Below are 47,740 nucleotides of genomic sequence, written 5' to 3'. Positions count from 1 at the left end.
TCCCTGATTCCCCACCCCCGAGACGGGAGGGCATGGCTGCCAGTTTCATCACCTCACAGTATTGTAAATTTAATTTCAATCAACGTTTTGATTGTTTCGATAATACAAATTTAAGCCAAGCTTTATTTTTGTGCAAATTTCACAAATAAAAAATGAAATTATTGATTTTTGTTAAAAATGAAGCTTGTTTGGTTGTTGATTTTTAAAAATGGAGAGAGGAAAAGTTGAGATAATTGAGAAATTTGGAAAATAAGAAGCCGCCCCTTGGCTGAAATGCAAGAGGCGGCTAGTTGTATTTGCATATTAAAAAAAGGCTTGCTACCCGGTAGCGACTGCCTGCATGAGGAAAGCGCAGATCAGAGCACCATAAGTGCCTAGCGCATAGCCTAGCACGGCCATCAAGACGCCAACAGGTGCAAGAGCGGAGCTGAAGGCAGAAGCGACGATGGGCGCAGAAGCCGCCCCGCCGATATTTGCTTGACTGCCTACTGCGACAAAGAAGAAAGGCGCCCGGATAATTTTTGCGGTAAGCAGGAGGATGGTCACATGGACGAGCATCCACACGATGCCTATAGCGAACAAGCCTAGGTTTTGGAGGACCTCCCCAAGGTTCATTTTCATGCCAATGGTGGCGACCAAGATATAAATGAATACACTGCCCCAGCGGGACGCGCCTACGCCTTCCAACTCCCGCCAGCGTGTAAAGGACAGAGTAAGACCGACAGTGGTGGCTATGACAATGAGCCAAAAGAAGCCAGACATGAGGGAATTGAGCCTTGCCGCTTCCAAGGCTGCCTTGAACTGGCTGATCCAGGGCGTGATGAGGTCTGCGCCCCAATGGGCAAGGGCTGTGCCGCCAAAGCCTACTGCCAGGAGGACAAAAACTTCGGTGGTAGTAGGTATTTTTGCTACGCTGGCCTGATAGTCCTGCACCCGTTGCTTCAAATCAGAGATAGCGCTGTTATCGGCTTTCAGGCGTTTGTCCAGGCGGTCTGAGATGCTGGCCCCATAAAGCAGGAAGCCCATCCAGATATTGGCAACGACCACATCCACAATGATCATAGAAGCGAAGAGGTCGTCCCCCACTTTGAATATCTCCTTCATCGCGGTCTGATTAGCGCCGCCGCCGATCCAGCTGCCTGCTACGGTAGACAGCCCTCGCCAGAGCTCATCTGGCGATGCTGCGATAAGGCCGGGGGCTACATTTGCAATGAGCAGCAGCGCGATGGGGCCGCCGAGGATAATGCCTACCGTGGCTGCAACGAACATAATGAGTGCTTTGGGGCCGAGGTTGAGTATGCCTTTGAAATCTATGCCGAGGCAGAGCAGGACAAGGCTAGCTGGCAGCAAGTAGCGGGAGGCCATAAAGTACAACTGCGACTTGACGACAAAGGGGGCCAAGTCGGCCTCCGGGATATTATTGGCCAGGATAGCTTCCCGGATCGCCTGCCAACCGGCCTGGCTGCTCAGGTTGGGGGCAGCGCCAGATTGCAGGAACTCCCTCAGCCCGTCCAAGTCGTACCATTTGGGGGCGATGAGGCCGAGGGGCCAATGTAGGAGGGCTGGGAGGAAGTAACAGAGCAGCAGTGGCGGCACATAGCGGTAGAACTTTTGCCAGCCTGGCCGGCTGCTTCCTGAGGTCACAAAAACAAAAGCGAGGACTACAATCAGTAGGCCTAGGGTGACAGCGTCATTGGTAATAATAGGTTGGGTCATAAAGTTGGTTCAGTGAGTTGGTTCAGCGTATGATCGGGGCAGGCCATCCAATGGCCACATCAGGCCTGTTGCCTGGCCCCTGTGCAGGTAAATATACTATTTCCGGTGCAGTTCACGTATTTTGGTATCTTGCGCTGCAACAAATGGTTTGAATATGCTGAGTGATCAGTACTATATGGAGCTCGCCATAGCTTTGGCGAGGCAAGGAGTAGAGGGGGGCCATGGCGGGCCTTTCGGCGCAGTTGTGGTCAAAGAAGGAGAAGTGATAGGGCAGGGGCATAATTCGGTCCTTTCAAAGGCAGACCCAACTGCTCATGCGGAGGTTGTAGCTATCAGGGAAGCTTGCAGCAACTTGGGGCATTTCCAGTTGGAGGGCTGTACCTTGTACACTTCCTGTGAGCCCTGCCCAATGTGCCTTGGTGCGATTTATTGGGCGAGGCCAGCGCGTGTGGTCTATGCCTGCACCCGTGGGGATGCAAAGGAAGCGGGCTTTGATGACGACTTCATCTATCAGGAGCTGGAGCTGCCGCTGTCGGCCCGGAGCATCCCTATGGAACAGCAGGGCAGAGCCGAGGCCTTGCAAGCGATGCAGGCCTGGAAGGAAAAAGAAGATAAAACACCGTATTAATTATGTCTGTTGAGGTCAATTGGCGCCGGGCAGGAGTGGTCATTGGGTTAGTGGCAGCTGGCATCTTATTGGATCAGGTTACTAAGGCAATGGCTCGTGAATTTCTAATGGGGGCAGCTGCACAGCCTTATTTGGACGGTTTTTTCGTACTGACCTTTACAGAAAACCGAGGGGCTTTCCTTAGCCTTGGGGCGGGGCTGTCTGAACAGCTGCGCTATTGGGGGCTGAAGGTGGCCCCGATGTTATTGCTGGCGGGGATTTTGCTGCACACCTTGTTGGCGAAGGATGTCTCCCGTTTGCAGGCAGTGGCATTTGGGTTGATCATTGGGGGCGGCATTAGCAATGTTTATGACCGTATTGCTTACAATAAAGTCGTCGATTTTATGCTTATGGGCATCGGAGGGTTAAAAACCGGGGTGTTCAACTTCGCTGATGTCTTCATCATGGCCGGTTTGGGCATCATGCTTTTGGGGCTGTTCCGCCGCCCTGTGGGGCAGTAGCTCACTCGTTCAGTTTGCGGAGTACCTCCACCTCAAAGACAAGGGGAGCATCTGGGGCTATGACAAAGCCGCCTTTCCCATCAGGGACGCCCTTTTCCCCATATCCCAGGTTGGAGGGGATGAAGAGGGCCATTCTCCCGCCGGGCCGGATGAGCTGAAGCCCTTCGTTCCATCCGCTGATCATATTGCCGATGTAGAACCTCAAAGGCCTTCCTTTCCGGTAGGAGGAGTCAAATATTTGCCCATCAAGAGTGTAGCCTTTGTAGTGGGCCTCCACGTAATCGCCCCATTCTAAAGCTGGGCCGCTGCCTTCTGATAGAATGCGGTAAAACAGGCCTGTTGGCGTGCGCTCCAGCGGGATCAGCTCATCCATTGCATAGTTGACGATGTCGTTCTGCTGTTGTTCTGCCAGGGTAGCAGGGGAGGCGATGAGATAAGCCGATAGCTGCAAGATGGCTGCGTCTTCATCGACAGGAGTGGGAGGAGGCGCATTTTGTGCTTGAGTCTGCTGCTCGGGGGCAGCCGGGCCACAGGACCAACAGAGCAAAAGGCATAGGAGTGCTATCAGGAAAAGGGGAGGCTTCAGCATGACAAGGCCGTGTTTAAGTTTGGTAGGCTAAGCGCATATTGGGGTTCGTTCTTGTTGCAGATCCGCTTTACGAGCCTGGTTTCTTCGCAGGGCTTTCATTTAGCCCGCTAGGCTCAAATTTAGTGGTTTTGCCAGAACCCTTCTGCACAGCAGGCGGGCATAAATTCTTGACTTTTGTAACGAAGCTGCTCCAAACGGGTGGCAACCAAAATGTCGCAGGCGTTTAAGCTTTCCGGGCTCTAGTGCCTCAAGCCATAAATCCTTGCCACCCCAAGTTTCGTTCTTTTCCGCCTACTCTTCGTTAAAGAACCGCTCCTTTAGCTCGGGCTAAAGTCGCGAACCTTCGCCTTGATTAGCCGGAAAACAACTTCAACTTAAGTATCAGAGATTTATGGCTTAAGGCACTAGCCTGGCATTGGCCTAGCGCTGCGAAGGGGTGGCAAGCCCGATAGGGCCGAGCGGACAGCGAGCCCCGTAGCATAGCGGCACCTGCCTGCTGGCAGGGGCAGGCCCCTGAAAAAAAACGGCAATTGGGTTGGCGCCCCTCCGAACAAGCTTTCTAAAGTTAGGGCCTATAGTACGAAGGTACGGCAGGCTGGGGCGAAATGCCAAAACCAAGCTTGGGGAATGGCGGCAGCATTGCCTTTTTTTAAAATTGCTATATTTGCCGGCTGCCTGTACACTCCGAGGTTGAACCTGGGACAGGCTCATTAAAAACAATTGCGGTGGCAGGATATTCCCCTTTACACGGCCGGCGCACAAGATATAACTTATGCTAAGTCAGTTGACGCCAACGCTCATCCTCGGCATCATAGCTGCCTATTTTTTATTGTTGATTACCATTTCGTACTTCACAGGGCGCAACGCTGGAAATGCTGAATTCTTCTTGGCAGGCCGTCAGTCGCCTTGGCTGCTTGTCGCAGTGGGGATGATCGGGGCTACGCTCTCCGGGGTCACGTTCATCTCCATACCGGGGGTGGTAGGGGCAGGTGGAGAGAACCAGGCCTTCTCGTATATGCAGATGGTGTTTGGGTATCTGCTCGGGTATTTGGTCATTGCCCATGTACTATTGCCGTTGTATTACAAAAACAACCTGACTTCCATTTATGGGTATCTGGAGAAGCGCCTTGGGGTTGAAGCGTACAAAACCGGGGCAGCCTATTTTTTGCTCTCCCGGACGATAGGCGCCTCCTTCCGCCTTTACCTGGTGGCCATCGTGCTTCAGCACTTTGTTTTGGGGCCATTCGGGGTGCCTTTCATTGCCACGGTGGCTATTACGATTTTGCTCATTTGGGTGTATACGTTTAAAGGGGGGATCAATACTATTGTGTGGACAGATACGCTGCAGACTGCAGCGATGCTCTCGGCTGTAGGCCTGACCATTTTCTCTATCGGGAAAGCTATGGAGACCGACCTGGCGGGAATGGCTTCTATGATACAGTCTAGCAGCTATTCTCAGCTGTTCTTTTTTGAGGGAGGGTGGAACGACCCCAACAATTTCTTCAAGCAGTTCATCAGCGGCGCGCTGATCACTATTGTCATGACCGGGCTTGACCAGGACATGATGCAGAAGAACCTCAGCTGCCGCAGCCTGCGCGATGCACAGAAGAATATGTACGTATTCAGCAGTGTGCTTGTGGCAGCTAAGTTCCTCTTTCTTTCTCTTGGCGCGCTGTTGTACATCTATGCGGCCAGCATTGGGCTTCAGGTGCCCGAGCGCACCGATGAGCTCTACCCGATGATCGCCCTCAATCATTTGCCAGCGGCAGTAGGGGTTTTGTTTGTGATTGGGCTCATTGCTGCTGCTTACTCAAGTGCGGATTCTGCACTTACGGCCCTGACGACATCTTTTTGTGTAGATTTTCTGGGCATGGAGAAGAGCGGAGCGGAAGAGCAGGATAAGCAGCGCACCCGCCTTTATGTCCATATTGGGTTTTCCGTCCTCTTGCTCATCATAATCGTAGCCTTCAACGCACTGAACAACAAGGACGTGATCAGTCAGCTGTTCAAGGCTGCAGGGTATACCTATGGCCCTTTGCTAGGGCTATTTACATTTGGCCTGCTGACAACGCGCAGGCTGAGCCCGAAGTGGGTCGTGCCGGTCTGTGTGGCAGCTCCGGTGCTTTCATATGTGATCAATGCCAACTCAGAGGCCTGGCTGATGGGCTTTCAGTTTGGTTTTCTAATCATCGCCCTGAACGGCTTGATTACGTTCGGTGGGCTTTGGCTGATTTCGGCGGAAGCCGAAGCCTAAAGCACCGCATCGCAAGGCAATAAGCAGCCTGTTTTATTCAGCGCGCGGGAGAATGCGGGGATGCCGGACTTGGGGCATAGGATAAATTGCCAAACCCCCAATATTTTCCTACCTTGCCCCTCATTTTCAGCGCTTGCCATGGCAGCCGGTCAGGGTGCCGCCGGCTTTCAAAACGAATCAGCAACAATATACAAGTGATGACTTCCAAAATACACGCGGCCATAACAGGGGTACAAGGGTATGTGCCCGATTATATCCTGACAAATGCCGAGCTCGAGAAAATGGTGGATACGAATGACGAGTGGATACGTACCCGCACGGGCATAGAGCAGCGTCACATACTCAAAGGGGAGGGGCAGGGCACTTCCGTTATGGGGATTGAAGCGGTTAAGGGGCTGTTGGAAAAAACCGATACTGACCCCGGTGAGGTGGAGCTCGTGATTTGTGCTACCGTTACTCCGGATATGGTCTTCCCGGATACGGCCAATATCATAGCAGACGAGACCGGCATGAAAAATGCTTTTTGCTATGACATCCACGCGGCTTGCTCAGGCTTCCTCTATGCGCTGACCACTGCGGCCCGCTTCATCGAGTCGGGGGCTCACAAAAAGGTCATCGTTGTAGGCGGAGACAAGATGTCTTCCATTATTGATTATACAGACCGTACCACTTGTGTCATTTTTGGCGACGGTGCAGGGGCTGTCCTGCTGGAAGCCACAGAAGAGCCGGTAGGGATCATGGATGCTCTGCTTAAGAGCGATGGATCTGGAAGAGAATACCTTTATCAAAAGGCAGGCGGGTCGCGTTATCCTGCAACAGCAGATACTGTTGCGAACCGGGAGCACTTTGTATTCCAAAATGGCCGCCCGGTTTTTAAGGCTGCCGTTTCCGGAATGTCAGATGTGGTCACTCAGGTGATGCAGCGCAATGGCTTATCCGCTGATGACATCGCCTGGCTAGTCCCACACCAAGCCAACAAGCGCATCATCGAGACGGTAGCACGGATGGCCAACTTCCCGATGGAGCGGGTCATGGTCAATATCCACCGCTATGGCAATACCACTGCTGGCACGCTGCCCTTATGCCTTTGGGATTGGGAAGGGCAGCTGAAGAAAGGCGATAACATCATCCTGACGGCTTTCGGGGGCGGCTTCACCTGGGGGGCAGTCTATCTAAAATGGGCCTACTGATCAGGCCGGGGCAGAGCCACAAAATTTCCTATCTTTGCTCCGCTAATTCATAACCTTGTAAAACTGAGTTATACCAAAATGGCAACGACATCGGATATCCGCAAGGGCATGTGCATCGACCTGAACCACGACATCTACAGTATTGTCGAGTTTCAGCATGTCAAGCCCGGAAAAGGTGCCGCCTTCGTGCGTACCAAAATCAAAAGCCTGACTTCTGGCCGGGTATTGGACCATACCTTCTCTGCCGGCCACAAGGTAGATGAGGTGCGCGTGGAACGCCGCAAGTTCCAATACCTCTACAATGATGATATGGGCTACCATTTTATGAACAATGAAACATTCGAGCAGGTCAACCTTGCGGAAGCCCTGATAGAGCGCGCAGAGTTCCTTAAGGAAGGCATGGAAGTTGAGGTGCTGTATCATGCTGACAAAGAGATGCCCCTTTCTATGGAGATGCCGCAGTACATCATCATGAAGATTACGTACACAGAGCCTGGCGTTAAAGGGGATACGGCCACCAACACCCTGAAGCCTGCAACGGTAGAAACCGGGGCGGAAGTCCGGGTGCCACTATTTATTAACCAAGGTGACCTCATCAGGATTGAGACGAGCACCGGCGCTTATATGGAACGCGTAAAACAGTAAACCCTATGGATTTTAAAGATATTCAGGAGCTCATTAAGCTGATTAATAGGTCCAACCTGACGGATTTTAAAATGAAGGATGGGGAGTTTGAACTGTCTATCCGGACCAACAAGTACCAAAAACAAAAACCTGCAGTGAGCCCACAGCCTACTGCGGGCACCCCTCAGGCTGCCCCGATTATCCAAATGCCGCCTGTACAGCAGCCTTACACGCCTGCACCGCCTCAGCCAGCGCCTGCACCGGCCAAGCCGCAAGCTGAAGCGCCTAAGGCAGAGGCCCCTGCTGCTGCTGAGAAAGGAGGCGACAGCAACTATCTGGAAGTCCGTTCTCCAATCGTAGGGACGTTCTACCGCTCTTCTTCTCCGGAAAAGCCACCGTATGCTAAGGTTGGAGATACTATCGAAGTTGGGCAGGTGGTATGTATTGTTGAGGCGATGAAGCTCTTCAACGAAATCGAGTCTGAAATTTCAGGCAAAGTAGTAAAGGTCCTCGTAGAGGATGCACAGCCCGTAGAGTACGATCAGGTGCTCTTCCTTGTTGACCCGAAGGGCTAAGCCCAGGGGCGAAATTGAATGCAGAATACCACGGTAGCCGCCCTTTGGGGCAGTAGCCGTGGCTCACCCAATCGAATGCTTCTATGTTTGAAAAAGTACTCATAGCCAACCGTGGGGAGATCGCCCTGCGTATCATCCGTACCTGCCGGGAAATGGGCATTAAAACCGTAGCGGTGTACTCTACTGCAGACCGCGAAAGCCTGCATGTGCGTTTCGCAGACGAGGCGGTCTGTATCGGGCCTCCTTCTTCTGCTGAATCTTACCTGAGTGTGCCGCGTATTATGGCTGCTGTTGAAATAACTAACGCGGATGCCGTGCACCCAGGGTATGGCTTCTTGGCGGAAAACGCAGACTTCGCAGAGGTATGTGCAGAATACGGCATCAAGTTTATTGGCCCAACGCCCGCCCAAATCCGGAAAATGGGGGACAAGGTGACCGCAAAGGAAACCATGATCAAAGCTGGCGTGCCGGTTATACCGGGCTCCGATGGCTTGGTCAAAGATCTCAAATCTGGGCAGAAAATCGCTAAAGAAATCGGCTACCCCGTCATTATCAAGGCGACAGCTGGCGGCGGCGGCAAGGGCATGCGCATTGTCTGGGAAGCAAAAGACTTTGAAAACAACTGGGACCGCGCCCGCCAGGAAGCTAAAGCCGCTTTTGGCAACGATGGCATCTACATTGAGAAGTTTATCGAGGAGCCCCGGCATATCGAATTCCAGATCGCAGGTGACCAGAAAGGCAAAGTGGTCCATTTGTCTGAACGGGATTGCTCTATTCAGCGCCGCCATCAAAAACTGGTGGAGGAATGCCCATCCCCTTTTATGACGGACGACCTGCGCGAGAAAATGGGCGAAGCGGCAGTGCGTGCAGGGGAAGCCATCAAGTATGAAGGCGTTGGCACGGTAGAGTTCTTGGTCGATAAGTACCGCAACTTCTACTTCATGGAGATGAATACCCGTATTCAGGTAGAGCATCCGGTGACGGAAGAAGTCATTGACCATGACCTCATCAAAGAGCAGATAAAAATTGCAGCCGGAGAGAGAATCACCGGTGGCAACTACATCCCTAATGGGCACGCCATGGAGTGCCGGATTAATGCGGAGGACCCTCTCAATGGGTTCCGCCCCAGCCCAGGTAGGATTACCTCTTTCCACAGCTCTAAAGGGCATGGCGTGCGTGTGGATACCCATGTTTACGCAGGGTATACCATCCCCCCCAATTATGATTCTATGATCGCCAAGCTCATCTGCCGGGCTCGCACCCGTGAAGAGTGCATCAAGAAGATGGAGCGCGCTTTGGACGAGTTTATCATCGAAGGCGTGAAGACGACCGTCCCTTTCCATCAACAATTGATGAAGGATGAGCGCTTCAAGGCTGGGGATTTCCACACGGGATTCCTCAATGACTTTGAAATCAAAGAGCCCAAAAAGAAATAAGGGCAGCAATAAAAGTATCGCATCAGGCTTGCCCTGGCCATCAGAGCCGGGCAGGCCTGATTTGTTTCGGGCCGGCAGGCCCTGTTTGCTATACAACAAAACCCGTTTACCATGAAAACAAGATTGAATCTCTTTCTAACCTTGCTGTTGCTCTCCCTGTACAGCTGTGGCGGCAGCTCTCCTTCAACAACCGGTACTGAAGATCAGCAGGCCGCAAGCACGGCCCCAACAGAAGAGGCTGCAGCTGAGCCCAAGGCGCAGCAGGGGGAAAGCCAAGAAAATACAGAACTTTTCAGGCAGGCGGCCCCTCTTGGCAAGCCTTTCGAAAAAGTGCTGCAGGCAGGCGAGGTCAGTTTTGAAGTCCGCTCTCCTAACCGGGGGCAGGACAATCAGCTCACCTTAACCTCTTCTGGGTTTTCGGTACGGAACGAGGCGCAGCAGGTCGAGGTGGAGGGCCTTTTGGCCGATGCACAACTGGCCGACCTCAACGCAGATGGCTACCCTGAGGTTTACTTGTTCACCATTTCTGAAGTGGAAGGGGGAAAAGCCATGCAGGTTTATGCTTTTGCTTCCTACCGCAACCGCTCTTTTGGGCCTATTTATATCCCGGCTTTGCCGGAGAGCGATAACCGGATGCAGGGGTACAAAGGAGGGGATAAGTACCGCTTGGACAGCGAAGCGCTGGTCCGTACTTTTTCCACGACAGATGGAGAGGAGTCTTTGGAGTACGAATTGGTCAAAGGAGAAACTTCCTTTGTCTTGCAGCCACGCAAGTAAAGCCTTTTTATATGAGCAAAAAGCAAAGTAGTTTTTGGCGGCTGATCGGTTATATGCGCAACTACAAAGGCATGGTCGCGCTGAACGTCATCAGCAATATCCTGACAGCCGTTTTTACCGCCCTCAGCATCCCGTTGTTGGTCCCTTTCCTGGAAGTTTTGTTCGACCGCCGAGAGCTGATCCTGGAGCAGCCGCCGGGAGGGTTTAGCGCAGAAGCCATCGCTGCGCAGTTCAATTACTACATCAGCCAGCTCATTGTGGAGCAGGGCAAAGAGTCAGCCCTGATTGTGGTGTGCGGGGCCATTCTGAGCGTATTCCTTTTGAAAAATCTGTTTCGCTATTTGTCCTTGTTCTTCATGGCGCCTGTCCGGAACGGGATTATCCGGGATCTGCGGGCACAGCTGTTCGATAAACTGCTGCGGCTTCCCTTGCCCTATTTCAGCGAAGAGCGGAAGGGGGATTTGATGTCGCGGATGACAAGCGACGTGCAGGAGGTGGAATCGAGCATCCTCAATGTACTGGAAGCGGTGTTCCGCGAGCCGCTCATTATAGTGGGGGCGCTCAGCTTCATGCTGTACGTCAGCCCGGGGCTTACCGGTTTTGTGTTTGTACTTATGATTTTTACCGGAGTGGTGATTGGAGGCATTGGCCGCCGCCTGAAAAAAAGCTCTAATGCTGTGCAAGGCCGGCTGGGCAACATCGTCTCTATTGTAGAAGAAGCCTTGGGCGGGCTCCGGATCATCAAGGGCTTTAATGCAGAAGCGTACCAACGGAGAAAGTTCGCGGAAGAGAACAATGGCTACCGGTATGCGCTTACCCGCCTCCTTTGGCGGCGCGATCTGGCTTCCCCCCTTTCAGAATTCTTAGGCATAGGCACCGTGGCCGTGCTGCTTTGGTATGGCTCCCGGCAAGTCTTTAGCGGGGTTTTAGATGCTGAGACCTTCCTGACTTTTATTTTTGCTTTCTACAACGTTATTGACCCTGCCAAGTCCCTGTCCAAGTCGGTTTATAATGTCCAAAAAGGGGTAGGCGCCATGCAGCGCATCGAAGGCCTCCTTGATGCTCCGGTCAGTATTCAGGATGCGCCGGGTGCAAAGCCGCTTTCCGAATTCAAGGAGGGCATCGCTTATCAGCAGGTGACTTTCGCTTACCGCGAAGACGAAGGGCCTGCACTGAAGGACATCAACCTGTCTATCCCCCGGGGCAAATCTGTCGCCTTGGTAGGGGCTTCGGGTGCTGGAAAATCTACGCTTGTAGATCTCCTGCCGCGGTTTTATGATATTGCTCAGGGTGCCATACTGATTGATGGGCACAACATCAAAGACTATCGCCTGCAAGATCTGCGCGCCCAAATGGGCATTGTTTCCCAAGAGGCCATCCTTTTCAATGATAGTATTTACAATAATATTGTTTTCGGCTTGGAAGGGGTGTCGCCTCAAGAGGTAGAGGCGGCTGCCAAAGCGGCCAATGCTCATGATTTTATCATGGCCACAGAGCGTGGCTATCAGACCAATATCGGTGACCGGGGCAACAAGCTCAGCGGCGGGCAGCGGCAGCGGCTGACCATTGCCCGTGCCATCCTTAAAAACCCTCCTATCCTTATCTTGGATGAGGCGACTTCCGCGCTGGACTCGGAGTCGGAGCAGCTGGTACAGCAGGCGTTGCTAGAGCTTATGAAAAACCGGACTTCTATCGTGATCGCCCACCGTTTGTCGACCATTCAGTACGCAGACGAGATCGTGGTGATGGATCAGGGGGCAATTGTGGAGCGCGGTACCCACCAAAGCCTTTTGGACAAGGGGGGGGCTTACCAGAAACTGGTGGAGTTGCAGGCCTTTTAACAAAAAAAAGCCCGCCAAGAGGCGGGCTATCTTTATAACAAATCGTAACTTTTTTAACCATCTTGTATATTACAAAGACTGTGCCAGAAAAATCAGGCGTTAAAAACCAGCAGTGGAGCCCGGGTATGGAAAGCCATTTTTTTGGTAAAGCTCCGGTGGAACAGCCGCTCCCAAAAGTGCCGGTTGGGCATAAATAGGGCGAGCATGCCTATGTCTTGTTCTTCCAGGTACCCTTCGATTCCAGCTGCCGGCTGTGGGTGGTATATGACGGTGAAATCGGCGAAAGGCAGAGGGTAACCGGACACCTGTATTTGTTCTGGCGCAGCCCGCCCCCGGCTAGTATCGACATGTACGAAGTGGACTTTTGATTGAAGCATTTCTGCAAATGCAGTCAGCTGTGCAACAGCATGATCGTCACCAGGCTCAAAGTCCGTTGCATAAGCGATGTCGCTTATCGGGCCAATAGGGGAGGAAGGGGGGACGGCAATGACAGGGCAGGGTGCATGCAAGAGCGTATGTGTTGTAACACTGCCCATTAGCTCTTCCAAAGGGTTGCGCTCTCCTTTGGTGCCCATCACAATCAGGCTAGCGCCCTCGTCCCGTGCAGCATCACAGATTTCCTGATAAACAAAGACACCATAATCTGCACGGATTTTACCGGTCCTTTCGGGGTACTGCTCCGCTATGCGGCTAAGTTTTTGGACGACCGCCTCCCGCTTTTCCCGAAGTTGAGCCTCTATTTCGTCGGGCGGGTAGCGTGCAGCATCGTTGATCGGCAGGTTGTATACGCTGATGAGGTCTATCCGGGCCTGCAATCGCCCGGCGAGCATTAGTGCAAACTGAAAGGCATGCTCAGCGGCTTCGGAAAAGTCAGTCGGGAAAAGGATGTGGTTTTTCATAGCAGTAGGCTTTTGCAAAGTGGTAGAGGTCAGTTGAAATTAGCCTGGCACAGGGTTTTCATTGGGCACAATAGGCAAGTCGATGCTGAGCACGGGGATGTCAGCATGATTGACGAGGGCTTCTACATTGCTCCCTGCAAGCATCCGCTTCATAGGGTGCCGGTGATGATTGGAGATGCCAATGAGCTTGGCGCCAATCTCGTCGGCAAATACCCGCACGCCCTGGTCTACACTGTAGTTGCGCAGGATGTGGGTTTTGCAACGGAAAGGTGCGCACAGCCCGCGGAAGTCTTCCAGCGCCTGATGGCTCAGGATATAGGGCGGGTCGAACAGAGAGGAGGTATGTATCTCTACCAAGTGGATCTCTGGCACAAAGGGCTTGACCAGCTCTTTGAAGCGCAAGAAAGCTTCCCTTTCGTTTTCGTGGAAAGAGGACGCAAACACGACCTTGTCAAAGTTGAGGTCGGGCAGGGGGGCTTTGACTACGAGCACGGGCACATGTACTTCCCGCACTACCCGTTGGGTATTGGACCCGATGAAGTATTCCTGTTTGCCGCTTGCTCCATGTGACCCCATGACAATCAGGTCGGCGCTTTGTGACTGTGCGTAGGCATTCAGGCTAGTGCGTACGGGCAATGGCATAACCCGGGTTTCCACAGCTAGCCCTGTATATGAGCGGCCTAGTTCTTGGAGCTGCCGTTGAGCGGCCTGGCTTTTTTCGAGGGCGCGGGGCTGTAATGCTTGTTGTTCTTGGCTCATACTGTCCCAGCCGCTGGGCAGGTCTAGGCAGGTAATGAGGTGGAGCGTGGCGCCTTGCCTGCGGGCAAGCTCCGCTGCTGCATCTGTGGCATACTTGGCACAGGCGGAAAAATCGGTAGGGCTGACGATGGTTCTCATAACGGCTGGTTTAGGGCAATGAAAATAGAGTAGGTAGCGAAATCGGACCGTTAAGGCTACTATAATATAGCTTAGCTGGCACTAGGATAAAAATAGGAAAGCTCAGCCAAAGGGGTGATTTTTGTCAACCATTTGAGCCTGTTTGGATTTTAGCAAACAGGCTCTTGAAAAGGGCGTAAGCCCAAATGTCGCAGGGGGCTATGCTATAGCCTGGCATTGGCCTAGCGCTGCGAAGGGGGGTACGCCCGATAGGGCCGAGCGGACAGCGAGCCCCGCAGCATAGCGGCACCTGCCATCGGGCAGGGGCAGGCCCCTCACATTGTGCCCCATCCCGCGAAGCACGCTGGGCAGGTCCCCTCCTTGCAGTGGGGGGCGGTCAAAAAAAAGTGGCAATCTGGTTTGCGCCCATTAAAAAAGGGCAGCTGCCGTGCTGGCAGCCACCCCTCATCCTAGTCGCAAAAGCCAATTTATTCTTATCCCAGGCAACTGCCTGGGCCGGTTATCTATTGCTTCAAGTGGTATTATAGCTCTGCAAAGTAGCGCACTAAGTCTCGGGAAGTGATGATGCCGACGACCTTGTTGCCTTCCACTACCGGCAGGCTTTGGATGCCATGCAGGGTAAACAGCTCTGCCGCTTTTTGAATAGAGCTGGAAGGGCAGACGTAATATGGGCTGCTCGTCATAAGGTCGGCAACTTTGAGCGAAAGCCTGGAAAGCTGATCGTCTGCCGCCCTCCAACGGCTATAGGCTTTCATGATGTCATTGGCACTGATGATGCCTACGAGCTTACCGTTTTCGTCGGTTACAGGCAAGTGGTGGATGTGCAGCTCCCCAAACAGGCGGGCAATCTCTTGGAAGTCTTGCTCAGGTTTGGCAAAGAGGACCCGGGTAGTCATCAGTTCGGCTACAGCAACGGATTGGGCAATCATAAATCTTGTTGTTTTTCATTGTAATGGGCTTCAGAGGCTGTCCCCTTCCGGTTTTGCCGTTCGAGCGGCCAGTCGTCGGTAGAAGTGGTCTGCATCCAAAGGTTCCCGGATTTGCGGAAAACTTGTGCGTGCAGCCCAAACTGCTCCTGAAGTGCGCTTTCGAGCTCGGCCACGCTCATGTCAGGTGACAGCTGCAGCTCCCCTTTGGTGTGTTTAGCCCGAACAAACTTCAGCTGCAGGCCAGGGTCTATTTGCTCCCGTTTGGGGGAGCCCTTGCCTGGCTGATGTGGGGAGGCGTAAAACTCAATCTTCAGGCCGGGGAATGTCCGATGGAATTCGGCCTGTATATCTTTTAAGGTTTGATAATCTGAGATAATCATCGGGCTGTTTTTTTGGTCCTCTTGTGGGCGAGTGAAAGAGGCCGCCGGATAAGATTCGGGCGGCCTCCCGAAAAACTAACCTCACTAAATAGATTTTTTGAGCAGCGGAGCTTTGCTTTCCACTGTTTTTATTTGACGACGAGAACAGGCGTTTGCTCATTTTGCATGAGCAGCCGTTCTGTGACACTGCCAAGCAGCAGCCGTTCTACCTTAGAATGGCCTTTAGCGCCCATAATGATGAGGTCTGCGCCGCTTTCGCGGGCCGTGCCCATCAGGTAATGAGCAATGCCGGGGCCTTCTTTCAGCACTAGTCTGGTGGCTATGCCCTCCTTTTCTTTTGGGAAATGGGTATGGAGAAAGGCTTCGAATGCTTCTTCGTGGTCTTTGCGGAGCATACGCTCAAACTGAGCAGGGGTCCGCTGTATCTTGTACACGCTCAGGTCCGGCATTTCATAAACGTGGAGCGCTGTGATCTGCACTGCTCCGCTCAGTTCGTCCCGTAGCGCAATAGCAGCTTTCAGGGCTTTCGTGGAATACGCAGAAAAGTCGATAGGCACAAGTATATGGTGTATTTGTGCTTTGGCATGGTCAGGCACTACCCAGACATTTGCAGTGGAGCGCCGCGCCAGATTTTTCCCTAGGATGCCATGCCGGCCTTCCCCGCTGTTCTGGCCGATAACGAGCAGGTCTGCATCAGACTCCTTCGCTTCGTTCAGCAGTTCTTCGAGGGGCTCGCCCTCCCTGATTTCAAAATTAGCTTGCAGGGCGGCATTATCGCCCAAAGCAGCTTGTATCCGCTCTTCCATTTGCTGCCTGACTTCTTCGTTGACTTCATAGCTGTTCAGCCCGTTGGCTGTTTCCCGGCCAGGGAAGGCGTGCAAGGCATCAAACCTGGGCAGTACATGCAGGAAATGCAACTTTTGTACTGGCAGCTGCCCGCAGAGGTGGTGCAGGTACTGCAGTGTAGCTTCGTCAGATTGCCCAAGCTCAAGGGCAACCAAGACTTGGCTGATGGCAAGTGGGGATACGGCTTTTGCTGGGTTTTTCATAGTTCGGTCTTTTTGGCTTTTGCAAATTGGAGCAGCCATGGGGAAATGGCCTCAACTCATGCTCAAAAGTAGCAGACACGCCATGGCCATGGGCTGACAATCGTCAAGGGGGAGGCATGACTTTTATCAAGACGATGTAACTTCGCCCAAAAGCCAAGCGCATGGATCTGATCTATACCCTAGACCTGGTGGGGACCTTCGTTTTCGCGATAAGCGGCATGCTAACGGCCGCCAACAAGCGGTTTGACTTGTTTGGTGGTGCAGTGATCGCATTAGTGACAGCAGTCGGAGGAGGGAGCGTGAGGGACGTCCTCATTGGGGCTACCCCTGTAGGCTGGATGCAGGATACCAACTACCTTTGGGTGATCGGTGGGGGGGCTGCTTTCGGTTACCTGTTCCAAGCATACATCTTAAAGCTAAGGCGGACGATGTTCCTGTTTGATACCATCGGTATTGGGCTGTTCACCATTTTGGGCCTCAACAAAGCCCTGAGTTTTGGGGTCTCTCCATCTGTCGCCGTGCTAATGGGTACGGTATCTGCGGTTTTTGGCGGGGTCATCCGGGATATGCTCTGCAATGTGGAGCCACTTATTTTCCGTGGGGAAATTTATGCAACGGCTTGTATGGCGGGGGCGCTGCTGTTCCTGTTCTTGCAGCAGCTCAGCTTGCCATACAACTGGGCCGTGGTCGTGACGGTGAGTTTCATTATTATCTTGCGCATTCTGGCTGTGCGCTTTCACTGGGGCCTACCGCATGTAGAGATTAAGGATAGAAAAGGATGAAAAAAGCCAGAGCGTACAGGCCCTGGCTTCATTCCAAAGAAACGTTTCTGATTTTACATATCCTTGAGAGCGGCTTCCCTCACTGCTTCGGCTACTTTCCAGGCTACCTGCTCCTGAAGGGAGGCCGGTATGATTGATTCCCGGGTAGGGTTGGGTATGAAATCTGCAATAGCATAGGCCGCTGCCAGTTTCATGCTCGGGGTGATGCGCCGGGCCTGGGCATCGAGGGCGCCCCGGAAAATACCAGGGAATCCAAGGACGTTATTGACCTGATTGGGGAGGTCGCTACGGCCTGTGCCGACGATAGCCGCCCCACCTTTGTAAGCCTCGTCTGGCATGATTTCCGGGTCTGGGTTAGCCAGCGCAAAAATGATGGCGTCATTGGCCATGCGTTGCACATCCTCTGCTTTGAGGAGCCCCCCTACACTGACGCCAATGAACACGTCCGCGTCTTGAAGGGCATCGTGTACGGTGCCAGACTTGCCGCTGGGATTGGTGTATTGGAGCACTTCCTGCTTAGAGGAGTTCAGGTCATCCCGGCCAGCGTGGATAACCCCCTTGCTGTCGCACATGATGACCTCCCGCACGGAGATACACTCGGTATTGCCCACGTGGTCTACACACCTCAGCAGGCGGGCAATGGCCACTCCGGCTGCACCAGCGCCATTGATGACGACTTTAAGGTCAAAGAGGTTTTTGCCAACGAGCTTGGCGGCGTTGATCAGACCTGCGAGCACTACAATAGCGGTGCCGTGCTGGTCGTCATGGAAAACCGGAATGCCAATATCCTGCAGGCGCTCTTCGATTTCGAAGCTGCGGGGTGCAGAGATATCTTCAAGGTTGATGCCCCCAAAAACAGGCGCGATGATCTTGACCGTCTCAATGATTTTTTCTGTATCCTGGGTGTCCAGGCAAATAGGGAAGGCGTCAATGTTGGCGAAGCGTTTGAAAAGCATAGCTTTGCCCTCCATGACGGGGATGGAGGCTTTAGCGCCAATATTGCCCAGCCCCAAGACAGCAGACCCGTCGGTGACAATAGCTACGGTATTGCCTTTGATGGTGTAATCCCATACTTTTTCGGGGTCAGCAGCTATGGCTCGGCAAGGCTCCGCTACTCCGGGCGAATAGACCAGGGAAAGGTCTTCCTTGGAACGCACATCCATTTTGGGCGTCATCCGTATCTTGCCCTTTAGGTATTGGTGTAGATAGAGCGATTCTTTGAAGTAATCCATATATTGTTGGTCTTTGGGCTTTTTGAGCCCATTTGAGTAATTTGGTTTTGGCTGCAGCAAAGGTGAGGATTATTTCTGAATTATCAGACCCTGTAGGCGCTGCAGCCCTGCCGGTGCCAGCCCCAAGCTCCAAATGAATTTTTTATTTAGCTTTCTGTTTCTGGCATTCCCAGATAAAAAATGAACCTATGAAAAAAAGCAATTGGCTACTTAGCGCGATGCTCTCGTTGCTCACCTTTTCTATGATGGCCCAGCCTGAGCGGGCCACACTTGAGTTGTCCCCCGAATATAGAGGAGGGGCTTTTCAGTCTGCGCCCCTTGATGTCCCTTTAGCGGAGGCAGTACATTTTCTAGCCTTTTCTGTTACTTGGTCGGGAAGCCCTGGCCTGGTGAGTGCCCGTTTTGCCGCTGCAGACGGCATTTGGGGGGATTGGCAAGCGCTGCCGATGGAGGGGCACGCCGAGCAGTCCCCTGAAAAGCGGGTCAGTGTGCTGCATTTTGCGCCAGCAGATACCCGGAAGGTACAAGTAGCAGGCACAGCAGGCATGGACAACCTCACCCTGCATTTTTTTAACCCAGGCGAGAGCAGCCTTCCGGATGCTGCTCAAAAGGAAACGCTGGTGGAAGAGCGCTCGCCGGTGTTCTGCCCCTGCCCTCAGCCGGCCTACGAAGGGCGCGACGATTGGTGCCCTAGCGGTACCTGTCCAGAAGACCCCACGCCTGCTACCACTAGCGTTACCCACCTGATTGTCCATCATGCTGCAGGGACTAATACCGCTTCAGACTGGGCGGCGGTAGTCCGTGCCATCTGGGATTTCCACACTGGGGTAAATGGCTGGGACGATGTGGGCTACAACTGGCTGATCGACCCCAATGGCGTTATTTATGAAGGGCGTGGCGATAACCGGCTGGGCGCCCACTTTTGTGGGACAAACGGCAGTACCATGGGCGTCTGCATGTTGGGCGACTATACGAACATCACCCCAACTGTTCAGGCCAAGGCCGCTCTGGCCCAGCTGCTGGCCTGGAAGAGCTGCGATATAGGGGCCGACCCCCTCGGCACTTCCTTCCATGGCAGTTCTGGGCTCAGCCTGATGCACATTTCTGGCCACCGGGATGGGTGCTCCACGGCCTGCCCCGGCGATGCTTTTTACCCTGAGCTGCCCGAAATCAGGGATGCCGTCGTGGCTTATATTGCGAGCTCTTGTGCAGCTATTGCCCCACCGGCCAATCTGACTGCTGCCCCGATGAGCGATACCACGGTTGTCCTAAATTGGGAAGATGCATCGGACAATGAGACGGCCTTTCTCATAGAGCGGGCCACCTCCTTTTTTGGGGATTATGTTCAGATTGGGGAGGCCCCTGCAGATGCAGTTTCCTACACAGATGATACCGTTGAACCACAAAGCGGGTATTATTATCAGGTCCGTGCGACTGATGGGCAGGATACCTCGCTGTATACCAACAAAGCCTTTGCCTTTGTCAACATCGTCAGTACGGCCGACTTGTTGCACGGGCAGCGGGTGGAAGTTTTTCCGAACCCTGTGGCAGGGGTACTGCAGGTACGCTGGGAATCGCCATTTCAGGGGCCGCTGCACGTGCGGTTGATGGATACGGCCTCCCGCCTGATCCGCTCAGGAGAAGTCAGGGGCGGTGCCCTAGAGCTGTCTTGGGAGATGGGCACTTTGCCCCCGGGCTTGTACTTGCTGGAGCTGACGCAAAATGGGCAACGGGCGGTGTTTAGAGTCGTGAAAGAGTAAGCTGCTATAAAAGAGCGGTTTATGCTGCGCATCAGTGCGGCTTCCGCAAAAAAGCAGGGCAGGGCATACTACCTGTCCTGCTTTTCTGCGTTAAGAGGGTACGAACATATGCAGATGAAAAGGGTTTCTTAAAAACGGCCGGCAAAGCATTAAAAAGTGTTAAGCCGGGGTGCGGAACAGCCATCTGCTACGTTACTATCCCACTACTGCTGCGTCAGAATGATGTGCTTTTTGCGCAGCAGAGAAAAACCAATTCCTAAACTGTTTACAACAAAATTCAAATCCATTATTATGCAAAAATTATTTCTGAGACTCACCGGTGCGGCTTTTGTCCTTAGCCTCCTTATCGCTACAGGCTGTACAGAAGACGAGCCTATGGACCCAACGAATACCCCGCCTTCAGTGAGCCTCTTGTCTGGCACCGACTTGGTCACTTCAGATGTGACGCTCGAGCCAGGAGAATCCTTCATGGTGAGCATAGACCTGAAGCCAGGATCTACTCCGCTTGAGACCTTTACTTTCTTGGTGGACGGCGTCGTGGTCGGCAATGCGGATATCATTAACTACTATGGCGAGTACGCGATCAATGGCAGCACCGAAACGGCGAACAACCCGGTCACGTTCTTTGGCGCAGCTAAAGACGGGGCAGTAATGGACATCAGCATTACCCCTTTTGACATTGCTGACGGCAGCTTTGCTACCTTTAGCTTTCAGATTGAGGATGAGGCTGGCGAAGTCAGCGTGACTTCTATTGATGTTTCAGTGGTTGACCCCACCACGCCATTGGATATGACCCTGACTGGCGTGCTCTTCAACCAAGCTGGGCCTACTGGCACTGGTGGCCTGAACCTCGACAACGGAGAGGGCACTGGCAGTGCTGATGCAGAAGCGGAAATCCGCGACCTGGGCCTAGATTGCACTGTGCCTGCTCCGGGCCTCAACTGGCGCCGTCAGATTGGCACCGTCAATGGTGCTGATATGGTAGCGGTAGACCTGACGCAGGTTGAAAACTTCACCTTTGACAATGTAACCAATAAAGAGCAGATTATCGGCGCTTATGATACAGGTATCGCATTGTCAGACGGCGTTTCCGTGAACTGTGCGACAAGCAACGAAACCGCAGTGACCGACGTATCAGATGAGCTGACAGTGGGAGACCTCTTCGTCGTGCTGAGCAACGGCACTTACTACCTGATCCGCATTGATGCCATCGACGAGACGGACAGCAACAACAACGACAGCTACGAGCTTTCTATCAAGTACTAAAATTGAGCGCGCGCTTCATCAATTGTTGAGCTGAGAGGAAGGCCCGGTCGCAATTCATTGCAATCGGGCCTTCCCTTGTTTCAGGGGCTCAGGATTCTTTATCTTTGCTGCCTGATTTGTAGCCTTTGTGTTCAGTCATAAAATCCACATACATGGCACCCCGTTTTCTGTTCCTCTTTTCTGCACTGCTGGCTACTGCCACAGCTGCGTTTGCTCAGTGTAAGTTTGCAACTGACGAGGTGGACCCTTTTGATAGCACCCGCCTTGTCACTACTCAGCCCATGCCTGTCGGGCTGTTGATCCCAAGCCTTTACGAAACGGTGGATGGGCCAAAGATTATAGAGGAGGCGCAGGTGGCATTTTCGTTTACAGAAAGTGATCAGGACAGCCTTGAGGCTTTCTTCCTCACGATCGCTGCCCCGGAGTACAGCTACCTCAAAATAGAGTCGGGGCAGAATGTGATCATTGCATTTTCTGATTCTTCTGCAGTGCCTTTGCTCAATTTCCCAGATCAGGGCACTTTTGATAAAAACACCAACATGCGGATATATCAGCACACCTGCCTGGTGCCGCTCGATTTGTTTTACCGCATGAGCAATTTTGGCATCGTGGGCATCCGTATCCGCTATAAGCAGAAGAAAAGGACGATTATGCTCACCCCTGAACAGCAGGAAGCGCTCATGGAAGCTGTGCGCTGTGCTGCCGAGGCAGTTGGGCTGGCACCTGTTTCCCCATAATGGGGCTTAATGGTGGGCACAAAACAGAAAGCCGTTTTTTTTTGCTTTCCCCTGCCGTGAGGATGGGGCCTGCCCCTGCCCGATGGCAGGTGCCGCTATGCTGCGGGGCTCGCTGTCCGCTCGGCCCTGTCGGGCTTGCCACCCCTTCGCAGCGCTAGGCCAATGCCAGGCTATAGTCTGACCACTTAGGGTTTCGCTCCGCGTCTACTGCATGGTGTGAAAATATGACGCCGCTATTTTTTCGGCTGTCGAGACAAAAAACGCAGCCTTAGCCTACACGAAGCGTGGGGGAAAGGGCCCCACGGTGAAGTCGGCGAGGTTTGCAGGTTTCATCAGCGGGCAAAAGGCCAAAGCCTGGGTTGTCAAGGATTTAGGACTTGAGCCACTAGTGGTCTGTCAAGTGTTAATTTATGGGTTGAGTGGGAGCGAATTTTGAGGCTAATCAAGGCGGATGTTCCCGCGCATAGCAGCGCTACGTAAGGAGTTGTCCAACGAAGAGTAGCCTCAAAAGTCGCCGCAGGCAACCCCTAGTTTTAGCCTTGACAGACCACTAGGCCACTTTACGGAGACCGTTTCAAGCCATAGCGGTAGAAGAAGGCTGTTTGCTGAGCCAAGCTTTAAACAGCTGGTCTACTTCCGGATTGCTTTTCCAGTTTTCGTGTATGCCCGGCAGCCGGAGGATGTCCTCAAATAGCTGATCCTGGGCCAAGCCCTGTTGCAGCGCTTCACTGTAAGGGATATGGCTGAAGGTCACTTGGCTATAGAGGGGCAGGAATTGTGGGTGGCGTTCGTGCAGGTCTGCCGCGATTGCCTTGCGGAGCAAAAAGTCTGGATCTGCTACCTTATCCCTCATTTCAATGAAATTCCGGAGCGCCAAGTCGGCAATTGCATTAGCGTCTTTGATGCGGCTACTGTTGAAGGCTTCAAAAATTTTGCCCCAGTCGCCCTCGAAGGTGTCAATCATTTCATCAAGGATGGTGCAGTCTTCGAAACCTGCGTTCATACCTTGCCCGTAAAACGGCACAATAGCGTGGGAAGCGTCTCCGATGATCAGCGCTTTGTCCTGATAGCGCCAAGGGCTGCAGCGTATAGTGACAAGAGAGGAGGTTGGGTTTTCGTGGAACTCTTCGAGGATGTTGGGGATAACCTGCAGGCTATCTGGGAACTGATCCTGGAAGAAACGCAGGATAGCCTCATCGCTGTTGAGCTGCTCAAAAGCAGAGCTGCCCCCCTCATAGGGCAGGAATAGGGTGCCGGTAAAGCTGCCGTCAGGGTTGGGCAGTGCGATCATCATGAACTGCCCCCTCGGCCAAATGTGGAGCGCGTTTTTGTCTAGGGCATGGCTGCCGTCTGACTTGGGCGGGATGTGGAGCTCCTTATAGCCATAGCTCAAGAAAGATTGGCTATAATTGAAACGGGGGGTCTTCATGAGGCTGCGCCGTACGGAGGAGAAAGCGCCATCCGTACCAAAGATGCGCTCCGCCTTGACCTGTCGCTGCTGCCCATTGTGCCGGCTCTCGAACAAGGCAGTGGTGCTGTCCAGGTCTACATTGAGGCATTTCTGCCCAAAGTGGAAAGAGACATTGGGGTGTTGATCAGCGATGTTGATCAGCTCGATATTCAGCCCGCCCCTGGAAACAGAGTAGATGGCCTGGCCTTCCTTTCCGTAAGGCTGATGCGTGAGCCCACCTTTGGTATCGTGCATCAACCGCCCATACATAGGGATGGCCTGCTCCTGAATCTGCTGTTCAATGCCGGCTTTGGCCACTGCTTTCCACCCGCGGTGGCTCATGGCCAGGTTGATGGAGCGGCCACAGGCAAACCCTGCCTTTCTGGGGTCGTCCCGCAGCTCAAAAACCTGAACCTGATAACCACGTTTGGCCAAGAGTACGGCCCAGAGTGAGCCGACCAGGCCAGCGCCGATAATGAGAATGGGGGCTTTCATAGGAAGCGATAATTTGGTTTGGTGTGGTAATAGAGGGCTTTGCTCAGAATAGAAAACGGAGTGCAAGAAATTGTGCAGCAAACCCCACGAGGTAACCGCCATAAAGGTCGGTCGGTTCATGGGCGTTCAGTATTAGGCGGGCGGTCCCTACCAGGCCTGCCAAAATGATCACTGCAAAGAGTACCGTGGTCATGCTGATTTCTACAACCCCAACCAGGGTGGAGTGGATGACGAAAGTGTCATAACTGTACAACAGCATCGTAATGACGACCATGCCCACAAAGCCGCCCATCCCGACGGCGTGGGCGCTGATTTTGGAAAAAATATTGATAAAAAAGGCCAAGAACAGCCCTATCGTCGCCCCAAGCAAGAACCCATTGAAAGCAGTAGGGACTGCACTGCTGCCCATAAAGTTGCGGAACATCCAGATGTAGAACATGCCCGTGATAATATACGGGCCAATCCTTTCCTGCCGGGTCCTCAGTTCCAATGATTTGACCAGCCCGGTAAACCGCAGCATGGCTACGGCAAAGCCCGGGATGAAAAAAGTCGAAAGGAAAACCCTTAAGATGAGCAGCTTGCTGCTTTGGTCTCCAACGCTATTGACGCCAAACAAATAAGGGTTGACCATCAGGATGAGCACCAACATGTAAGTCACTATCAACAGCGGGTGGAAGATGAACGAGATGACTTGTGCCAGCGATTTGAGCATTACTCCGGTTTTTCTTTCGGCAAAGATACAAACTTCCGGCCGGCTCCAACAGCACAGCAGGGCGAACGGGCCAATCTGTACTATTCATTAAGCTTTTTTTAATATTGATTATATCTTAAGGTAAGGGTGGGGTAAATCCCTCCAATTATTATACCTTAGCACAGCTAAATTAATCAGCCGGGGCCAGCTTTTATCGGCTTTTGCCCGGCCCCAAAAACACAATGACATGAAGTTTCTGTTTTCCAGTATGCTGGCTCTTCTTTTTGCGGTCAGCCCGCTCTGTGCACAGTCTTCTTCGGAAGCGCTCCCCCCGGTATTCAAACTAGGGGATCATGAAGCCGCTTTCGAAGGGGCCAAGCAAAAGTACAGCCAAACGCTTCTTGAGGTTTCTGGCTATGATACCAAAGCTGCATTCAGCAATTGGATGGAGATGATGAAAGCCATGGATAATTATGCGCAGAAAGTTAAATACGATATCAACGGTGTGAAGCTTTGGCTCCATGTTTTTTGGGGCGCCAACGGGCAGATAGCGCATATGGGCTACCTGCTCCGGCCAGACTCTCGCAATGTTGAGGAAGTAGAGCTGGCTGCTTTCCTGAAGTCTTTCATGAATAAATATACTTTCCCTGCTACCAGCTCGCGCCCATTTAGCCACTATACCGGCGCCAACTTCCCGGTATTTAGCCAGCGCGTAGAGAACTAAGCAGCCCTTGTCTGCAAAGAGCGCTGAAGCCCTGGCCGCCGATCTTGGCAGTCAGGGCTTTTGTGCCTAGCGAAAAAGTAGAACCCCAAACGCCTTTTTTCCAGAAAAAGCCCTATTATGGACAGCGGAAATTGACGCCCAATTCACTCACTAAAAAATCGGCATTCATGGTCAAAATATTAGCAACTGACGGTCTGCACCAAGATGGCATTACCTTGTTGGAAGAAGCTGGCTATCAGGTGGATATTGAAAAAGTGGACGCGGATGCACTCCCCGCCGTCTTGCCCGGGTATGACGTGGTCATCGTGCGCAGTGCCACAAAAATCCGCCAAGAACTCATAGACCTTTGCCCCAACCTGAAAATTATTGCCCGTGCTGGCGTAGGCCTTGACAATATCGATGCGGAGTACGCACGCAGCAAGGGGATTACCGTCATGAATACCCCTGCTGCCTCTTCTAGGTCGGTGGCAGAGCTTGTTTTTGGCCACATCTTTTCTCTTAGCCGAAACCTGCACCGGGCCCACCGGGAAATGCCCACAAGCGGGCACTCCAATTTTAAGGAGCTCAAGAAGCAGTGCTCCAACGGCACTCAAGTGTTTGGCCGTACCTTGGGCATCGTCGGGTTTGGCCGCATCGGCCAGGAAGTTGCCCGGATTGGGGTAGGCTTGGGGATGAAAGTCATGCCGGTTGACCTGGTCGTCAATCAGGCGGATATCGGCATAAATGTATATAACTCTGGAAATGTTCGCCTCTCCGTTCAGTTGGAGACCTACGAGTGGGAAGAGGTGCTGAGCAGCGCCGACTTCCTCACTATACATGTACCTTTTCATGGCGGCGCTCCTATTATCGGCGAAGAACATATCGCTCAAATGAAAGACGGGGCCGTGCTCATCAATACTGCCCGTGGCGGTGCTATTGACGAAAAGGCGCTGCTGAAAGGGCTCAACAGTGGCAAGCTGCGCGGTGCTGCCCTTGATGTTTATGAGAATGAGCCTACGCCGATGCAGGAACTGCTCGAGCACCCCAATGTTTCCTGCTCCCCGCATATTGGGGCGTCCACGCTGGAAGCGCGCGCAAACATCGGGCTTGAGCTGGCGGATAAAATCCTGGCTTTTTTCGGAGACGATAAATAGCCGCAGGGCTTGAACAAAAGGACACCGTTTTAAAAAAGGGGCTTGCCACAAGCCCCTTTTTTACATTGAGGATGCTTGGCGCCCCTCGGAAATGAGCTCTTGCATCATCCCTTCCTTGAGCCCGTATGCTGCTACGAAAAGCGCGTTCGTGCCAGCCATTTCCATTACCATTCCGATCAGTAAAAAGGCTACTGTCATAAGCTGAGCGCGCTGTGCAGGGATATCGGGCATCTGCTGTTGCCGCTCCTCCGCGGTCATCCCAGCTATCTTACGGGCAAATTCAGGGAACTGTGCGATAGGCAGCCGGGCTGCGCGGTAAGCAGCTGCTTCGCTCCCTAAAACAGAACCGACCACCTCAAAGGCACCGGACGCCCCTACCAAAACGGTACAGGGGTGGGCTTTCAGCGCGCGCTTTAACGGTTGCAGGGTGGCCTGCAGGTGGGCGCGCAGCGCTGCCGTTTGTGCAGGTTCGATGGGCTCAGTATGGTGGAACTCCCGGAACAGGACAGCCGCGCCTATTGGGAAGCTTTCTGCCCACAATGCGCCCGACCGCCCATCCGACAAGATGAATTCTGTGCTCCCACCGCCAATGTCCATGATCAAAGCCCGCTCTTGCATGGGGTACAGGGCTGCAGAAACGCCAAGGTGGATCAAACGGGCTTCCTCTTTTCCGCTGATGATTTGAACGGCAGCACCGATAATACCCTTGGCTTCCGCTTGCAGTTGAGGCCCGTTGCTGGCAGTACGCAAAGCCGCTGTGCCGGATATCCGCACCCGGCCCCGGTCTACCTTATGTTCATCGAGCAGGGCTGCGTACTCGTGCAGTGCTTTCCGTGCCCTGTTGCGTGCGCCTTCGCCAATACGTGCTATGCCTTCTTCCGCCAGAAAAACGTAACGCTTCTCTTCCAGTACCGTTTCAAAAGGGGTGCCTGCCTGTGGCCGCGCAATGAGCAGGTGGAAAGTATTGGTGCCCAAGTCGAGCACTGCAAAATTGGGGGCTATATCCATATTTCCTAACGGGCTTGGGTGTTTTGAAAGAGCTGATTGAAGAAGGCGATGCCTGCAGGCATCAGCTTATTGGCATAGGCCGGCTTGCCATCTTCATAAAACATCATGTAAATGCAGGTATTGTCAAAGTAGAGGTCGGCTTCAGCCCTGTTCTCCCCCCGGACCTGATAGAAGATGTGCCCTACAGGCTTGCACTGCGGCAGCACTTCCGGTACATCGGCAGAGATGTAGGAAAGTGCCGTCTGTATATCTGTAGGCGTATTTTGGCTTACGCTGAAATTGGTATAATAGAAAACGTAATCGATGTAGTCACATTCCTGGAACAGCATTTGAATGGTATCCGCAGGCACACTGTTATAGGCAGCGGCTGGTGCAGCCTTGGCCGGGCCTGTGGCAGCGGAGGGTACGTCTTCTGGGCTGTCGCCGCCTTGAGCACAGGAGATTAAGCAAAGCCCAAGGGCTAGGGCAAGGAGTAGATTCAGGCGCATGTTCATCATTTTTGATCGGTCGTTTTAAGGGCTTGTTTGGAGTAGTTTTATAGGGAAAACCAAGGGTTTATGCCCATTTGCTGGGCAGCAGGGTTTTGGCATAGCCGCTAAATTTGAGTTCAGCGGGCTAAATGAAAGTTTAGTGAGAAAACGGGGTTCATAATGTTTTGCTTTTCCGTATCAAAGAGCGATGGGTGCGCTCTAAGGGCGGACGACAATGAGCCGGTGGGTAGCGAGCGTTTTGCCACGGCTGTCAGAAAGGCTGTAAAAATAAGTCCCTTTCCGTAAGGAGGAGATATTGACCTTCTCGGTTTGGTTGCCCGCTATCAGATAAGTTTCAGACCACTCCCTGACTCCAAGGATATTGAAAAGGGAAAGGGTATAGGTGCCGTGTGGCAGGTTGTTGAACTCAAACCGCACATTGGCTATAGCAGGGTTGGGGAAGGCATAGACCCCGGGCTGTGCAGCTGCCTCAGGGCGCAGGCTGGTCACTGTTGGGTTGGCTTTAAAAGTGACCTGAGCAACGGTGGCCCCTTCGTTGGCCGTGTTTGCCAGGGCGATAGGCTCAACCGACTCATCGCTCAGGTAACGGTAGGTGATGCTTGTCCTGGGCTCTAGTGCCGGCAACTCGAGCAGCTCGTAAATGATATCAGTGACATCAAACCAATTGAAAAAGCCGACCCGTGCATCGAGGCGGACTTGCTGTACATCGGTGCGGGTTTCCCGGAGGATGTCATAAATGCCACCGGGGATGGTCAGCGTGCCCCATGCGTCTACCTCGTCCGTCCTTTGTAAATTGAGCCGTATCCGCAGAGAATCTGGCGTGATCGGCAGCACGTCCAAAATAGCGGCTGGCAGATCTTCTGCGGCGAAGGCGTAGGAAATATCGGTTGTGGCAGCATTTGCTGCTGGGTAGTTGAGGGGCGCTCTAAATTCCGTAAGAGGGGGCGAGTAGGCAAATGAGCCTTCAATGCCCAGCCCAATGGGGTCGGAGCCATAAAACCCGAGCACAGTCAGGCTGCTGGCAGTTTTCCGGTAAAAAGTGTTCACGCCGGCTTCGCTCGTGGCAAAAGTAGCCCCGGGGAAATCAAAGTAGCCGTCTACCTGCTCGGGGGGCAGTATGGGCGTGCTGCGCACAAATGGGGCCTGAAGGGTAGTGAAATCCAGGGAAAGCGGCCCGCCGGTGCTGCCCGGCAGTATCCCGGTTGGGAGGTTGTCAACGGCAGTTTTTAGGGTATCCCCAATCGAAGGGAAAGTCGCATTGGTAATAGTGACTTGCGCTTGGAGCGGGGAGAGGGCAAGGAGGCCGGCAATAATGGGCAAGAGTAGCGAGTGCTTCATGGCGGTCGTGATTTTCAGGGTTTGGCAGGGTGGGCTGACGGCTTAGAGCGGCTAAGGCCACATCGCTCAACGGCCTGCCTGACACCCGTGCGGTGCAAATTTACAATAATTTGAAACCATAGGGGCAAAGGCTGAGGCTAACCGGGCCGGCGGCCCGCTGTTTTACAACAGGTAGGGCTTGCCTTGTGTTGTACGGCTGCTGCCGCTGATTTTCCAGGCTTTCCCGATAGGGAAGGTTGTGGCAGGATAGTATTAACTTATGCGGTAAATTGGGCGAAGGCCAAAAAAGCCTCAGGCGTCTGCGCTTTTCGGGCTCTAGTGCCTCAAGCCATAAATCCTTGCCACCCCAAGTTTCGTTCTTTTCCGCCTACTCTTCGTTAAAGAACCGCTCCTTTAGCTCGGGCTAAAGTCGCGAACCTTCGCCTTGATTAGCCGGAAAATAACTTCAACTTAAGTATCAGAGATTTATGGCTTAAGGCACTAGCCTGGCATTGGCCTAGCGCTGCGCAGGGGTTTTCAAGCCCGATAGGGCCGAGCGGACAGCGAGCCCCGGAGCATAGCGGCACCTGCCCGCTGGCAGGGGCAGGCCCCCAAAGGAAAATGGCCATCTGGTTTGCGCCTGGTCAATCTAGCTAACAACTTGTAAAAGCTGCTTTGTTATGAACCCTCATGCCCGCCGTGCTGCCGAACAGCTGTTCGTCTTCTTTTTCAACCCTGCTTTCCGCCACAGGTTCGAGCGGGTTACCCTTTCGCTGGCCATTGCGAGCTTTTTGGGCCACCTGGCGCTGATCGTCCTGCACGACTTACATTGGATCAACCTCGGGCTTGGGCCCTCCGAACTGTTTATCAGCCCGGTGACCGCCATTTATACGCCCTTCAGCTTTATCCTGGTTTATGAAGTGTATATGCTCATTTATCATTTGCCAGACTCTTTCACCATCTCCATCGGGAAGCAGTATGAGATCATTTCCCTGATCATCGTGCGCCGTATATTCAAAGATATTTCGAAGCTGGATATTTCAGACAACTGGCTGGGGAGCTACCGCAATGGGCTGCTCGCGGCAGACATGGCCTGCATCTTAGTCCTTTTTGGGCTGATCTTCTGGTTCTATTGGCTGCGGAAGCGGAGGCCCCGGCTGCAGCAGCCTTCCGATATCCATCAGTTTGTGGTGAAGAAAAAAGGGATCAGCGGGCTCCTTGCCCCTATCTTATTCCTGCTGGCGGTTTACAGCCTCGGCAATTGGCTCCTTGACCTGCAGCAGTTCAACCTAGGCCGGCTAGATGAGCTCCCGGACATCAATAAGGTGTTCTACAATGAGTTTTTCACCCTGATGATCTTGTTCGATGTCCTCATCCTCATGCTGTCTTTCCGGTACACCGACAATTACAGTCAGCTGATCCGGAACTCAGGCTTTGTCATCTCTACAGTGCTCATCCGTTTATCCTTTTCTGCCGAGGGGGTGCTCAACCCTATATTGATAACGGTAGGCGTGCTGTTCGGTACGCTGATGCTGGCTTTGTACAACCTTATGGGCCGGCTGGAGGCAGAAAGGGCGAACGAAGCTCGGGAACTGGCCGGGAAGGAGGCGCAGGGCAAGGCTCAACACAACGGCTAGGGTTTTGTTAAAAGGGATATGGCAAAGACAGACATCCAAGAGCAGCTGGAGCAGGAATACCAGCGTTTCATCGAGTTTGGGGGGCTGCTGGACCGGCAGATGCGCCGTTATCTGGTGCATTACCTGCAAAACCTTATAGCGCCTGGGAGGCACACCATACCGGAGCTCAACGATCAGTACTATCTGTACTTTCAGCGGGCCCTTGACAGCCTCTTTTCCATACCCGGCCTGCTGGGGCTGGCACAAGGCAACGAAAAAATCACAAGGCAGCTGGTGGTTGACATCCTCCGCTGGCTGCGGAAGTCTTTTGAGAAGGCCCGCCTGCAAAACCCCTATGAAGACGAGCTCCAACGGCTGGAGGGCTGGGCCATCACTCCATTGCATGTCTTTGCCCGCCGCTGGCCGGGTTTGCCAGCTTACCTGCAAACGGTTTACCCGAGGGAGGAAATAGACTCGCAATTTTACCAAGACCGCTTCCGGAAGTTTATCGGAGACCGCAGCTATGAGGAAATGGGCGGTGAGGCTAAAGCGCACACCGAGCGCTTATTGCATGACTTGCTCGCACAATGGGACGCCCGCCTGCATGCCAAAATCCTGGAGTTCCAACTGAGCAAACTGGACGAAGAGCAGGAAGCTTTTACCGCTTTGGTAGAGAAAAAAGTGGAGGAGTATGAAAAACTGCACGAGCTGGTCGCTCCTTTTTCAGACTATCTGGGCTGGGATATGTCTAGAGACCTTTGGGAGGAGACTTCTTTTGATGTGCTAGAGCACTACAATGATCTGCTCGAGGATGAGGCCTCGCTGAAACAGCTGGCAGATCTGCTCGGCAGCATGAGGGAAGCAGAAATCGAAATAGAGGAAGAGACTTTTGAACGGACCATCATCCGCCAAGAATGGAAAGTGGATGAGACGGCCAGAGCCGAGATCGTAGGCGTGCACGAGAGCGATGACCTCAACAACCTGCTCAGTGCAGAGGCTAGCCTGCTGGGCGATGAAGATACAGAGCTCCTTTTCTTGAAAAAGTATGCAGACAAAAACTTGATGACCTTCCGGTATGAAGACCGGCGCCTGGTCAAGAGCGAAGATCAGCTCACCGAGGTGCATCAGCGCGTACGGCAAAAGGAGAAAGGCCCTTTTATCATCTGTGTGGATACGAGCGAGAGCATGAACGGCCGCCCGGAGCAGATTGCTAAAGTCCTGTGCATGGGCATTCTGAAAATGGCCATACAGGAGAACCGGCGGGCCTACCTGATCAACTTTTCCCGGGGCATTCAAACCCTGGACCTCTTCAATATCGCAGACTCTATCGATGAGATCGCAGCTTTCCTGCGGATGTCTTTTTATGGGGGCACAGATGTTTCTCTGGCTCTGTACGAGACGATCCGGCAGTTGCGTACCAATGACTACGAGGATGCAGATGTCCTCATGATCTCAGATTTCATCATGTACAAAATCGATGACGACGTGCTTAGGGATATCCGCTATTTTCAACAGAATAAAGGCACGCAGTTCCACAGCCTTACCCTGAGCAATGAGGCGAACCCCGAGGTTTTGGAGTTTTTTGATACCAATTGGGTGTACAACCCCAAAGAAAAAGGGGTGATCAGAGAGCTGACCGCAGGGCTGAAAGTCTTAAGAGGGGCCTGATCCATAAGCTTATCCTGTATTTTTTTGAGGCTCGGTTAAACCTGCCCACGGCTGGCGAGTCTGATTCAAAAAGGCAGCATCATCTTGGCGGAATCGACAGAAGCAAAAATTTTAGCCATGGTCAGTGCCCCTGCCACGCGGGAGTCAGGCTACCGGCTGTTGGTCCGGACATACCAAGAGGCTTTGTACTGGCGGGCCCGGCAGCTGGTAGGCAGCCATGAAGATGCGGACGACGTCCTCCAAGAGGCGTTGGTAAAAGCCTGCCGTGGGCTCAGCGGGTTTCAGGGAGAAGCCCGGCTATCTACCTGGCTGTACCGGATAGTGACCAACGAGGCCCTCACCTGGCTGAGGAAGCGCAAGCGCCGCATTGGCAACGGTGGCAGCCTGATGGAAGAGGATAGTGCGGCCAGCTTGGAAGCAGACAGTTATGTGGGGCCGGGCGAGGCGGAGCGCCTACTGGCAGAATCTTTGGCTACGTTGCCCGATCGGCAAGCCCAGGTTTTCCGGCTTAGGTATTATGAGGAGCTGAGCTATGAAGAGCTCAGTGCCCGGCTCGGGGTATCGGTAGGGGCCTTGAAGGCGTCCTATCACCACGCTGCAAAAAAAATTGAGGCATATATCCGGCAGCAGTCCGGATAAAACCAGGAACTGAGACATGGAGAAGCACAAAGAAATAGAGCGGGAGCTTTCAGAAGTAGCGCCCTTGTTGGCACAGCTGAAAAGCAGGCAGGGCAATAGCCCCCCTGCAGGCTATTTTGAACATTTGCCTGCAAAAGTAGCCGCTAAAGCGGGCGCTGCCCGTATGCGTCGGCGCCACTTGTTCCTCCGTGCAGCTGCCGCAGCAGTTATCCTGTTGCTGGCCGGATGGTGGGCCGCCTGGCCTTTTTACAGCCCTGTAGGGCAGGTCACCCTCAGCGAGCTGGGTGAAGAAGAAGCCTCAGCCTATGTGACAGATCAGATAGAGCATTTTGAATTGAGCCTGCTGCTGGATGCTGGCGCTGGGGCATTGTCCGGCACAGAAGAAGAGGGCGCTTACGAAGATTATTTGGAAGAACATTTGTCGCCCGAAGACATGGATGCCCTATTTTGATCCGGGCCACTGTCTGCGCATTCCCTAACTACACAAATACAAGGATAATGAGAAAAATGATCTGGGCACTGTTGATGCTTATTGCGGGCGGGGCAGTGCCATTGGCTGCTCAAATGGATGATGACATGCCCCGCAACCCGGAGGTTCAGGCGAGGGTCAAAGCCGCAAGGGTCGCCTACCTCACCGAACGGCTGGGGCTCAGTACTGGCGAGTCTGAGCAGTTCTGGGCGCTTTACAATGAGTACGAGGATGAACAGCGGGCAGTGCGCAGGCAATACAGGCCTGGCAAAGCGGTAGAGCAGATGACGAATGAGGAGGCAGAAGCCCACCTCTCTGCGCAAATGGAAAAAGAAGAAGCGCTGCTTGGCCTGCGCCGCGATTACTACAGCCGTATGCTGAAGGTAGTGCCCGCCCGAAAGCTGGTGCTGCTGGAGAAAGCAGACCGGGAGTTCCGCCTTGAGCTGGTCCGGAAAATGAGGGACAGGAGAGAGGGTAGGGGCGGCCGCTTTTGACGGGCGCGAGCCAGATTGTCGTTTTTTTTGGTGGGGCCTGCCCCTGCCCGATGGCAGGTGCCGCTATGCTCCGGGGCTCGCTGTCCGCTCGGCCCCTCGCCCTACAGGCGTCGGGTCTGGCCTTCGGCCACCCCTTCGCAGCGCTAGGCCAATGCCAGCCAAAAGCCCGAAGGATATGAACGCAAGCGACATTTTAGTTCACGCCCCGTTTGACCTATATGTACTCCCCTGGGCACAAAAACAAAGGCGTCAAAGCTTCACCTCTCGTGACCGGGAGGAGTATAGATTTGAGCGGGCCTCTGGGGCAGAAATCTCCAAAAGGGTGTATTTTTGCCCCCCAAAAAAGCCTTGGCAACCTCCACACTCCCTGCCCACTTCGCCCTTTTTGCCGTTGCGCTGATCTATGGAGCCAACTATACCATAGCCAAAATTGTAATGGGCGACGGTTACTTGCAGCCTTTGGCTTTTATATTGCTTAGAGTGATAAGCGGAGTGGTGCTGTTTTCGCTTTTCCATAGGGTGTTTGTCCGCGAAAAGATAGACCGGGCTGATCTAGGCCGCCTGGCCCTGTGCGGGCTGCTCGGCATCGCCGCAAATCAGATGTTGTTTTTCTCAGGGCTCAGCCTTACTACGCCCATCAATGCTTCCCTCATCATGACGACTACGCCCATCTTGGTGTTGCTCGCCTCGGCAACCCTGCTGGGGGAAGCCGTCACCGGGCGGAAGATAGCAGGGATTGCGGTAGGGGCATCTGGCGCTATCTTGCTGATCGCACAAGGCGGGGCGCTTTCTTTTAAAGGGGATGAAGCCCTGGGCAACCTCCTGGTGTTCTTGAACGCAAGCAGCTATGGCACCTATCTGGTGCTGGTGAAAAAACTGGCCCAAAAATACCAAGCCATCACGGTGGTCAAATGGGTATTCCTTTTCGGCGCTCTGTTTGTGATACCCTTTGGCTGGCCACAGCTGGCGCAAACCGAATGGCACACGTTTTCTTTGCCCATCTGGCTGTCGGTAGCCTACGTGCTCATCTTTACGACCTTCTTTGCCTACTTGTTCAATGCCTACGCACTGAAGTCCTTGAACGCTTCCGTGGTCAGCATTTATATTTATCTGCAGCCCTTGCTGGCAGCTGTCATTGCACTGGCTTTTGGCCAGGAGGAGCTGTCGGTTGTGAAGCTGCTGTCTGGTGCGCTGATTTTCTCGGGCGTGTACCTGGTGAGCTTTCGGGCCCAAGGCGGGAGGCGCAAGCTGGAGAAGGCAAGTGTATGAGTAAAAAAACAATATGACAAAAAAGCCATATAGAGAAAAAAATAATAGAATAAGGAGGCTTGCCGGTAAATCCAACTGCACTGCTGCTAGAAACGACCATTCCCTTGCTTTTCCCTACCGTTCCATTAATTGAATGCGGGTTGGAGGGCAAAAGCTGGCAATTCCGGAGGACTTTTGGCTATCTTTGGACGGCTCAAAGAGCTGATTTTAGGTAGGTTACCGAAAATTTTAGAACGACGACGATACATGATGATATACCCGGGACAAAACCACAATGAGGAGCGGCTGCTGAGGCGGCTGCAGCAGCGGTACGAAAATCAGTTTGCTGCCGGTACCAGGGTATATTTTACGGTAGCGGAGTTCCTTCAGCTTGCCGCAAGCTATGAGGAGGAGGGCATGCCCAAAAAAGGGATCGAGGCCACTGCCCAAGGCGTAGCCCAGCACCCGTTTGCTATAGATTTGCACTTGAAACTGGCCCAGCTTTACTTGGACAACCATTTTTTTGATAAAGCCTTTGATACGCTGGCCAAAGCCCGTGGGCTGGCCCCTGGCGATATAGAGGTCGAGCTGCTTTATGCAGAAGCACTGATCGCGGCGGGCGATGTTAGTGAGGCTATGGTACTGCTAGACTTCCTCAAGGATGGGGCAGGCAGCAGCAGCCTTTCCGATATCCTGTTTATCGAGGCGCTGGCCCATGAGCGCAACGATGCATACGAAGCGATGTTCTACACTTTGCAGCAGTCTGTTGTTGCCGACCCCGAAAACCAGGAGGCATTGGAGCGCTTTGGGAGCTGTACCCTTCAGTGCCGTAAGTATACTGAGGGCATTGCATTTTACGAGCAGCTGCTGGAGCAAAATGCCTACCTGCCTGTTGCTTGGTACAATTTGGCGCAAGCCAAAGTGTATATGGCAGAGTACGAGGAAGCCGTGGAGGCCTACGAATATGCCATCGCAGTAGATGATCAGTATTGGCAAGCCTGTAGGGATTGTGCAGATTTGTGCATGGAGCTGCAGCATTTTCAGAAAGCGCTCAAGTACTATCTGCAGCTCTTGGAAGCACAGGGCAGCGAAGCGGAAGCCGAATTGTACGTCCAGATCGGGCAGTGCTACCTTCAGTTGGACCGGCCAAGTGCTGCCATCACTTTCTATATCCGTTCTGCTCAAATGGACCCCCTCAACGATGAGATCTATTTCGCTATAGGGGAGTGCTACGCCGCTCAGGGGCAGTGGATGAATGCCGTTCAGTATTTTGAGAAAACCTTGGGCATAGACGATACCCGCGAAGAGTACCTGGGGGCTTTGGCGGAAGCTTATTACAACCTTGGCAATACAGATATGGCGGTAGAGTATATCCGTGAAGCTATCGCCCTGAACGATATCGAAGCGCGCTATTGGATTTTGTATGCTACTTTCCTCATCGACGCCGGGCAGGCCGAGGAAGCACTTGATGTCCTGGAAGAGGCTATGGATACAGCCCCTGGCGCAGAGGTGCTCTACTGCCGTGTCGCTTGCTTGTTTGCTACCGGCAAGCGGAACGCTGCCATGTACTGGCTGGGAGAAGCACTGACTGAAGACTTCGAAATGCACCGTTCCTTGTTCGAGCTCATGCCTGAGTTGGAAACTGATGCCTCTGTGATAAACCTGATTGCCGATCACACCTGGCAGTCTCCTAATTACTGACCTTAGCCGTGTAACTGTAGCGCTGCTGTTGTTAAAAGCAGGGCTTGAAAAAGGCGAAGGGGCCACGGTATTTTGCCGGGGCCCCTTCGTGGGTTACGAGGCTGCCGCCAAAGCCCATTCAAAGCTGGCGCTGATGCGCATAAATAGCAGCACCTATTGTGCCTGCCGCATTGAGCAGAGCCGCTGGCTTTACTCGGGTAGGGGCGTCAATAAAAGCCTCGTATTTCTGGAATTTTTTGCTCACCCCACCGCCTAGAAGTATCAAGTCAGGGTTGACAATCCGGCTGACATAATGGAGGTACTCATTGAATCGGTGCCCCCATTCCTCCCAGCTCAAATCATGCTTTTTCCTGGCGTTGTTGGAAGCGTAGTGCTCTGCCACCATGCCCTGGAAGCGCATATGCCCAAACTCGGTATTGGGCACCAGCTTGCCGTCTAAGAACAAGGCGGAGCCCAAGCCCGAGCCAATGGTGATGAGAAGGACCAGGCCAGGCTCCCCTTTGCCCAGCCCAAATTCCATTTCTGCTACACCTGCAGCGTCGGCATCATTTAGGACACAGACCGGGCCGCCTGCTGCTTCACCGAAGATGTCTGCCACGCTTCGTCCAATCCATTGATCGCTGATGTTGGCGGCAGAAAGGGCTTTGCCGCCTTTGATGATGGCTGGGAAACCGCAGCCTATCGGGCCTTCGTACTGATGAGCTTCGACCAGCTCCTTAAAGATTTCAGCCATTGCCTCCGGGGTTGCCGGTTTGGGCGTGGCAATCCTGATGCGTTCGTTCTGGAGTTCGCCGGTATTGATGTCTACAATAGCCCCTTTTATGCCGGAGCCGCCTACATCTACACCTAAAATCAAATTTTGCATATGCTCAGTTTACTTGGCAGCTGGCCCAATAGCCCTGTTGCTGTTTCGGCCTCTAGCCTCCTTGAAATAAGTTGGGAATTAGCGGATCAGCCTGATTTTCATGCGGAGGTCATTCTGTGGGCGGTCACGCCGGTCTGTAGGCACACTGGCCAGCCGGTCAATGACATCAAGCCCCTCGATGACTCGGCCAAAGACGGTATACTCCCGGTCTAGGAAAGGGGTGCCCCCCAGCTCTAGGTACATTTCCCGCTGATCGGTAGTATAACGGATACCTTTTTGCGCTTCTATCCGGTTCAGCATATCTTCAGTGAGCTGCTGCCCGTGGACGATATAGAACTGTGAGCCGGAGGACCGTTTCGCCGGGTTGACCGCATCCCCTGTCCGGGCAGCAGCCAAAGCCCCTTTGACATGTACCAGAGAGTCTACAAACTCTGCAGGTAGGGTATAGCCGGGCCCACCTGATCCGAGAGCTTGCCCGCCAGGGGCCCCTTTTGACTGGGGGTCGCCGCCTTGGATCATAAAGTTGTTGATGACGCGGTGGAACAGCAGGCTGTCAAAATAATGCTCTTCGGCCAGCTTTGTGAAGTTGTCTTGATGTTGAGGGGTGGCGTCATACAATTCTACAATCATGCTGCCCAGCTCGGTCTCGATTTCTACGAGGCAAGCCTTTGGAGGCGCTACTTCAATGGTTTGGCTGGCCTTTCTGGCCTTGCCTTTTTCGTTGTAAGCGGTGAGGGTCACCGTGTATGCGCCAGAGGCTTTGTAACGGTGCTCAGGGGATTCCGCTTCAGCGGTCTTGCCATCGCCGAAGTCCCACTCATAGCGTACTGCTTTTTCGCTCTTGTTGTCAAAAGGGATAGGCTGAAGAACACGTTGCTGAGTGCTTTCCAGGCTGAAACGGGCAACAGGGCGGCCACAGCTGCTGATGAGCAAAGCCAGGAGGATGCCCCCCTGCCAAGTTAGAAGTTTCATCAATCTAGGATTTTTATGGTCATGGGAATATCTTGGTCGGGGCGGTCAAAGGCTCCGGTAGGTGCTGCCGCGATTTTGTCGATCACATCGAGCCCTTCTACTACCTCGCCAAAAACGGTATAGTCGCCATCTAGTACGGGGGCTCCGCCGCGCTCGAGGTACTTCTGTTTCTGCTCTGGCGTGTAGGATTTCCCAAACTGTTTTTCCATACGCTCCAACACTTCAGTGGTGACGGGCTGCCCTTGCACAATATAAAATTGGGAGCCGGAAGAGCGTTTGTCAGGGTTGTGCCGGTCGCCTAGCCTTGCAGCAGCCAAGGCCCCTCTGAAGTGGAGCTCGCCAAATTCTGCCGCTAAGGTGTAACCGGGGCCTCCCTGCCCTAGCATTTGCCCGGCAGCTGCCTCTTTAGATTCAGGGTCGCCGCCCTGTATCATATAGTTGGGGATAACCCGATGGAACAACAGGCCATCATAGAATTGCTGGGCAGATAGCTTGATAAAGTTGTCCCGGTGCTTCGGGGTGGTGTTGTAGAGCTTTACTTTCATTTCGCCGTAAGGCGTGCCGATCATGGCGTAAGTGAAGCCGTCTCCCTGTTCGCAGCTGGTCAAGAGCAATAGGCTGGCCACGATAATAGGCTGGAAAAAATACTTCATCGTGATTTTTATGCGTGTGGTTGAATGGTTAGCAGTTGCTGTTGGGGCAGGGCACTGTGAGCTCAAAGCTTTTCTAGCCCGCCGTTTTCTTGTTCCAGCTCTTTGAAATAGGTTATGGCATAAGCCTTGAGCAGTTCTTCCTGAGCTTCCAGCCCTTGGGCTTCAACGGGCCGCTTGGCTTCGTAATGAGGCCAGCCGTCTGCATCCCTTCCCAAGAAGGCATAATGCCCGCCGTAGCTCAGCAGGCGGCATACAGCAATATGCATAAGGTCTTGTTTCTCTTCTTTCGAGAAGCTGCCTTTCCAGTGCCCGAGCTCTTGAATGCCGATGAGGAAGAGGATGGCATTGAGGTCTGGCAAGCTGTCTTTTTCAAAGGCTTTTTGGACCAAGTGCCTCACACGGAGCCATTCGTACTCAAACTCCCAGGTTTCCATTGCGGTAGGTGGATGGTTCATCATTGAATTATAGTTGTACTGCAGCTTGCAGCAGAGCAGGCTTTTGCACCGCCCTGCCAGCAGTAGGGTTTTTAGCGCTCCAAACATGCGCTTAGTGGCAGTAGGCCCTGTGCCTGCTCCTTTTGCAGCCCGTAAATATACCCACCTTGCGGGGGTTTGGGAAATACAAGGGCACAAATCCGTTTCTGCAGCCCTATTTCCTCCGGTTCCGGCTCCTTGGGTGGTATTGTAAAATGGTCTCGCGCAGGTAAGCAGTGTCCAGATGAGTATAGATTTCGGTGGTGATGATTGATTCGTGGCCCAGCATGTCCTGAACTGCTTTGAGGTCGGCACCGCCTTCGATCAGGTGAGTGGCAAATGCATGGCGGAAGGTATGTGGGCTGACGTTTTTCTCTACACCGGCATCCCGCGCTGCAGCTTTGACGATCTGGAATACCATGACCCTGCTCAAGGTTTTCCCCCTACGGCTCAGGAACAGGAAGTCTTCCTGCCCGGTGGCAATATTCATCTGTTTGCGCCTGTCGCCGTCAAGGTAGAGCTGAACGGCTTTTACCGCTTGCTGCCCAATAGGGACGATCCGCTCCTTGTCCCCCTTTCCTATGACCCGGACAAAGCCCGCTTCTGCAAAAAATTGAGAGCGGCGGAGGGCGATCAGCTCGCTTACCCGCAGCCCACAGGCGTAAAGCGTTTCGAGTATAGCCCGGTTGCGGTGCCCGTGCGGGTGGCTCAGGTCAACGGCTTGCAAAAGGCGCTGCACTTCCTCGTAAGATAGGACGGTGGGCAGCTTCCTGCCCAGACGGGGGGCGTCTATGAGGCTTGCCGGGTCCTGCTCAGTATACCCTTCTAATACCAGATAGCGGTAAAAGGTCTTCAGGGCTGAAATCAGCCTGGCTTGGGAACGCTCCCCTAGCCCTAGCTCGTTGAGCCACTGCATGAGGTGCTGAAGATCTGCTGTAGTGACTTCTTCCGGGCTCGCTTTTTTGCCCAGCAGTTGAAGGAAGTCGGTCAGCTTACCGATGTCCCTTAGATAAGCTTCCGCAGTATGTGCAGACAGGCTCTGTTCGAGCAGCAGGTATGCTTTGAAGCCATTGATGGCGATTTTCCAGTGTGGGGTAGGGTAGGGCCGGTCCATAAAAGCTGCCGCTTTGAAGTGTGGGCGCCCCTTAGGGCTTGAAATGAGGCCAAAGGTACGTATTCCCGCTGAAACGACGTCTGGAAGACATTCCATGCATCGGAGTCTGCTGCTAATCAATTGGTTGCGTTAAACAGGGGGCAGCTCCTTGGTTGATCGATGTTCAGCCACTAGGATTTTTAGGGGAAAGTGTTATCTTTACACTGACAATTAGTAAAGCAACTGCCCCACTAAAAGAGATGGACTGTGTACGCCACAGTCTTAAGATTGTGCATATTTGTTTAATGTTGGAGGGTCGGGATCCATGTGATTCCGGCCTTCGTTTTTTTAGGGCCTGCCCCTGCACCATGTGAGTGGGCAGGCTGGCAGGTGCCGCTATGCTACGGGGCTCGCTATCCGCTCGGCCCCTCGCCCTACAGGCATCGGGTCTGGCCTTCGGCCACCCCTGCGCAGCGCTAGGCCAATGCCAGGCTAACGCTCGAGAAACGGAAACGCCTGCGACATTTTGGCTCACGCCCTTTTTTAAGCCTATATTTTTCCTGAAACAACGTCACAATATTTTTAAATAAATTCTAATTTTAAAAGGCATATACGGTAGTTTATGGATGTTTTAAATGTCACATTTTTTAATTATTTGGTTTTTTTACTTTTGTGCCCTTCTGCTGTAACCTTACCTTTGTACCACAATAACCCCAAACAGGTACACAAAAACTAAGAGCGTTCTGGGCTTTTGGTCTTCTAGCCGAAAACTAGTGCCTCAAGCCATAAACCCTTGACACCCCAAGTTTCGTTCTTTTCCGCCTACTCTTCGTTAAAGAACCGCTCCTTTAGCTCGGGCTAAAGTCGCGAACCTTCGCCTTGATTAGCCGGAAAATAACTTCAACTTAAGTATCAGAGATTTATGACTTTTAAGGCACTAGCAATTTTTTGATTAGCCAAGTCCCGCTTTTTATGCACAAAAGCGGGAAGGATTTTTGGGGCGAAGTATAAGCGAAAAAGTGTCCCGCTGTCTAGCGGGACATACCGATTACTAAAGTCCCAACACGCTCTACATTCCCCCTTGTTTAGGCACTCCGTTTGGCGTGTTCACATCTTACAGGCTGATAAGCCATTCCATTTTGATTTACAGCAGGTTGTCCTGCTGGCCTATTGTACCTAGAGAAAAAAAGGAAAGAAAGCGTTGTAAAACTTGTAAACCCACCTTTCAACAGATATCGCACAAAAAACAAACCGCTTTGGAGTGATGTGCCCTTTAGCAATGGCATAGCAGTCCCTGGCACTGGATTGTTGTCCCCGTAAAATCAGGCAATCCTCGCCTTCTGCATCACTGCAGAGGCAGGTTGTCGCTTACAACGCTATTTGCTGTCTTCGCTGTGCTAAGCATCTTACAACAAGCATTGTAATTGATGTCTTGGCACTGTTGTAGCCCTGTGGTTTTACAGTTGCCGCCCTATCCGCCTACATGAGGCAAAAGGGGCTCGCAACAAAGCCATATTTACAGCAAGACAGCCCAGAACAAGGCTATACCGCTCGCAAAAAGGCCAACGCCTTTTTAACAGGCTATGTATGCCTACCGGTCAACGGTGACGCATATGCACCCTGCGGCATTACACATTCATAAGGCTTGTACGGGCTCGTATAGGACAGCCCGCGCTATGTCTGCCATTAATTATTGCACAATACAGGTCGTAAATGAGAACCTACTTTACCAGCACATTGAACCAAGGGTCTTCCCAAAAACTAACTTTCGCGTCAATTTGGCTATTTGTCCTAGCCTTTGCTTTGCCTCAGCTGGCCTGGAGCCAGCTTGCTGTGCAGGAAGCCAGCACTCGAGCTGTTTCTGAGTGCGGTGCGGCTGACGGGCGATTGTCCTTATCCTTGGTGGGCATCCCCGAGGAGGTTAGCTCCTACACCGTTGTCCTTTCAGAAGAAAAGGGGGAAACAACCGTGGAGCACTTGCCTTTACAAGACGGTCAATTGATAATCAGTGGGCTGCCTGCTAAGGGCTGGGATGCGCTCCGGGTGATAAGCGACCGTACGGGGGAGGCTTCGCCCTGGCTGCAGGGGCCCTTTATCATTCCTCACAATTGCACCTCCAATGCAGGCCGGGCGACTGGCTGTGGGTTTGGGACGATCAACTATCAAAATTGTGATGGGGAACAGGTGGTCATCAACCGGTCTAATCTGCTTCAGTATACCTTTATTTATACAGATAACGATTACCTTGGCTGCATTGCTTATGTAAATGGGGACTGCCAGGTGGAGGTTTCTCAGCAGGTGTATTGTGGGGATTTTCAGCTCACAGAGCCAACGCCTGCCAAGGGGTACGAGTACGGAGAAGTAAAGTTTACCCTAGCTTATGGGCTGGCCAGCACCTTGGGGGTCTCAGAGCTGACTGCGGAGCGCATCAACTGGGCCATGTGCAACGGCCCAGCCATGGGCTTTTCTAAGCAGGCGATCAATCAGGCTATATGGGGCTTGAAAGGAGATTACAGTGCTTGCAACGCGCTTTGTTCACAAGCGCAATCTGTTGTTACCGCTGTACAGGGTGGCATCGATGAGCAAATGGCGGTGTTCGTGCCGCAGACCCCCGGCATACAGCCCTTCATCGTAAACGATTGTTATTGTTCTACTCCTATTGAAGGCTTGTTCATCAACAACAACGCCAACGGTCAGAATGTAATCGAAATACAAGACGGCGATGTGATCGATGCTTCTTCCCTACCTTTCAACTACAACTTGGAAGCCGAGATAGGGGGGAGCCCGGGCAGCGTCCGCTTTTCCATTACAGGCGATTACACAGGGAGCAACGTGGAGAATACAGTGCCCTACAATGCACCGCCAAGCGGCGCTGACTGGAACGAGCCCTCTGGCACTTTCACGGTCCTTGTGCAGGTCTATTCCCAGAGCAATGCCAATGGCCACCTCTGCGATGAGCGTACTTTTACCTTTTCTATCTTTGACTGTATCGATGAGGGAGGGCACATCTCAGGTGACGAACAGCGCTGTGGCAGCTATGACCCCGCCCAAATTGTAGGGGAAGATTTTGGCGGTTTAGTCTCTTATCAGTGGGAGTTCCGCCCGCCAGGTGGCATCTGGCTGCCTATACTGTTTGCCAATGGCAAAAACTACGACCCTGGTACTATCGCACAGACGACCGAATACCGCAGGTCCGTCACTTCGGGGGTGTTGTGCACACCACGCTACTCGAATACCGTCGTCAAGACAGTTCTTGAAAATTGCCAGCCAGTGCCTGAAGACTGGGCATTCGATTGTGACGACGACAAACTGGTGGAGGAGTATGGGTTCAATGCGAAGTGCCAGGGCCAAAATATAGTCCATCTGCCTAGCCCTGGAAACATTTATCAGTATGCAGTCGAAATTGTCTACAAAGGCGGCAACCCCGGAGAAGCCATACCAGTCAGTAATGCCGAAGGGGATACCTACAACCTGCTCCGGACCACCCCAGGCGGCGGAAGTTCCAACGTATGGGTGTACCGCGGGCTGATTACCGGCAGTACAGGCTCGGTCTTATACGCCAACCCCTCGGGTTTTGATCCTTGCAAGCTGCAGTCCATAGTAGTTTATGCTTTCCGCAATCAGCCTGCTGGCGCTAACGCTGGCGTGTTTACGGCTATGAGCGGTTACAATAATATCCGGACGGTCACGATCCCCATCCCTACGGATGAAGGCCCAAGGGATATTACATTGGACCTGCCGATTTCTGAGCTTACACCAGATGGGCGATACCTTAAAATACTGGCCTCTGCAGGCGGACAGTCCGCAGAAACCTACCTCTATGGCCCGGATGAAGGGCTGCCAGGAGGCAGCTGTTGTCTGGCTATCCCTTCCATTACCATTCCGCAAGTGCCGGGCAATGCTACAGAAGTGGTTTTGACTATCGATACCCGGAACGGTCAAAACGGGCAAGGGGTTAACGGTCAGTCTTGGGTAATTGCAGGCTTGGTCAATGTGGAAACCGATTGCTTTGAATGTGATTTTTCGGCATCAGCTATGGGGGCGGAGATTTGCGCAGGCGGATCAGCCAGTATAAGCGTGGAGCCGGTGGGCGGAGAGGGGCCTTTTGTTTACCAGTGGTCTGATGGGCTTGGCAGCAGCGCGGTTCAGCAGGTCGCTCCATCGCAAACCAAAGCCTACAGCGTCACCATCACAGATGCCAATAACTGCACTGCTACCGCAAACGTTATGGTGGTAGTCAACCCTCAGCCTTCGGCCAGTGCTGGCCCAGACTTGTCCCTTTGCCCTTGTGCTGCCCCGGCGAGCGGGCAGGGCCAAAGTATCAACCCGCTTGCTGCGGCCGGGCAGTTTAATGTTCTGGTGGAAGGGGATTTTGAGCTGGCAAGTGGCGATTCTGATGGCCCCGTGGCGGGTGGGGGCGCTCTTACGGTCTCTGGCTCATTCAACAGCTCAATGGCCACCCCTGGCAACTTGACCCTGCCCGGGGATGCCCGTCCAACAGCACTCATCGTCGGGGGGCAAGTCTACCTGCAAAGCGGCAGTGGGATCAATGTCAATCAGAATGGGTTCATCAAGATAGGAAACCTGAACGGGCTGCAGGTGTCGAACAGCTTGGGGAATACCCGCGTTTTTGTTTCTGATATCAATGGCAGCCCCCGGATCAACCTGCAAACGCAGCAGCCAATATCTTCTGTCGGCCCAATTGGCGATGCATTCAGGTTTGATGCTGCCTTCGCAGCGCTGAGAGCACAGTCTGCTTATCTGAGCACGCTCAGTAATAATGTCACTGTATCATCAGGGGGAGGCATCTCCCTTACCGATGGGCAGACGAACGTATGGAACACCACGGTGGCAGAACTGCAAAGCTATAATTCGCTCACTTTCAATCAGCAGCCTTCTGCGAGCAGCCCGCTTATTGTCAATGTACAGACAGGAGGGAGCTTTTCTTGGAATATCATTAATCAGGCAGGGATCGGTTCGCTCCAGGCCCCCTATATGATCTGGAACTTTTACGATGCTTCCTCCCTCACATTTACCGGCGGAGCTACACTAAATGGCTCCGTATTGGCGCCTCATGCTCATTTTACGAAAGGGAACAGCGGAAATATTGACGGTCAGGTTGTGGCGGCTGCTTACACCCACCTCGCAGGAGAAGTACACAATATTTATTTCCAGCCCCAAGTTGGTCAGGAGCCTGGCGAATGTGCCGATCCGAGCCGTGCAGTTGTCCTATCGGCTAGCGGTGGAGCTACCTATGCTTGGAGTACAGGGCAGAATTCGGCTGCTATCGCCGTTAATCCTGTTTCGACTACAACCTATACGGTTACGGTCACTAGCGCAGCCGGTTGCTCTGACGTTGACGAGGTGACCGTCGCGGTTCAGAATACCTTGCAGCTAGTACCTGGCGATAGCCAGTCCATTTGCGCAGGCGGGGCTGCAACCTTGCAAGCCTCTGCCACAGGTGGGCAGGCGCCTTACTCTTTTGAGTGGAGCGATGGGCTTGGAAGCGGAAGCAGCAAGCAGGTTATGCCGGCTGAAACAAAAACATATACGGTCACAGCGACGGACAATAGCGGGTGTACTGCTCAAGGTGAGGTTACTGTGGTTGTTAATGATAAGCCAGAGGTTGTGCTTTCTTCTGATAACAATGAAATATGTGCGGGCGCTTTAGCTTCATTGACTGCTCTTCCTTCCGGTGGGCAGGCCCCTTACACTTTCCAGTGGAGCCCCGGATTATCCGATGAGGCGGGTCAGGAGGTCAGCCCAATGTCGACTACATCCTACGGCGTTACCCTAACCGATGCCAACGGTTGCACTGCGGAAAACACACTAACAATTGTCGTAAATGCTCCTCCTGTCGTGGATGCAGGGGAGGCTTGGGAGATCTGTCAAGGGCAGGCAGCAATGCTTTCCGCTACAGCTTCGCAGGGTGAGCCTCCATATTTATATGAATGGAGCGGTGGCTTGGGTACTGGTGCCGAAAAAGTAGTAAGCCCTCCAGAGTCAACGATTTACGCCGTTTCTGTGACGGATGCTAATGGCTGCACTGCTACAGATGAAGTGATGGTTACGGTAGACGAGGCGCAGTGCGCAGGCATAGGTGATTTTGTTTGGCACGATGAGAATGCGGATGGCCTACAGGGCCCTGGCGAAATGGGGGTTCCCGGCGTATCTGTGCAGCTCACCGGTACAGATGTTGATGGTGAGTCAGTCAGTTTGATGACTAGCACCGATGCTGATGGCTTCTACTTGTTTGACAAACTAGTACCAGGTATCTATACTCTTCAATTTAGCGCCCCAAGTGGTTTTATCGGCACCTCCCAGTTTAGTGGTTCTGATGGTTCAATAGACAGTGATGCAGACCCAAATTCTGGGGAAACTGGCCCTGTTGAGTTGAGTGCGGGAGAGTATAACCCTGAAATTGATGCTGGGTTTTATGGAGGGAATGCATCCATCGCTCTTTCGAAGACAGCGGACAT

At 53.1% G+C, this 47,740-nt stretch carries 41 protein-coding genes; 23 read left to right on the top strand and 18 right to left on the bottom strand.

Annotated features, from left to right (window positions below; all coding sequences use genetic code 11):
* Positions 1-318 precede the first annotated feature (318 nt).
* On the bottom strand, positions 319-1,716 hold the full coding sequence (locus FRY97_RS16870; protein ID WP_147168741.1) for a DUF819 family protein: 1,398 nt from the start codon (positions 1,714-1,716) through the stop codon (positions 319-321).
* A gap of 154 nt (positions 1,717-1,870) precedes the next feature.
* Between FRY97_RS16870 and FRY97_RS16865 the strand changes: the two genes are divergently transcribed.
* A complete protein-coding gene (locus FRY97_RS16865; protein WP_147168740.1) occupies positions 1,871-2,344 on the top strand; it encodes a nucleoside deaminase in 474 nt (157 codons plus the stop codon).
* A gap of 2 nt (positions 2,345-2,346) precedes the next feature.
* Positions 2,347-2,844 (top strand): signal peptidase II, encoded by a 498-nt coding sequence (lspA, locus tag FRY97_RS16860; protein ID WP_147168739.1) that lies wholly within the window; start codon positions 2,347-2,349, stop codon positions 2,842-2,844.
* Position 2,845: 1 nt separating this feature from the next.
* Here lspA and FRY97_RS16855 read toward each other — a convergent pair whose 3' ends face one another.
* Positions 2,846-3,433: an FKBP-type peptidyl-prolyl cis-trans isomerase gene (locus FRY97_RS16855; RefSeq protein WP_147168738.1), complete on the bottom strand. Its 588-nt coding sequence runs from the start codon at positions 3,431-3,433 to the stop codon at positions 2,846-2,848.
* A gap of 772 nt (positions 3,434-4,205) precedes the next feature.
* Here FRY97_RS16855 and FRY97_RS16850 point away from each other — a divergent pair.
* The 7 genes from FRY97_RS16850 to FRY97_RS16820 all read left to right on the top strand — a co-directional run bounded on the left by FRY97_RS16850 (position 4,206) and on the right by FRY97_RS16820 (position 12,130).
* On the top strand, positions 4,206-5,687 hold the full coding sequence (locus FRY97_RS16850) for a sodium:solute symporter (protein WP_147168737.1): 1,482 nt from the start codon (positions 4,206-4,208) through the stop codon (positions 5,685-5,687).
* Positions 5,688-5,884: 197 nt separating this feature from the next.
* On the top strand, positions 5,885-6,877 hold the full coding sequence (locus FRY97_RS16845) for a beta-ketoacyl-ACP synthase III (RefSeq protein ID WP_147168736.1): 993 nt from the start codon (positions 5,885-5,887) through the stop codon (positions 6,875-6,877).
* A 78-nt stretch (positions 6,878-6,955) separates the two neighbouring features.
* Positions 6,956-7,522 (top strand): elongation factor P, encoded by a 567-nt coding sequence (gene efp, locus FRY97_RS16840; RefSeq protein WP_147168735.1) that lies wholly within the window; start codon positions 6,956-6,958, stop codon positions 7,520-7,522.
* 5 nt (positions 7,523-7,527) lie between these two features.
* On the top strand, positions 7,528-8,076 hold the full coding sequence (accB, locus tag FRY97_RS16835) for an acetyl-CoA carboxylase biotin carboxyl carrier protein (RefSeq protein WP_147168734.1): 549 nt from the start codon (positions 7,528-7,530) through the stop codon (positions 8,074-8,076).
* Positions 8,077-8,159: 83 nt separating this feature from the next.
* Positions 8,160-9,512: an acetyl-CoA carboxylase biotin carboxylase subunit gene (gene accC, locus FRY97_RS16830; protein ID WP_147168733.1), complete on the top strand. Its 1,353-nt coding sequence runs from the start codon at positions 8,160-8,162 to the stop codon at positions 9,510-9,512.
* A gap of 111 nt (positions 9,513-9,623) precedes the next feature.
* The gene (locus tag FRY97_RS16825; protein ID WP_147168732.1) at positions 9,624-10,289 is read left to right on the top strand and encodes a hypothetical protein; all 666 of its coding nucleotides are present in this window, start codon (positions 9,624-9,626) and stop codon (positions 10,287-10,289) included.
* Between the two features lie 11 nt (positions 10,290-10,300).
* Entirely contained in the window at positions 10,301-12,130 is a 1,830-nt protein-coding gene (locus FRY97_RS16820) for an ABC transporter ATP-binding protein (RefSeq protein WP_147168731.1), read from the top strand.
* A 92-nt stretch (positions 12,131-12,222) separates the two neighbouring features.
* Here FRY97_RS16820 and FRY97_RS16815 read toward each other — a convergent pair whose 3' ends face one another.
* The 5 genes from FRY97_RS16815 to FRY97_RS16795 form a co-directional block, all read right to left on the bottom strand.
* Complete coding sequence (locus FRY97_RS16815) at positions 12,223-13,029, bottom strand: universal stress protein (RefSeq protein WP_147168730.1); 807 nt, start codon at positions 13,027-13,029, stop codon at positions 12,223-12,225.
* A 39-nt stretch (positions 13,030-13,068) separates the two neighbouring features.
* Entirely contained in the window at positions 13,069-13,926 is an 858-nt protein-coding gene (locus FRY97_RS16810) for a universal stress protein (RefSeq protein ID WP_147168729.1), read from the bottom strand.
* A 521-nt stretch (positions 13,927-14,447) separates the two neighbouring features.
* Entirely contained in the window at positions 14,448-14,855 is a 408-nt protein-coding gene (locus FRY97_RS16805) for a CBS domain-containing protein (RefSeq protein ID WP_147168728.1), read from the bottom strand.
* Positions 14,852-15,235: a hypothetical protein gene (locus FRY97_RS16800; protein WP_147168727.1), complete on the bottom strand. Its 384-nt coding sequence runs from the start codon at positions 15,233-15,235 to the stop codon at positions 14,852-14,854. The genes FRY97_RS16805 and FRY97_RS16800 overlap by 4 nt, the downstream gene beginning before the upstream one ends.
* A gap of 128 nt (positions 15,236-15,363) precedes the next feature.
* Positions 15,364-16,284, bottom strand: a complete 921-nt coding sequence (locus tag FRY97_RS16795; protein ID WP_170254701.1) for a universal stress protein — start codon at positions 16,282-16,284, stop codon at positions 15,364-15,366.
* A 161-nt stretch (positions 16,285-16,445) separates the two neighbouring features.
* Between FRY97_RS16795 and FRY97_RS16790 the strand changes: the two genes are divergently transcribed.
* Positions 16,446-17,066: a trimeric intracellular cation channel family protein gene (locus tag FRY97_RS16790; RefSeq protein WP_147168725.1), complete on the top strand. Its 621-nt coding sequence runs from the start codon at positions 16,446-16,448 to the stop codon at positions 17,064-17,066.
* Positions 17,067-17,119: 53 nt separating this feature from the next.
* On the opposite strand, the gene FRY97_RS16785 is transcribed toward FRY97_RS16790, so the two are convergent.
* The gene (locus FRY97_RS16785) at positions 17,120-18,298 is read right to left on the bottom strand and encodes an NAD(P)-dependent malic enzyme (RefSeq protein WP_147168724.1); all 1,179 of its coding nucleotides are present in this window, start codon (positions 18,296-18,298) and stop codon (positions 17,120-17,122) included.
* A 188-nt stretch (positions 18,299-18,486) separates the two neighbouring features.
* Here FRY97_RS16785 and FRY97_RS16780 point away from each other — a divergent pair, with 188 nt between their 5' ends.
* The 3 genes from FRY97_RS16780 to FRY97_RS16770 all read left to right on the top strand — a co-directional run bounded on the left by FRY97_RS16780 (position 18,487) and on the right by FRY97_RS16770 (position 22,061).
* Positions 18,487-20,058 (top strand): N-acetylmuramoyl-L-alanine amidase, encoded by a 1,572-nt coding sequence (locus tag FRY97_RS16780; protein WP_147168723.1) that lies wholly within the window; start codon positions 18,487-18,489, stop codon positions 20,056-20,058.
* A 291-nt stretch (positions 20,059-20,349) separates the two neighbouring features.
* The gene (locus tag FRY97_RS16775) at positions 20,350-21,324 is read left to right on the top strand and encodes a hypothetical protein (protein ID WP_147168722.1); all 975 of its coding nucleotides are present in this window, start codon (positions 20,350-20,352) and stop codon (positions 21,322-21,324) included.
* Positions 21,325-21,476: 152 nt separating this feature from the next.
* A complete protein-coding gene (locus FRY97_RS16770; RefSeq protein WP_147168721.1) occupies positions 21,477-22,061 on the top strand; it encodes a hypothetical protein in 585 nt (194 codons plus the stop codon).
* Between the two features lie 574 nt (positions 22,062-22,635).
* Here the strand turns inward: FRY97_RS16770 and FRY97_RS16765 are convergent.
* Positions 22,636-24,006 (bottom strand): FAD-dependent oxidoreductase, encoded by a 1,371-nt coding sequence (locus FRY97_RS16765; RefSeq protein ID WP_147168720.1) that lies wholly within the window; start codon positions 24,004-24,006, stop codon positions 22,636-22,638.
* Between the two features lie 43 nt (positions 24,007-24,049).
* Positions 24,050-24,718, bottom strand: a complete 669-nt coding sequence (locus tag FRY97_RS16760; protein WP_147168719.1) for a hypothetical protein — start codon at positions 24,716-24,718, stop codon at positions 24,050-24,052.
* A 226-nt stretch (positions 24,719-24,944) separates the two neighbouring features.
* Here FRY97_RS16760 and FRY97_RS16755 point away from each other — a divergent pair, with 226 nt between their 5' ends.
* Both FRY97_RS16755 and FRY97_RS16750 read left to right on the top strand, forming a co-directional pair.
* Positions 24,945-25,421 carry a hypothetical protein gene (locus FRY97_RS16755; RefSeq protein WP_147168718.1) on the top strand — a complete coding sequence of 159 codons (477 nt, stop codon included), beginning with the start codon at positions 24,945-24,947 and terminating at the stop codon, positions 25,419-25,421.
* 167 nt (positions 25,422-25,588) lie between these two features.
* A complete protein-coding gene (locus tag FRY97_RS16750) occupies positions 25,589-26,554 on the top strand; it encodes a D-2-hydroxyacid dehydrogenase (protein ID WP_147168717.1) in 966 nt (321 codons plus the stop codon).
* Positions 26,555-26,614: 60 nt separating this feature from the next.
* Here the strand turns inward: FRY97_RS16750 and FRY97_RS16745 are convergent, their stop codons facing one another.
* From FRY97_RS16745 to FRY97_RS16735, 3 genes are all read right to left on the bottom strand, one after another.
* Positions 26,615-27,562 carry a Ppx/GppA phosphatase family protein gene (locus FRY97_RS16745; RefSeq protein ID WP_147168716.1) on the bottom strand — a complete coding sequence of 316 codons (948 nt, stop codon included), beginning with the start codon at positions 27,560-27,562 and terminating at the stop codon, positions 26,615-26,617.
* Between the two features lie 5 nt (positions 27,563-27,567).
* Entirely contained in the window at positions 27,568-28,050 is a 483-nt protein-coding gene (locus FRY97_RS16740; RefSeq protein ID WP_147168715.1) for a hypothetical protein, read from the bottom strand.
* Between the two features lie 201 nt (positions 28,051-28,251).
* On the bottom strand, positions 28,252-29,391 hold the full coding sequence (locus FRY97_RS16735; RefSeq protein WP_147168714.1) for a T9SS type A sorting domain-containing protein: 1,140 nt from the start codon (positions 29,389-29,391) through the stop codon (positions 28,252-28,254).
* Positions 29,392-30,050: 659 nt separating this feature from the next.
* Between FRY97_RS16735 and FRY97_RS16730 the strand changes: the two genes are divergently transcribed.
* The 7 genes from FRY97_RS16730 (at position 30,051) to FRY97_RS16700 (ending at position 37,205) form a co-directional block, all read left to right on the top strand.
* Positions 30,051-31,007 carry a hypothetical protein gene (locus tag FRY97_RS16730; RefSeq protein WP_147168713.1) on the top strand — a complete coding sequence of 319 codons (957 nt, stop codon included), beginning with the start codon at positions 30,051-30,053 and terminating at the stop codon, positions 31,005-31,007.
* Positions 31,008-31,025: 18 nt separating this feature from the next.
* Positions 31,026-32,654 (top strand): VWA domain-containing protein, encoded by a 1,629-nt coding sequence (locus tag FRY97_RS16725; protein ID WP_147168712.1) that lies wholly within the window; start codon positions 31,026-31,028, stop codon positions 32,652-32,654.
* Between the two features lie 117 nt (positions 32,655-32,771).
* Positions 32,772-33,293: an RNA polymerase sigma factor gene (locus FRY97_RS16720; RefSeq protein WP_147168711.1), complete on the top strand. Its 522-nt coding sequence runs from the start codon at positions 32,772-32,774 to the stop codon at positions 33,291-33,293.
* 16 nt (positions 33,294-33,309) lie between these two features.
* A complete protein-coding gene (locus tag FRY97_RS16715; protein WP_147168710.1) occupies positions 33,310-33,744 on the top strand; it encodes a hypothetical protein in 435 nt (144 codons plus the stop codon).
* A gap of 47 nt (positions 33,745-33,791) precedes the next feature.
* A complete protein-coding gene (locus FRY97_RS16710; RefSeq protein WP_147168709.1) occupies positions 33,792-34,256 on the top strand; it encodes a hypothetical protein in 465 nt (154 codons plus the stop codon).
* Positions 34,257-34,604: 348 nt separating this feature from the next.
* The gene (locus tag FRY97_RS16705) at positions 34,605-35,525 is read left to right on the top strand and encodes a DMT family transporter (RefSeq protein WP_147168708.1); all 921 of its coding nucleotides are present in this window, start codon (positions 34,605-34,607) and stop codon (positions 35,523-35,525) included.
* Between the two features lie 246 nt (positions 35,526-35,771).
* Complete coding sequence (locus FRY97_RS16700; protein ID WP_147168707.1) at positions 35,772-37,205, top strand: tetratricopeptide repeat protein; 1,434 nt, start codon at positions 35,772-35,774, stop codon at positions 37,203-37,205.
* 118 nt (positions 37,206-37,323) lie between these two features.
* Here the strand turns inward: FRY97_RS16700 and ppgK are convergent, their stop codons facing one another.
* From ppgK to xerD, 5 genes are all read right to left on the bottom strand, one after another.
* Positions 37,324-38,070 carry a polyphosphate--glucose phosphotransferase gene (ppgK, locus tag FRY97_RS16695; RefSeq protein WP_147168706.1) on the bottom strand — a complete coding sequence of 249 codons (747 nt, stop codon included), beginning with the start codon at positions 38,068-38,070 and terminating at the stop codon, positions 37,324-37,326.
* 78 nt (positions 38,071-38,148) lie between these two features.
* A complete protein-coding gene (locus FRY97_RS16690) occupies positions 38,149-39,042 on the bottom strand; it encodes a peptidylprolyl isomerase (protein ID WP_147168705.1) in 894 nt (297 codons plus the stop codon).
* The gene (locus FRY97_RS16685; RefSeq protein ID WP_147168704.1) at positions 39,042-39,695 is read right to left on the bottom strand and encodes a peptidylprolyl isomerase; all 654 of its coding nucleotides are present in this window, start codon (positions 39,693-39,695) and stop codon (positions 39,042-39,044) included. The genes FRY97_RS16690 and FRY97_RS16685 overlap by 1 nt, the downstream gene beginning before the upstream one ends.
* 62 nt (positions 39,696-39,757) lie before the next feature.
* Positions 39,758-40,153, bottom strand: coding sequence for a hypothetical protein (locus tag FRY97_RS16680; protein ID WP_246141789.1), 396 nt, complete (start codon positions 40,151-40,153; stop codon positions 39,758-39,760).
* Positions 40,154-40,343: 190 nt separating this feature from the next.
* A complete protein-coding gene (gene xerD, locus FRY97_RS16675) occupies positions 40,344-41,282 on the bottom strand; it encodes a site-specific tyrosine recombinase XerD (protein ID WP_147168703.1) in 939 nt (312 codons plus the stop codon).
* 1,692 nt (positions 41,283-42,974) lie between these two features.
* Here xerD and FRY97_RS16670 point away from each other — a divergent pair.
* On the top strand, positions 42,975-47,740 hold a 4,766-nt coding region (locus FRY97_RS16670; protein ID WP_147168702.1), incomplete at its 3' end, for a collagen-binding domain-containing protein.

It is taken from the genome of Phaeodactylibacter luteus (assembly GCF_007993045.1).
Classification (GTDB): Bacteria; Bacteroidota; Bacteroidia; order Chitinophagales; family Saprospiraceae; genus Phaeodactylibacter; species Phaeodactylibacter luteus.
The sequence above is the reverse complement of the archived record's forward strand: the minus strand, read 5'-3'. Positions and strand labels throughout refer to the sequence as shown.

Excerpts from the sequence above, each read along its gene's own strand:
- FRY97_RS16870 (WP_147168741.1), bottom strand. The coding sequence starts at position 1,716 with ATGACCCAACCTATTATTACCAATGACGCTGTCACCCTAGGCCTACTG.
- FRY97_RS16865 (WP_147168740.1), top strand. The coding sequence starts at position 1,871 with ATGCTGAGTGATCAGTACTATATGGAGCTCGCCATAGCTTTGGCGAGG.
- lspA (WP_147168739.1), top strand. The coding sequence starts at position 2,347 with ATGTCTGTTGAGGTCAATTGGCGCCGGGCAGGAGTGGTCATTGGGTTA.
- FRY97_RS16855 (WP_147168738.1), bottom strand. The coding sequence starts at position 3,433 with ATGCTGAAGCCTCCCCTTTTCCTGATAGCACTCCTATGCCTTTTGCTC.
- FRY97_RS16850 (WP_147168737.1), top strand. The coding sequence starts at position 4,206 with ATGCTAAGTCAGTTGACGCCAACGCTCATCCTCGGCATCATAGCTGCC.
- FRY97_RS16845 (WP_147168736.1), top strand. The coding sequence starts at position 5,885 with ATGACTTCCAAAATACACGCGGCCATAACAGGGGTACAAGGGTATGTG.
- efp (WP_147168735.1), top strand. The coding sequence starts at position 6,956 with ATGGCAACGACATCGGATATCCGCAAGGGCATGTGCATCGACCTGAAC.
- accB (WP_147168734.1), top strand. The coding sequence starts at position 7,528 with ATGGATTTTAAAGATATTCAGGAGCTCATTAAGCTGATTAATAGGTCC.
- accC (WP_147168733.1), top strand. The coding sequence starts at position 8,160 with ATGTTTGAAAAAGTACTCATAGCCAACCGTGGGGAGATCGCCCTGCGT.
- FRY97_RS16825 (WP_147168732.1), top strand. The coding sequence starts at position 9,624 with ATGAAAACAAGATTGAATCTCTTTCTAACCTTGCTGTTGCTCTCCCTG.
- FRY97_RS16820 (WP_147168731.1), top strand. The coding sequence starts at position 10,301 with ATGAGCAAAAAGCAAAGTAGTTTTTGGCGGCTGATCGGTTATATGCGC.
- FRY97_RS16815 (WP_147168730.1), bottom strand. The coding sequence starts at position 13,029 with ATGAAAAACCACATCCTTTTCCCGACTGACTTTTCCGAAGCCGCTGAG.
- FRY97_RS16810 (WP_147168729.1), bottom strand. The coding sequence starts at position 13,926 with ATGAGAACCATCGTCAGCCCTACCGATTTTTCCGCCTGTGCCAAGTAT.
- FRY97_RS16805 (WP_147168728.1), bottom strand. The coding sequence starts at position 14,855 with ATGATTGCCCAATCCGTTGCTGTAGCCGAACTGATGACTACCCGGGTC.
- FRY97_RS16800 (WP_147168727.1), bottom strand. The coding sequence starts at position 15,235 with ATGATTATCTCAGATTATCAAACCTTAAAAGATATACAGGCCGAATTC.
- FRY97_RS16795 (WP_170254701.1), bottom strand. The coding sequence starts at position 16,284 with ATGAAAAACCCAGCAAAAGCCGTATCCCCACTTGCCATCAGCCAAGTC.
- FRY97_RS16790 (WP_147168725.1), top strand. The coding sequence starts at position 16,446 with ATGGATCTGATCTATACCCTAGACCTGGTGGGGACCTTCGTTTTCGCG.
- FRY97_RS16785 (WP_147168724.1), bottom strand. The coding sequence starts at position 18,298 with ATGGATTACTTCAAAGAATCGCTCTATCTACACCAATACCTAAAGGGC.
- FRY97_RS16780 (WP_147168723.1), top strand. The coding sequence starts at position 18,487 with ATGAAAAAAAGCAATTGGCTACTTAGCGCGATGCTCTCGTTGCTCACC.
- FRY97_RS16775 (WP_147168722.1), top strand. The coding sequence starts at position 20,350 with ATGCAAAAATTATTTCTGAGACTCACCGGTGCGGCTTTTGTCCTTAGC.
- FRY97_RS16770 (WP_147168721.1), top strand. The coding sequence starts at position 21,477 with ATGGCACCCCGTTTTCTGTTCCTCTTTTCTGCACTGCTGGCTACTGCC.
- FRY97_RS16765 (WP_147168720.1), bottom strand. The coding sequence starts at position 24,006 with ATGAAAGCCCCCATTCTCATTATCGGCGCTGGCCTGGTCGGCTCACTC.
- FRY97_RS16760 (WP_147168719.1), bottom strand. The coding sequence starts at position 24,718 with ATGCTCAAATCGCTGGCACAAGTCATCTCGTTCATCTTCCACCCGCTG.
- FRY97_RS16755 (WP_147168718.1), top strand. The coding sequence starts at position 24,945 with ATGAAGTTTCTGTTTTCCAGTATGCTGGCTCTTCTTTTTGCGGTCAGC.
- FRY97_RS16750 (WP_147168717.1), top strand. The coding sequence starts at position 25,589 with ATGGTCAAAATATTAGCAACTGACGGTCTGCACCAAGATGGCATTACC.
- FRY97_RS16745 (WP_147168716.1), bottom strand. The coding sequence starts at position 27,562 with ATGGATATAGCCCCCAATTTTGCAGTGCTCGACTTGGGCACCAATACT.
- FRY97_RS16740 (WP_147168715.1), bottom strand. The coding sequence starts at position 28,050 with ATGCGCCTGAATCTACTCCTTGCCCTAGCCCTTGGGCTTTGCTTAATC.
- FRY97_RS16735 (WP_147168714.1), bottom strand. The coding sequence starts at position 29,391 with ATGAAGCACTCGCTACTCTTGCCCATTATTGCCGGCCTCCTTGCCCTC.
- FRY97_RS16730 (WP_147168713.1), top strand. The coding sequence starts at position 30,051 with ATGAACCCTCATGCCCGCCGTGCTGCCGAACAGCTGTTCGTCTTCTTT.
- FRY97_RS16725 (WP_147168712.1), top strand. The coding sequence starts at position 31,026 with ATGGCAAAGACAGACATCCAAGAGCAGCTGGAGCAGGAATACCAGCGT.
- FRY97_RS16720 (WP_147168711.1), top strand. The coding sequence starts at position 32,772 with ATGGTCAGTGCCCCTGCCACGCGGGAGTCAGGCTACCGGCTGTTGGTC.
- FRY97_RS16715 (WP_147168710.1), top strand. The coding sequence starts at position 33,310 with ATGGAGAAGCACAAAGAAATAGAGCGGGAGCTTTCAGAAGTAGCGCCC.
- FRY97_RS16710 (WP_147168709.1), top strand. The coding sequence starts at position 33,792 with ATGAGAAAAATGATCTGGGCACTGTTGATGCTTATTGCGGGCGGGGCA.
- FRY97_RS16700 (WP_147168707.1), top strand. The coding sequence starts at position 35,772 with ATGATGATATACCCGGGACAAAACCACAATGAGGAGCGGCTGCTGAGG.
- ppgK (WP_147168706.1), bottom strand. The coding sequence starts at position 38,070 with ATGCAAAATTTGATTTTAGGTGTAGATGTAGGCGGCTCCGGCATAAAA.
- FRY97_RS16690 (WP_147168705.1), bottom strand. The coding sequence starts at position 39,042 with ATGAAACTTCTAACTTGGCAGGGGGGCATCCTCCTGGCTTTGCTCATC.
- FRY97_RS16685 (WP_147168704.1), bottom strand. The coding sequence starts at position 39,695 with ATGAAGTATTTTTTCCAGCCTATTATCGTGGCCAGCCTATTGCTCTTG.
- FRY97_RS16680 (WP_246141789.1), bottom strand. The coding sequence starts at position 40,153 with ATGATGAACCATCCACCTACCGCAATGGAAACCTGGGAGTTTGAGTAC.
- xerD (WP_147168703.1), bottom strand. The coding sequence starts at position 41,282 with ATGGACCGGCCCTACCCTACCCCACACTGGAAAATCGCCATCAATGGC.